The sequence below is a fragment of the Mesorhizobium sp. U510 genome (assembly GCF_059180695.1).
This window is the reverse complement of sequence record NZ_CP180532.1, coordinates 837,190-893,693: the sequence shown is the minus strand read 5'-3', so window position 1 is coordinate 893,693 and position 56,504 is coordinate 837,190. Positions and strand designations below refer to the sequence as shown.

At 64.5% G+C, this 56,504-nt stretch carries 51 protein-coding genes and 2 pseudogenes (2 of these 53 only partly in view); 33 read left to right on the top strand and 20 right to left on the bottom strand.

Features of this window, described 5'->3' with window-relative positions:
- Both ACLGL5_RS06345 and ACLGL5_RS06340 read right to left on the bottom strand, forming a co-directional pair.
- Positions 1–104: the start of a cysteine hydrolase family protein gene (locus tag ACLGL5_RS06345; protein WP_083246494.1), read on the bottom strand. Its footprint begins 544 nt before the window's first position; the window shows 104 of its 648 coding nt (coding positions 1–104); its start codon is at positions 102–104; the stop codon falls past the left edge of the window.
- Positions 101–433, bottom strand: coding sequence for a hypothetical protein (locus ACLGL5_RS06340; protein ID WP_064982244.1), 333 nt, complete (start codon positions 431–433; stop codon positions 101–103). Before ACLGL5_RS06340 ends, ACLGL5_RS06345 begins: the two co-directional genes overlap by 4 nt.
- Positions 434–602: 169 nt before the next feature.
- Here ACLGL5_RS06340 and ACLGL5_RS06335 point away from each other — a divergent pair, with 169 nt between their 5' ends.
- The 4 genes from ACLGL5_RS06335 (at position 603) to ACLGL5_RS06320 (ending at position 4,800) form a co-directional block, all read left to right on the top strand.
- Positions 603–1,001 carry a RidA family protein gene (locus ACLGL5_RS06335; protein ID WP_069090589.1) on the top strand — a complete coding sequence of 133 codons (399 nt, stop codon included), beginning with the start codon at positions 603–605 and terminating at the stop codon, positions 999–1,001.
- 169 nt (positions 1,002–1,170) lie between these two features.
- On the top strand, positions 1,171–2,604 hold the full coding sequence (locus tag ACLGL5_RS06330; RefSeq protein ID WP_019862192.1) for a pyridoxal-phosphate dependent enzyme: 1,434 nt from the start codon (positions 1,171–1,173) through the stop codon (positions 2,602–2,604).
- Positions 2,601–3,785 carry a trans-sulfuration enzyme family protein gene (locus ACLGL5_RS06325; RefSeq protein WP_069090588.1) on the top strand — a complete coding sequence of 395 codons (1,185 nt, stop codon included), beginning with the start codon at positions 2,601–2,603 and terminating at the stop codon, positions 3,783–3,785. Before ACLGL5_RS06330 ends, ACLGL5_RS06325 begins: the two co-directional genes overlap by 4 nt.
- A 46-nt stretch (positions 3,786–3,831) precedes the next feature.
- Positions 3,832–4,800 carry a GlxA family transcriptional regulator gene (locus ACLGL5_RS06320; RefSeq protein ID WP_069090587.1) on the top strand — a complete coding sequence of 323 codons (969 nt, stop codon included), beginning with the start codon at positions 3,832–3,834 and terminating at the stop codon, positions 4,798–4,800.
- Between the two features lie 51 nt (positions 4,801–4,851).
- On the opposite strand, the gene ACLGL5_RS06315 is transcribed toward ACLGL5_RS06320, so the two are convergent.
- Complete coding sequence (locus ACLGL5_RS06315; RefSeq protein ID WP_069090586.1) at positions 4,852–5,160, bottom strand: hypothetical protein; 309 nt, start codon at positions 5,158–5,160, stop codon at positions 4,852–4,854.
- Between the two features lie 330 nt (positions 5,161–5,490).
- On the opposite strand from ACLGL5_RS06315, the gene ACLGL5_RS06310 reads away from it, so the two are divergent.
- The 3 genes and pseudogenes from ACLGL5_RS06310 (at position 5,491) to ACLGL5_RS06300 (ending at position 8,415) form a co-directional block, all read left to right on the top strand.
- Positions 5,491–6,786 carry a M24 family metallopeptidase gene (locus tag ACLGL5_RS06310; protein WP_069090585.1) on the top strand — a complete coding sequence of 432 codons (1,296 nt, stop codon included), beginning with the start codon at positions 5,491–5,493 and terminating at the stop codon, positions 6,784–6,786.
- On the top strand, positions 6,783–7,463 hold the full coding sequence (locus ACLGL5_RS06305) for an isochorismatase family protein (RefSeq protein WP_064982236.1): 681 nt from the start codon (positions 6,783–6,785) through the stop codon (positions 7,461–7,463). Before ACLGL5_RS06310 ends, ACLGL5_RS06305 begins: the two co-directional genes overlap by 4 nt.
- A pseudogene (locus ACLGL5_RS06300) lies at positions 7,460–8,415 on the top strand (alpha/beta hydrolase). The gene ACLGL5_RS06305 and the pseudogene ACLGL5_RS06300 overlap by 4 nt, the downstream one beginning before the upstream one ends.
- A gap of 9 nt (positions 8,416–8,424) precedes the next feature.
- Here the strand turns inward: ACLGL5_RS06300 and dnaQ are convergent.
- The 5 genes from dnaQ to ACLGL5_RS06275 all read right to left on the bottom strand — a co-directional run bounded on the left by dnaQ (position 8,425) and on the right by ACLGL5_RS06275 (position 12,465).
- Entirely contained in the window at positions 8,425–9,147 is a 723-nt protein-coding gene (dnaQ, locus tag ACLGL5_RS06295) for a DNA polymerase III subunit epsilon (protein WP_069090584.1), read from the bottom strand.
- A 98-nt stretch (positions 9,148–9,245) separates the two neighbouring features.
- Positions 9,246–9,839, bottom strand: coding sequence for a dephospho-CoA kinase (gene coaE / locus ACLGL5_RS06290; protein WP_069090583.1), 594 nt, complete (start codon positions 9,837–9,839; stop codon positions 9,246–9,248).
- On the bottom strand, positions 9,836–10,678 hold the full coding sequence (locus ACLGL5_RS06285; protein ID WP_069090582.1) for a shikimate dehydrogenase: 843 nt from the start codon (positions 10,676–10,678) through the stop codon (positions 9,836–9,838). The genes coaE and ACLGL5_RS06285 overlap by 4 nt, the downstream gene beginning before the upstream one ends.
- A complete protein-coding gene (locus ACLGL5_RS06280) occupies positions 10,671–11,270 on the bottom strand; it encodes a Maf-like protein (RefSeq protein ID WP_069090581.1) in 600 nt (199 codons plus the stop codon). Before ACLGL5_RS06280 ends, ACLGL5_RS06285 begins: the two co-directional genes overlap by 8 nt.
- Positions 11,271–11,550: 280 nt before the next feature.
- The gene (locus ACLGL5_RS06275) at positions 11,551–12,465 is read right to left on the bottom strand and encodes a pyruvate, water dikinase regulatory protein (protein WP_494372887.1); all 915 of its coding nucleotides are present in this window, start codon (positions 12,463–12,465) and stop codon (positions 11,551–11,553) included.
- Between the two features lie 311 nt (positions 12,466–12,776).
- Here ACLGL5_RS06275 and hemE point away from each other — a divergent pair, with 311 nt between their 5' ends.
- From hemE to rho, 3 genes are all read left to right on the top strand, one after another.
- Positions 12,777–13,808: a uroporphyrinogen decarboxylase gene (gene hemE / locus ACLGL5_RS06270; RefSeq protein ID WP_069090580.1), complete on the top strand. Its 1,032-nt coding sequence runs from the start codon at positions 12,777–12,779 to the stop codon at positions 13,806–13,808.
- Positions 13,808–14,344, top strand: a complete 537-nt coding sequence (hemJ, locus tag ACLGL5_RS06265; RefSeq protein ID WP_069090579.1) for a protoporphyrinogen oxidase HemJ — start codon at positions 13,808–13,810, stop codon at positions 14,342–14,344. The genes hemE and hemJ overlap by 1 nt, the downstream gene beginning before the upstream one ends.
- 164 nt (positions 14,345–14,508) lie before the next feature.
- Positions 14,509–15,774 carry a transcription termination factor Rho gene (rho, locus tag ACLGL5_RS06260; RefSeq protein ID WP_019862177.1) on the top strand — a complete coding sequence of 422 codons (1,266 nt, stop codon included), beginning with the start codon at positions 14,509–14,511 and terminating at the stop codon, positions 15,772–15,774.
- 336 nt (positions 15,775–16,110) lie between these two features.
- On the opposite strand, the gene ACLGL5_RS06255 is transcribed toward rho, so the two are convergent.
- Positions 16,111–18,129: a thioredoxin domain-containing protein gene (locus ACLGL5_RS06255; protein WP_069090578.1), complete on the bottom strand. Its 2,019-nt coding sequence runs from the start codon at positions 18,127–18,129 to the stop codon at positions 16,111–16,113.
- Positions 18,130–18,186: 57 nt separating this feature from the next.
- Between ACLGL5_RS06255 and mnmE the strand changes: the two genes are divergently transcribed.
- The 6 genes from mnmE to ACLGL5_RS06225 all read left to right on the top strand — a co-directional run bounded on the left by mnmE (position 18,187) and on the right by ACLGL5_RS06225 (position 25,421).
- Positions 18,187–19,518 carry a tRNA uridine-5-carboxymethylaminomethyl(34) synthesis GTPase MnmE gene (gene mnmE, locus ACLGL5_RS06250; RefSeq protein ID WP_069090577.1) on the top strand — a complete coding sequence of 444 codons (1,332 nt, stop codon included), beginning with the start codon at positions 18,187–18,189 and terminating at the stop codon, positions 19,516–19,518.
- Positions 19,519–19,971: 453 nt separating this feature from the next.
- Positions 19,972–21,861, top strand: a complete 1,890-nt coding sequence (gene mnmG / locus ACLGL5_RS06245) for a tRNA uridine-5-carboxymethylaminomethyl(34) synthesis enzyme MnmG (RefSeq protein ID WP_069090576.1) — start codon at positions 19,972–19,974, stop codon at positions 21,859–21,861.
- Entirely contained in the window at positions 21,858–22,490 is a 633-nt protein-coding gene (rsmG, locus tag ACLGL5_RS06240) for a 16S rRNA (guanine(527)-N(7))-methyltransferase RsmG (RefSeq protein ID WP_019862173.1), read from the top strand. Before mnmG ends, rsmG begins: the two co-directional genes overlap by 4 nt.
- Positions 22,491–22,545: 55 nt before the next feature.
- Positions 22,546–23,343: a ParA family protein gene (locus ACLGL5_RS06235; protein ID WP_019862172.1), complete on the top strand. Its 798-nt coding sequence runs from the start codon at positions 22,546–22,548 to the stop codon at positions 23,341–23,343.
- A gap of 81 nt (positions 23,344–23,424) precedes the next feature.
- Positions 23,425–24,312 (top strand): ParB/RepB/Spo0J family partition protein, encoded by an 888-nt coding sequence (locus ACLGL5_RS06230; protein ID WP_069090575.1) that lies wholly within the window; start codon positions 23,425–23,427, stop codon positions 24,310–24,312.
- Between the two features lie 485 nt (positions 24,313–24,797).
- Positions 24,798–25,421 carry a DUF1326 domain-containing protein gene (locus ACLGL5_RS06225; protein WP_027047564.1) on the top strand — a complete coding sequence of 208 codons (624 nt, stop codon included), beginning with the start codon at positions 24,798–24,800 and terminating at the stop codon, positions 25,419–25,421.
- Between the two features lie 33 nt (positions 25,422–25,454).
- On the opposite strand, the gene holA is transcribed toward ACLGL5_RS06225, so the two are convergent.
- Both holA and ACLGL5_RS06215 read right to left on the bottom strand, forming a co-directional pair.
- Positions 25,455–26,498: a DNA polymerase III subunit delta gene (holA, locus tag ACLGL5_RS06220; RefSeq protein WP_069090574.1), complete on the bottom strand. Its 1,044-nt coding sequence runs from the start codon at positions 26,496–26,498 to the stop codon at positions 25,455–25,457.
- Between the two features lie 121 nt (positions 26,499–26,619).
- Positions 26,620–27,555, bottom strand: a pseudogene (locus ACLGL5_RS06215) (IS110 family transposase).
- 530 nt (positions 27,556–28,085) lie between these two features.
- Between ACLGL5_RS06215 and ACLGL5_RS06210 the strand changes: the two are divergent.
- Genes ACLGL5_RS06210 through lpdA form a run of 4 tightly spaced genes read left to right on the top strand, consistent with a single transcriptional unit; the run spans position 28,086 to position 33,093 of the window.
- Positions 28,086–29,318 (top strand): 3-methyl-2-oxobutanoate dehydrogenase (2-methylpropanoyl-transferring) subunit alpha, encoded by a 1,233-nt coding sequence (locus ACLGL5_RS06210; protein WP_069090573.1) that lies wholly within the window; start codon positions 28,086–28,088, stop codon positions 29,316–29,318.
- A 3-nt stretch (positions 29,319–29,321) separates the two neighbouring features.
- Positions 29,322–30,335: an alpha-ketoacid dehydrogenase subunit beta gene (locus ACLGL5_RS06205; RefSeq protein WP_019862166.1), complete on the top strand. Its 1,014-nt coding sequence runs from the start codon at positions 29,322–29,324 to the stop codon at positions 30,333–30,335.
- A gap of 17 nt (positions 30,336–30,352) precedes the next feature.
- Positions 30,353–31,669, top strand: a complete 1,317-nt coding sequence (locus ACLGL5_RS06200) for a dihydrolipoamide acetyltransferase family protein (protein ID WP_069090572.1) — start codon at positions 30,353–30,355, stop codon at positions 31,667–31,669.
- A gap of 14 nt (positions 31,670–31,683) precedes the next feature.
- The gene (lpdA, locus tag ACLGL5_RS06195; protein ID WP_069090571.1) at positions 31,684–33,093 is read left to right on the top strand and encodes a dihydrolipoyl dehydrogenase; all 1,410 of its coding nucleotides are present in this window, start codon (positions 31,684–31,686) and stop codon (positions 33,091–33,093) included.
- Positions 33,094–33,301: 208 nt separating this feature from the next.
- On the opposite strand, the gene ACLGL5_RS06190 is transcribed toward lpdA, so the two are convergent.
- Positions 33,302–34,405 (bottom strand): saccharopine dehydrogenase family protein, encoded by a 1,104-nt coding sequence (locus ACLGL5_RS06190; protein WP_069090570.1) that lies wholly within the window; start codon positions 34,403–34,405, stop codon positions 33,302–33,304.
- Positions 34,406–34,584: 179 nt separating this feature from the next.
- Between ACLGL5_RS06190 and ACLGL5_RS06185 the strand changes: the two genes are divergently transcribed.
- The 4 genes from ACLGL5_RS06185 to ACLGL5_RS06170 all read left to right on the top strand — a co-directional run bounded on the left by ACLGL5_RS06185 (position 34,585) and on the right by ACLGL5_RS06170 (position 38,114).
- Complete coding sequence (locus ACLGL5_RS06185) at positions 34,585–35,013, top strand: Lrp/AsnC family transcriptional regulator (RefSeq protein ID WP_038650757.1); 429 nt, start codon at positions 34,585–34,587, stop codon at positions 35,011–35,013.
- A 169-nt stretch (positions 35,014–35,182) separates the two neighbouring features.
- On the top strand, positions 35,183–35,329 hold the full coding sequence (locus ACLGL5_RS06180; protein WP_155249142.1) for a hypothetical protein: 147 nt from the start codon (positions 35,183–35,185) through the stop codon (positions 35,327–35,329).
- Positions 35,330–35,430: 101 nt separating this feature from the next.
- Positions 35,431–36,957 (top strand): ArnT family glycosyltransferase, encoded by a 1,527-nt coding sequence (locus tag ACLGL5_RS06175; protein ID WP_171903231.1) that lies wholly within the window; start codon positions 35,431–35,433, stop codon positions 36,955–36,957.
- A complete protein-coding gene (locus ACLGL5_RS06170) occupies positions 36,954–38,114 on the top strand; it encodes a glycosyltransferase family 2 protein (protein ID WP_083246492.1) in 1,161 nt (386 codons plus the stop codon). The genes ACLGL5_RS06175 and ACLGL5_RS06170 overlap by 4 nt, the downstream gene beginning before the upstream one ends.
- A 1-nt stretch (position 38,115) precedes the next feature.
- Here ACLGL5_RS06170 and ACLGL5_RS06165 read toward each other — a convergent pair whose 3' ends face one another.
- The 4 genes from ACLGL5_RS06165 to ACLGL5_RS06150 all read right to left on the bottom strand — a co-directional run bounded on the left by ACLGL5_RS06165 (position 38,116) and on the right by ACLGL5_RS06150 (position 41,610).
- Positions 38,116–39,489, bottom strand: a complete 1,374-nt coding sequence (locus ACLGL5_RS06165; protein WP_069090568.1) for a HAMP domain-containing sensor histidine kinase — start codon at positions 39,487–39,489, stop codon at positions 38,116–38,118.
- Positions 39,486–40,169: a winged helix-turn-helix domain-containing protein gene (locus ACLGL5_RS06160; protein WP_019862157.1), complete on the bottom strand. Its 684-nt coding sequence runs from the start codon at positions 40,167–40,169 to the stop codon at positions 39,486–39,488. The genes ACLGL5_RS06165 and ACLGL5_RS06160 overlap by 4 nt, the downstream gene beginning before the upstream one ends.
- Before the next feature lie 365 nt (positions 40,170–40,534).
- Positions 40,535–41,326: a COG4705 family protein gene (locus ACLGL5_RS06155; protein WP_038650742.1), complete on the bottom strand. Its 792-nt coding sequence runs from the start codon at positions 41,324–41,326 to the stop codon at positions 40,535–40,537.
- Between the two features lie 26 nt (positions 41,327–41,352).
- A complete protein-coding gene (locus ACLGL5_RS06150; RefSeq protein WP_027047561.1) occupies positions 41,353–41,610 on the bottom strand; it encodes a hypothetical protein in 258 nt (85 codons plus the stop codon).
- A gap of 266 nt (positions 41,611–41,876) precedes the next feature.
- On the opposite strand from ACLGL5_RS06150, the gene ACLGL5_RS06145 reads away from it, so the two are divergent.
- Together ACLGL5_RS06145 and ACLGL5_RS06140 are read left to right on the top strand one after the other, a co-directional pair.
- Positions 41,877–42,512, top strand: a complete 636-nt coding sequence (locus tag ACLGL5_RS06145) for a methyltransferase family protein (protein ID WP_019862154.1) — start codon at positions 41,877–41,879, stop codon at positions 42,510–42,512.
- An 80-nt stretch (positions 42,513–42,592) separates the two neighbouring features.
- Positions 42,593–43,609: a peptidase C39 family protein gene (locus ACLGL5_RS06140; RefSeq protein WP_245307004.1), complete on the top strand. Its 1,017-nt coding sequence runs from the start codon at positions 42,593–42,595 to the stop codon at positions 43,607–43,609.
- A gap of 187 nt (positions 43,610–43,796) precedes the next feature.
- On the opposite strand, the gene ACLGL5_RS06135 is transcribed toward ACLGL5_RS06140, so the two are convergent.
- Entirely contained in the window at positions 43,797–44,282 is a 486-nt protein-coding gene (locus ACLGL5_RS06135) for a hypothetical protein (RefSeq protein ID WP_069090566.1), read from the bottom strand.
- A gap of 220 nt (positions 44,283–44,502) precedes the next feature.
- Between ACLGL5_RS06135 and ACLGL5_RS06130 the strand changes: the two genes are divergently transcribed.
- Positions 44,503–44,868 (top strand): RidA family protein, encoded by a 366-nt coding sequence (locus ACLGL5_RS06130; RefSeq protein WP_027047560.1) that lies wholly within the window; start codon positions 44,503–44,505, stop codon positions 44,866–44,868.
- Between the two features lie 32 nt (positions 44,869–44,900).
- Positions 44,901–46,136, top strand: coding sequence for an amidohydrolase/deacetylase family metallohydrolase (locus ACLGL5_RS06125; protein ID WP_069090565.1), 1,236 nt, complete (start codon positions 44,901–44,903; stop codon positions 46,134–46,136).
- 128 nt (positions 46,137–46,264) lie between these two features.
- Here the strand turns inward: ACLGL5_RS06125 and ACLGL5_RS06120 are convergent, their stop codons facing one another.
- Positions 46,265–48,055, bottom strand: coding sequence for a flavin-containing monooxygenase (locus tag ACLGL5_RS06120; RefSeq protein ID WP_069090564.1), 1,791 nt, complete (start codon positions 48,053–48,055; stop codon positions 46,265–46,267).
- A gap of 187 nt (positions 48,056–48,242) precedes the next feature.
- Entirely contained in the window at positions 48,243–49,184 is a 942-nt protein-coding gene (locus ACLGL5_RS06115) for a MurR/RpiR family transcriptional regulator (protein WP_019862147.1), read from the bottom strand.
- A 308-nt stretch (positions 49,185–49,492) separates the two neighbouring features.
- Here ACLGL5_RS06115 and ACLGL5_RS06110 point away from each other — a divergent pair, with 308 nt between their 5' ends.
- From ACLGL5_RS06110 to ACLGL5_RS06090, 5 genes are all read left to right on the top strand, one after another.
- Complete coding sequence (locus ACLGL5_RS06110) at positions 49,493–50,326, top strand: ABC transporter ATP-binding protein (protein ID WP_019862146.1); 834 nt, start codon at positions 49,493–49,495, stop codon at positions 50,324–50,326.
- Positions 50,323–51,165: an ABC transporter permease gene (locus ACLGL5_RS06105; protein WP_038650727.1), complete on the top strand. Its 843-nt coding sequence runs from the start codon at positions 50,323–50,325 to the stop codon at positions 51,163–51,165. The genes ACLGL5_RS06110 and ACLGL5_RS06105 overlap by 4 nt, the downstream gene beginning before the upstream one ends.
- A 70-nt stretch (positions 51,166–51,235) precedes the next feature.
- Complete coding sequence (locus ACLGL5_RS06100; RefSeq protein ID WP_064981551.1) at positions 51,236–52,399, top strand: ABC transporter substrate-binding protein; 1,164 nt, start codon at positions 51,236–51,238, stop codon at positions 52,397–52,399.
- A gap of 184 nt (positions 52,400–52,583) precedes the next feature.
- Positions 52,584–53,672, top strand: a complete 1,089-nt coding sequence (locus ACLGL5_RS06095; RefSeq protein WP_069090563.1) for a Gfo/Idh/MocA family protein — start codon at positions 52,584–52,586, stop codon at positions 53,670–53,672.
- Positions 53,673–53,860: 188 nt separating this feature from the next.
- Positions 53,861–55,300, top strand: coding sequence for an amidase (locus ACLGL5_RS06090; protein ID WP_069090562.1), 1,440 nt, complete (start codon positions 53,861–53,863; stop codon positions 55,298–55,300).
- 74 nt (positions 55,301–55,374) lie between these two features.
- On the opposite strand, the gene ACLGL5_RS06085 is transcribed toward ACLGL5_RS06090, so the two are convergent.
- On the bottom strand, positions 55,375–56,504 hold the 3' portion of the coding sequence (locus tag ACLGL5_RS06085) for a M24 family metallopeptidase (protein ID WP_069090561.1). It continues 112 nt past the right edge of the window; only the last 1,130 of its 1,242 coding nucleotides appear in the window; the start codon falls outside the window, past its right edge — the gene reads right to left on this strand; the stop codon is at positions 55,375–55,377.

The following is a 56,504-nucleotide window of genomic DNA, read 5'->3' as shown; positions in this document are numbered from 1 at the left end:
CAGATGCCGACCTGCATGTCGTAGACCACCAGCGCCACGCGGCTGGGATCACACCATTCGGCCAGGTTGGTTGGAACCTCTATGCCTTCGCTCGACCGGATCATGCCGCGGTCCGGTCCCAGGGTTGGGCGATGTCGACGCCTGGGTCGAACAGATATTCGAGCGGCAGCGGTGCCGGATCGAAGGCGAGAAAATGCCACTCGAGCAGCCCGGCCTTCGACAGCGGGAAGTCGTCCGTATAGCGCCTGGCTTCATCGACGCTGTCGAGCTCGAAGACGATGATGACGCCGCCGATATCGGCGCGGGCATAGTTTTCGCGCACGATGCCGGCCTTCCACAGCCGCCAGACATTCGACACCTCGTCGCGCAGATAGGGTTTCAAATCATCGAGTGTGACGCCGGGCTTGAAGTTGTCATAGGCGATGATCTTCATCGGCTGTCTCCTCTTGGCATGTCAGGATCGCGCGGCCTGCTTGTTTCGGCCGGCATCCCGTTCGGCTAGCATGTCGAAAATGGCGGCTTCAACGAACGAGATGGTTCGTTGAACGAGCCGGCCGGTTGCCCTTTCGTGGCGCGCGGCATTCAGCGGAGAGGAGACGAGAATGGCCATCGAGCGGCTGAACCCGAAGGGCATGCACAGCAACCCGGCCTATTCGCAGGGCGTGGCGCTGCCGGCCTCGGCCCGCATCGTACTGATCGGCGGCCAGAACGGCATCGACGCCAATGGCCAGATCGTCGGCAAGGGCGACATCGCGGCGCAGACCGCGCAGGCGCTGGCCAATCTGGCGATGGTGCTCGATGCCGGCGGCGCCAGGCCGGAAGACCTCGTCCGCCTGTCGATCTACATTGTCGGCGACGCCGACATCAGGCCGGCCTTCGGCGCCTGGATGGCATTTTGGGGCGATCGCGGGCCGCCGCCGGTGGTGACAGGCATACGCGTGCTCGGCCTCGCCAATCCGGATTTCCTGATCGAGATCGAGGGGCAGGCGGCGATCGGCTAGAAGCCCTGCTTTGGTGCCATGGGGGATGAGCAGCTGCCGCTTGGAATTTCATTCCTCGTCTGGCCGGCTGATTGGCACGTTCTATCTTCTTTCCCGCGACAAACGGCTGGAAAAGAGGCTACGCTGCCGCTCTGCCCCCGAGCCGGTTGCTTGATCAGGGAGCTTCGATATGAGCGAGCACGGAAAAGCTGCGCCAGGCAGCCCGGATGGCCAATCCTCGCGCCTGCGGCCGCCTTACAAGTCGGTTCTCGATCTGATCGGCCAGACGCCGGTGGTCGAGCTGACCAAGTTCGACACCGGCAAATGCCGGCTGTTCATCAAACTCGAAAGCCAGAATCCCGGCGGCTCGATCAAGGACCGCATCGCGCTGTCGATGATCGCGGCGGCCGAGAGAGAGGGCAGGCTCAAGCGGGGCGGTACCATCGTCGAGGCGACCGCCGGCAATACCGGCCTCGGCCTTGCCCAGGTCGGCATCCCCAAGGGCTACCGCATCGTGCTGGTCGTGCCCGACAAGATGTCGCGTGAAAAGATCCAGCATCTGCGCGCGCTGGGCGCCGAGGTGCGCATGACGCGCTCGGATGTCGGCAAGGGTCACCCGGAATATTATCAGGACATGGCCGAGAAGATCGCGGCGGAGGTGCCCGGCGCCTTCTATGCCAACCAGTTCGCCAATCCGGCCAACCCGCTGGCGCATGAGACGACCACCGGCCCGGAGATCTTCTCGCAGCTTAACAGTGATGTCGACGCGGTGGTCGTCGGCGTCGGCTCGGGCGGTACGCTGACCGGGCTAGGCCGCTACTTTGCCAAGGTGTCGCCGAAGACCGAGATGGTGCTGGCCGATCCGGTCGGCTCGGTGCTGGCGCCCTTGATCAAGACCGGCAAGATGGAAGAGGCCGGCAGCTGGACGGTGGAGGGCATAGGCGAGGATTTCGTGCCGCCCAATGCCGACCTGTCGCTGGTGAAGAAGGCCTATTCGATATCAGACAAGCAAAGCATGCTGGCGGTGCGCGATCTGTTGTCGCGCGAAGGCATTTTGGCCGGATCGTCCTCGGGCACGCTGTTGTCGGCCGCCTTGCGCTATTGCCGCGAGCAGACGGTGCCGAAACGCGTCGTCACCTTCGTCTGCGACAGCGGCAACAAATACCTATCGAAGGTCTTCGACGATTTCTGGCTGGCCGAGCAAGGGCTGGCCGAGCATGAGCAGCATGGCGATCTGCGCGACCTCGTGATGCGCTCGCACCGCACCGGCGACACGGTCTATGTCGGCCCGGACGAAAGCCTGCTCAACGCCTATGGCCGCATGCGCCGCTCCGATGTCTCGCAGCTGCCGGTTCTGGAAGATGGCAAGCTGATCGGCATCGTCGACGAGAGCGATATTCTGGCGAAAGTCGACGGCCCCTATGACGGCCGCTGGGAGCGCTTCAACGGGCCCGTGCGCACGGCGATGACCTCCAATCTGCACACGCTGCAGGCCAGCCAGACGCTGGATGCACTGCTGCCGGTGTTCGACCGCAACGAGGTCGCCATCATCTTCGACGGCGACGAGTTCGTCGGCCTGATCACCCGCATCGACCTGATCAACCATTTGAGGCGCGCACGATGACCAGCCACACACCACCACCATCGGGCAAGAACCGCCTGGCCTTCTCCACGCGCACCATCCATGGCGGCCAGAGCCATGATCCGCTGACCGGCGCGGTGATGGTGCCGATCTATGCCACCTCGACCTACGGCCAGCAGTCGCCCGGCGTGCACAAGGGGTTCGAGTACGCCCGCAGCCAGAACCCGACGCGCTTTGCCTTCGAGCGCGCGGTGGCCGATCTCGAAAGCGGAACGGCAGCGTTTGCTTTCGCCTCCGGCCTGGCGGCGATCTCGACGGTGCTGGAGCTGCTCGACAGCGGCGCCCATATCGTCGCCACCGACGACATCTATGGCGGGTCCTTCCGGCTGATGGAGCGGGTGCGCAAGCGCTCGGCGGGTCTGCAGGTCTCTTTCGTCGACTTCACCGACCTTGCCGCGGTCGAAGCCGCGATCCGCCCGGAGACGAAGCTGCTGTGGGTCGAGACGCCGACCAACCCGCTGCTGCGCATCGTCGACCTCGAAGGCGTCGCCGCGCTGGCCAAGCGCAAGAGCGTCCTCACCGTCGCCGACAACACCTTCTGCAGCCCCTATATCCAGCGGCCGCTGGAACTCGGCATCGACATCGTCGTGCACTCGACGACAAAGTATCTCAACGGCCATTCCGACATGGTCGGCGGGGTGGCGGTCGTCGGCGACAACAAGGATTTGGCGGCCCAGCTGAAATTCCTGCAGAACGCCATCGGCGCCATATCGGGCCCGTTCGACAGTTTCCTCGCGCTGCGCGGCCTGAAGACGCTGGCGCTCCGGATGGAGCGCCATTCCGACAACGGGCTAAAGATCGCGCAGTGGCTGGAAGCGCGAAAAGATGTGCGCCGCGTGATCTATCCAGGCCTCGCCAGCCACCCGCAGCATTCCATCGCCGTCCAGCAGATGCATGCTTTCGGCGGCATGATATCAGCTGTGCTCGACCGCGATCTCGCCGGAACCAAACGCTTCCTCGAACGCACGCAATTGTTCACGCTGGCCGAAAGCCTCGGCGGCGTGGAGAGCCTGATCGAGCATCCGGCGCTGATGACGCATGGGTCCATTCCCGCCGAGAAGCGCGACGAGATCGGCATTTCGGATTCGCTGGTGAGGCTGTCGGCGGGGATCGAGGATGGCGATGACCTGATCGCCGATCTGGAGCAGGCGCTGGGGGGATAGCGCCAGCGGTTGACGCCAAGCGCCATTCGCCCGAGATGTAGCGGCCATGGCAACGCGCGAACCCGAAAAACCCACCGATCCCCTGACCTTCGCGGTGCTGGTGTTCCCCGGCTTTCCGATGATGGCGTTCAGTTCCGTCATCGAGCCGCTGCGCGCCGCCAATGTTCTGGCGAAGCGGCAATGCTATCGCTGGATCATCGTCGGCGGCACGAAAGGGGCGGTCGAGGCCTCGAACGGCGTCGTCATCCAGCCGGGGTTCTATGCCGAGGATGCGCCGAAGGTCGACCGCATCGTCGTCTGCTCGGGCGGCGATGCCGACCATCTCGTCGCCGAGGACGCGGCAAGCTGGATCCGCCGCAGCCTGCGCAATGGCGCGCATATCGGCGCGGTGGCGGATGCGGCGTTCTTCCTGGCGCGCGCCGGCCTGCTCGACGGCCATGCCTGCACCTTGCACTGGACCAGCCAGGCCGCCTTCACCGAGGCGTTCCCCAACATCGAGCTGCGCCGCGATCTCTATGTCATCGACCGCAAGCGCTTCACCTCGGCCGGCGGCGTCGGTAGTCTCGACATGATGCTGGAGATCATCACCCGCGACTATGGCGCCGAGCTTGCCGCCGGCGTCGCCGAATGGTTCGTGCACAGCCAGCTGCGCTCCAGCGTCGACCGCAAGCTGATGCCGCTGAGGCTGCGCACCGGCGTGCAGAACGAGCTGGTGCTGTCGGCCATCGCCATCATGGAGGACGCGGTCGAGGAGCGGCTCGGCATGGCGGAGCTGACGGCGCGGCTCGGCGTCTCCTCCGACAAGCTCGAACGCAGCTTTCGCTCCGAGCTCGCCATCTCGCCCAATGGCTACTACCGGCGGCTCAGGCTCAAGCGCGCCGCCGACCTCTTGGCGCATTCGACGCTCGCCGTGCGCGACGTGGCGCTCGCCTGCGGCTTTGCCTCGATGTCGAGCTTTGCCCGGGCTTTTCGCGAGGAGCATGGCCATCCGCCGAAGCTGGCGCGACGGCACTAGGGTCAGAACTCAACCCTCTGCTTGTAGCCAACGGGGCGGAGAGGGATGCGCTTAGTTCTCGACGATAAAGGTACCGTCTGTGTCTTGGTAGACGAACAACTCGACGGCGTCGTGTTTTTGGCGGTCGATCGAAATCGCGACGAAGTCATCCCCACCCAAGTGGAGCGTAATCCTTTCATCGGTGGATGTAACGCGTTCGATATACGAACCGCCTGCATTGTCACGCATGTGCAGCGACACTTCTGTATAGACGGTAAGCCCAGTGCCGTCGGAGAAAAGAACGCTGATCCCGAACCCCGGCTCGCTCCTCTCAACGGAGCGGATCGATTTGCCGATCATTCTTTCGCTGAAGGTTTCCACAGCACTCTTCCCATCGGTGCCAATCGTGGCTTCATAGCTCCGTCCGGCCAATTCACATGCAAACAATATCCGCGAATGACGCATGGCCCGCAATGGGCGATTGGCAGTAGTTCAGTCCGCTAGCCCTTGGGGGAGCCACTGCGGCCTCTAGAGCATTTCTATCACTCGGTGATGGCCGTCAGCAAAAGATCGAAGTCGATCGCTCGGTTGATGGGCACTGGGTCTAGGGTGTAGCGGCATCCCGCACAACATATACGGTTTTCCGCACAATGCCTCCGCCACTCCTGCGCCATGGTCTGAGCTCGCAACCGACCCAAGGCCAGACACCCCATGAGCATCGTCGTATTCGACCCCGACAGCACCGAGGACGTCGACTTCAAGGACCGCATGCGCCACCCGGCGGCGGCTGATCCGGCCGGCGGCATGTGGCTGTCCGACACCGAGCCATCCTTCATCGACGCCGATGCCTTGCGCAAAGGCCGGCTGGCCAAATTGAGGGGCTGGATGCGCGACGCCGGCTATGGCGGGGTGGTGCTGTTCGACCCGTACAACCAGCGCTACGCCACCGGCTCGCGCAACATGTTCGGCTACTTCCTGCGCAACTCGACCCGCTATTTCTTTATCCCGACCGAAGGGCCGATCGTGCTGTTCGAGTACCCGCAGAGCTACCATGTCTCGATGGTGCTCGACACGATCGACGAGGCGCGTCCGTCCAAGCTGGTGTGGTCGTCGGTTTCGGGCCGCGACGACGAAACCGCCGGCCCCTTCGCCGACGAGATCGCCGAACTCCTGAAGAAGCATGGCGGGGGTTCGATGAAGCTCGGGCTCGACCGCTGCAGTCATCTGCAGGCGCTCGCCCTGGAAAAGCGCGGCTGCGAGGTCAAGGATTGCCAGGGCGAGATCCTGGCAGTGCGCGCGGTGAAGACCCCGGAGGAGGTCAAATGCCTGCAAGTGTCGATGGCCGGCGCCGAGGCCGCCGTCTATGCGGTGCGTGAGGCGATCAAGCCCGGCGTTTCCGAAAACGATTTGTTCGCCATCATGTATGGCGAGGTCATCCGCCAGGGCGGCGAGTTCATCGAGACGCGGCTGTTGACCTCAGGCCAGCGCACCAATCCCTGGTTCAACGAGGCGAGCGGCCGCAAGATCCGGCCGGGCGAGCTGCTCGCGCTCGATACCGACACGATCGGCTGCTACGGCTATTATTCGGATTTCTCGCGCACCTTCCGCTGCGGGCCGGGCAAGCCGACCGATTACCAGAAGTCGCTCTACCGCATGGCGCACGACCAGGTTCAGCACAACATCTCGATCGTCAAACCCGGCATGGCGTTTCGCGAAATCGCCGAGAAGGCGTGGAAGATCCCGGACCGCTTCGTCGACCAACGGTATACTTCGGTGATGCATGGCGTCGGCATGCATGGCGAGACACCGTTCATCGCGCATGCCATGGATTACGAGACCTATGGCCGCGACGGCCATATCGTGCCAGGCATGGTGGTGAGCGTGGAAAGCTATATTGGCGAAAAGGGCGGCCGCGAGGGCGTCAAGCTGGAGGACGAGATCCTGATCACCGAGACGGGCACGGAGCTTCTGTCGCGCTTTCCCTATGAGGACGAGTTTTTGGCGTGAAGGCTCCCATCTCCATCAAGCGCGGCACGGTGGCCGCCGTGTTCATAGACCTGCAGGAAGAGCACCGGCAGGACAAGCGCTACCTCGTCGAGGGCTTTGCCGGCATCCTCGCCAATGTCCAGCGGCTGCAAGAAGCGGCGCGCGCCAATCACGTGCCGCTCCAGCACTGGGCCTATATCGTCGATCTCGACAAGCAGGACCGGCCCTTTCATCCGCTCGGTGCCGACGGCAAGTCGGCCTTCTCAGACAAGAGCGATCCGCTGACCGAGATCTGCCGTGAGGTAGCGCCGGCCAGGGACGAGGTGCTGCTGATCAAGGCCGAGGCCAGCGCGTTGCGCAGCGGTCCGGCGGCCGATCGGCTCAAGGCCTCCGGCATCGAATGGCTTGTGGTCGCCGGCGTCTGGACCGAAGCCTGCATCGACGCCACCGTAAAGGACGCCGTGGCGAAGGGATTTCGCGTGCTGCTGGTCAAGGATGCCTGCGGCAGCGGCAGCGCGGCCATGCACCAGACCGGCATCCTCAACCTCGCCAACCGGCTCTATGGCGGCGCGGTCACCGACACGGACGGCGCCTGCCGGCTGCTGGCCGGCGAGACCGTCACCGCCTGGCAGGTCGAGGGGTCGGTGCCGCTGCGCTTCACCTTCGACAATGCGGCGGCGCTCTACGCCGATCTATGACGGCAGACCGACACCGCGGCAAATATGAAACACGGCTCGACCCGGCGCTGTGGGCCTATATCGACAGCGTCAACGCCTGGTACCCGCCCGAGGTGATCGGCCTGCCGATCGACAAGCAGCGCGCGGTCTATGACAGGATGTGCCGGGCTTTCCATCAGGGCCGTCCGCCGGGGGTTAAGGCCAGCGATGGCCTGGTCGCCGCTTCGGGCCACGGCATCCCGATCCGCCACTACCAGCCCGCCGGCAAGGCAGCGCGGGCCATGGTGCTCTATTTCCATGGCGGCGGCTTCATCCTCGGCGGGCTCGACAGCCATGACGACATCTGTGCCGAGATCTGCGCCGGCACCGGCTTCGACGTGGTGTCGGTCGACTACCGGCTGGCGCCCGAGCACGTGCACCCCGCCGCCTTCGACGATGCGATGGCCGCCTTCGCATGGGCGGCGACGTCGGGCCTGCCGCTGGTGCTGTGCGGCGAGAGCGCCGGCGGCAATCTCGCAGCGGCCGTGGCGCAGGCGACGCGCCAGCATATCAGGGCCGCGATCGGCCAGGTGCTGATCTATCCCGGCCTCGGCGGCGATGAGGCAGCCGGCTCCTATGTCGAACATGCCGAAGCACCGCTGCTGTCCGTCAGCGATATCGCCTTCTACCGCGACGTCCGTTCGGCCAAGCAACAATCGCCCGACGACCCGACCTTGTCACCGCTGCGCGACAACGATTTTTCGGGCCTGCCGCCAACGGTGATCATCACGACCGAGTGCGACCCGCTATCGTCCGATGGCGAAACCTACCGCGACCGCATCGTTGCGGCCGGCGGCAAGGCATGGTGGCATGAGGAGAAGCGCCTGGTCACAGTTTCCTGCGCGCCCGCACCACGGTGCCGGCCGCGGCGGAGGCGTTCGCGCGCATCATCGCGGCGATTGCATCACTGGGGCGGGGCGAGTGGCCGTATTGAGTGTTTGTCCTACGACGCCGCAACGCTCTTTTCGGAGGAATTGGCTTTCAGCCAGAGCGCCTTTTCGCCGAGTGTCGTGACCATGGCGGCATGCGCTGCGCGCTCGGCTTCGGTCAAGCGCGGCAGCAGCGGCCTCGGGCGCTCGGCGACGATGATCTCGATGTGGCGGACATTCTCGCCCTGCGCCGGCGCGGTGGCGCTGTCGAGGATGAGCGCCGCCTGCTTGCCGCCGATCAGTTCGATATAGACCTCGGCCAGCAATTCGGAATCGAGCAGCGCGCCGTGCTTGGTGCGTTTCGTGTTGTCGATGCCGTAGCGCCGGCAGAGCGCATCGAGCGAATTGGGGCCCATCGGGTGCTTGCGGCGCGCCAGCGCCAGCGTGTCGACGACACGGCCGGGATCGACGACGGGATGGCCGAGCCGGCCGAATTCGACATTGAGGAAGCCGATGTCGAACGTGGCGTTGTGCGCGACCAGCTTGGCGCCGTCGGTGAAGGTCAACCATTCCTCGGCGATGTCGGCAAAGGTCGGCTTGCCCGCGAGATCCGCCGCGCTGATGCCGTGCACGGCCTGCGCCTCCTCATGGATCGCCCGGCCCTGCGGGTTGATATAGTGGTGGAACGTCCTGCCGGTCGGGAAACGATTGACCAGCTCGACGCCGCCCAGCTCGATCACGCGGTCGTCGCGCGAATCAAGGCCGGTGGTTTCCGTATCGAAGATGATCTCGCGCATCGAATCAGTCCGTTCTAAGCAAGCAGAATCATACAGCGGAACAAAATGGCAATGGCAATGCCTGTTTTCTCTTCTCCCCTTGTGGGAGAAGGAAAGCGTCAGCGACCAGACCCCCCGGAGAGCTCGGCGATAATGGCGGCAACGGCGGCACGCGCCGCCTCCAATCCTTGGCCGGTGTCGATGACGAAATCCGCCAGCCTGCGCTTCTCCGCATCCGGCACCTGCTTGGCCAGGATCGCCGCCAGTTTTTCTTCCGTCATGCCCGGCCGGGCCAGCACGCGCTGGCGCTGGATTTCGGTGGGCGCCGTGACGACGACGACCTTGTCGACGCGGCCACGGCCGCCGGTTTCGAAGAGCAGCGGAATATCGAGCACGGCGATCGATTCGCCGGCGTTACGATGCATGGCCAAGAAGGCGTCGGCATCGGCGCGCACCAGCGGATGGATGATCGCTTCCAGCCGCTTCAGCGCGGCGGCATCGCCAAGCACGCGCGCGCTAAGTTTTGCGCGATCGACCACACCATCGACAACCGTTCCGGGAAAAGCGGCCTCGACCAAAGGCGCCGCCGCACCGGAATAGAGGCGATGCACCGCCTCGTCGGAATCATGGACCGGCACGCCCGCCTCGGCGAACATTTTCGCCGTCGTCGACTTGCCCATGCCGATCGAGCCGGTGAGGCCGAGCACGATCATGGTTTCGGCACCAGATCGGCAACGATGAGTGCGCGAAGCTCCGCCGTGACCTGCGGCCTGATGCCGAACCAATGTTCGAAGCCGGGCACGGCCTGGTTGAGCAGCATGCCGAGGCCGTCGACCGTCTTCAGCCCCCTGGCGCGCGCGGCGGCGAGCAGGGGGGTTTCGAGCGGCACATAGACAAGGTCGGTGACGATGGCGTGGTCCGGCAGCAAGGCCGGATCGGCGGCGAGGCCTTCATTGCCGACCATGCCGAGTGCCGTGGTGTTGACCAGCAGGCCGGCGTCGGCCAGCAATTCGTGGGTCTCCGCCGTGCCATGCGCCGAAACGCCGGCGCCGAAACGATCCCGCAATTCCTGCGCCCGGGCGAGCGTGCGGTTGACGATTCTGATATCGCCGACGCCACGCTGCTTCAGTGCCTGGATGACGGCGCGGGACGCGCCGCCGGCGCCGAGCACGACCGCGGGGCCGGTGTTCGCCCAGCCCGGCGCGTAATCATCGAGGTTGGCGGCAAAGCCGTGGCCGTCGGTGTTGCCGCCCCACAGGAGACCGTCCTCGAACCACAGCGTGTTGACGGCGCCGATCTCCTCGGCCGCCTGGTCGCGGCGGTGGACAAGAGCGAAAGCGGCTTCCTTGTGCGGAATGGTGACATTGCCGCCGCGAAACCCGTTTGCCCGCAAAGCCGCGATGAATTCGGCAAAATCCTGCGGCGCCACGTCGATCGCCTCATAACTGCCGTCGATGCCGTGCTGGGCCAGCCAGTGGCCATGGATCTTCGGCGAGCGCGAGTGCTTGATCGGATGGCCGGTGACAAAAGCCTTCTTCGTTGCCTCAGCCATCGATGGCCCCCAGCGTGCGCAGTTCGGCCAGCAGCGGCAAAAGCGGCAGGCCGACAATCGTAAAATGATCGCCCTCGATCTTCTCGAAGAGCTGGATGCCTTCGCCCTCGACCTGGTAGGCGCCGACGCTGGCCAGCGCCCTGGGGCCGACACGGGCGAGATGGCGGCCGATGAAGCCGGGGTCGAGCTTGCGCATGGTCATGCCGGCGATGCCGACATGGCGCCATAGCACCTTGCCGTCGCGCACCAGAACGGCGGCGCTGTTGAGCTGGTGGGTCTTGCCCGACAACGCCAGGAGATGGCGGCGCGCGCCTTCCATGTCGGCCGGCTTGTGGAACACTTCGTCACCCAAAGACAAAGTCTGGTCGCAGCCGAGCACCAGCGCGCCGGGCCGGCGTTCGCTGACCTCGGTGGCCTTGGCCTCGGCCAGAACCAGGGCGACATCCTCGGGCGAAACGCCGCTATCCTGCAGCGGCGCCTCGAGCGCGCGCTCATCGACATCGGCCGGCACGGCCTCGACATCGAGCCCGGCATTGAGAAGCATCGCCTTGCGGAACGGACTGCCGGAGGCGAGGATGATTTTTTCGGTCATTTTTCACTCAGGCGCAGGTACAGGCGCGGTTGGGATATGAGCTTCAATCTGCAACGTTGGCGCCCCCCTCACCTGCCCTGCCGGACATATAGAGACGGGGAGAAAGAAAGGGGCAGCTTCAGCGCAGGCGCTCTTCTTCGGCTACGCTGGTGATTGGCGAAACCTTCTACGACAGCGCCCCTGTCCCCGTCACTATACCGGGGAGAGGATGCCGGCAGGCAGGTGAGGGGCGGCGCCGAGTTTCCGCTAAGAGGTCTCGGAAAACGCACTCCTCGTTCAATTATCTGTTCTTCCCCCGCAGGGCAACGATCGCCGCCGCCGTTTCCTCGATCGAGCGGCGGCTGACGTCGATCATCGGCCAGCCATGGCGCGTGCAGATCTGGCGGGCATAGGCGAGCTCCTCGTTGATGGCGGCGCGGTCGACATAGTCGGTCGGCACATAGGAACTGCTGTTGCCGAGGATGCGGTTCTGGCGGACATGCGAGATGCGCTCGGCGGTGGCGATCAGCCCGACGATCAGCGGCTTGGAGGCGCTGACCAGGCTTTCGGGCACCGGCACGCCGAGCACGATCGGGATGTTGGCGGTCTTGATGCCGCGATTGGCGAGATAGATGCTGGTCGGCGTCTTCGACGTCCGCGAAATGCCGATCAGCACGACATCGGCATCGTCCATATTCGCCGGCAGCTGGCCGTCATCATGGTCCATGGTGAAGTTCAGCGCATCGATGCGGCGGAAATATTCGGCGTCGAGAACGTGCTGGGCGCCGACACGGCGGCCGGCCGGCGTGCCGAGATAGGACTGGAAGACGGTGAGCACCGGCTCCAGCACCGACACGCAGGGCAGGCCCATTGTGGCGCAGCGTTCGTCAATGCCGCGCGCCAGCTTCTGGTCGACGACCGTATAGAGGATGATGCCCGGCTCCTCCTCTATGTCCTCGAACACCTTGGCCACCTGCTTTTCGGTACGGATGAGCGGGTAGATGTGCTCGATCGCCCGTGCATCCTTGTATTGCGCCGAAGCCGCCCGCCCGGCGGCGAGCAGCGTTTCGCCGGTCGCGTCGGAAATCAGGTGCAGGTGAAAGAAGCTCTGGGGTTTGTTCACAGGGATCACCTGGGGCTGTGGGCGGATGTGGATAAAGCGGGACAGAAAGAGGCGCCGTTCGGAGGCGACTGTATCAGATGGCAGTTTGTCCACAATTCGCTGTGCTGTCAGCTTGGTCGGGCGGCTGGGGACAAGTCTGGGGACGGCCGCCTTTGCCTTTCAGCCGTCCACAGGGCGGGATTCTTCCTCGGTTTGCTAAAGCTTTGACTCCGATGACGGATTCCTGACTATCCCCAGAACCCTGCAGCCGGGAGAGGGAAGCGCGCGACAATATGCTTGCTGGCTTTTTGGCTGGCGAAGCGGGACAGGTGACAACCACCACAACCAACAGACTCTTAGAATCAGAAGAATCTTAGATATAAGAATCTTTGATTATAGGAAGGCTGGGAGAGGGTAAGCGCTCAATGCCCAAAAGCCGGATCATGCTGGACGTCCTGAAGGGTGAGGCGCACTTTCCGCCTCCGCTCTGGATGATGCGTCAGGCCGGACGCTATCTGCCGGAATATCGTGAAACACGCAGGCGCGCAGGTTCGTTCCTCGATCTCTGCTACGATCCCGACCTTGCGGTGGAAGTGACCTTGCAGCCGATAGAGCGCTTCGGCTTCGACGCCTCGATCCTGTTCTCCGACATCCTTGTCGTTCCGCATGCGCTCGGCCGCGACGTTCGCTTCGAAGAGGGAAGAGGCCCGCTTTTGACGCCGATCTCCGTGGCCGAGATCATGGCTCTGGAAAGCGATGTGTTTCACGTGAATCTCGAACCGGTCTACGAGACGGTTCGCCGGTTGCGGGCAAAACTGCCTGACGAGACCACGCTGATCGGCTTCTGCGGCGCGCCCTGGACGGTGGCGACCTATATGATCGCCGGCCATGGAACGCCCGATCAGGCGCCGGCACGGCTGTTTGCCTATCGCGAGCCGGCGGCGTTTCAACATCTCCTGAAGGTGCTTGCCGACCAGTCGGCGGCCTATCTGATCCGGCAGATCGAAGCCGGCGCGGATGTGGTGCAGATTTTCGATTCCTGGTCCGGCGTGCTCGACGATGCGACGTTCGACCAGTTTTGCGTTTGGCCGGTGGCCGAGATGGTTCGCCAGGTTCGCGCCGTTCATCCCGATGTGCCGATCATCGGTTTTCCCAAGGGCGCCGGCGCGCGCTACCGGACCTATCGCCAGAAGACCGGCGTGACGGGGCTGGGGATCGACTGGACGGTGCCGCTGGCGGCGGCGAAGGATCTGCAGCGTTCGGGTGCGGTCCAGGGCAATCTCGATCCCTTGAGGCTCGTGGCCGGCGGCAAGGCGCTGTCGGATGGCGTTGAGGCGATCCTGAAGGCGCTGGGAGACGGGCCGCTGATCTTCAATCTCGGCCACGGCATCACGCCGGAAACGCCGATCGCACATGTCGAGGCGATGGTGAAGCAGGTGAGGAGCGCGACACGCTGATGGCTGAGATGAACAACACCAACAGCACCGGACAGGCGATGATGCGCATGGTCGTCAGCATCGCTGTGCTGATCGTGCTGACGGCGCTTCTGTTTTTCGTCGCGCCCGAAAGTTTCTATCCCTGGGCAAAGGCGATCCATATCCTTGCCGTCATTTCGTGGATGGCCGGCATGCTCTATCTGCCGCGGCTGTTCGTCTACCACGTCGATGCCGAGAAGGGCTCGGTGCAGTCGGAGACCTTCAAGGTGATGGAGCGGCGCCTGCTGCGCGGCATCATCAATCCGGCGATGATCGTCACCTGGGTGTTCGGCCTGTGGCTCGCCTGGAAAGTCTTCGGATTCCAGGGCGGCTGGCTGCACGCCAAGATCGGTTTGGTGTTGTTGATGTCCGCCGTTCACGGCTATCTGGCCGGCGCGGTGCGCAAATTCGCCGAGGATCGCAACGAAAAACCGGCGAGGCACTGGCGGATCGTCAATGAGATCCCCACATTGCTGATGATCGCCATCGTGATCCTGGTTGTCGTCAAGCCGTTCTGAGGCCGATCAGGCCGTTTAAAACGCGGCTTGCTCTTTCATCCGACCGACGATAAAAGACGGGTCTTCCTTCCCGTCATGCGCCGCCCCTCATTGTTTTCGGCCGCGCCCGGCATTTGTCGCATCCCGCCGATATTTTTCTCCCAAAGCTCACCCAGAGTCCGTCTATGCAAGAAATGAAACTTACCGAATTCAAGAACAAGAAGCCGCCAGAGCTGATCGCTTATGCCGAATCGCTCGAGGTCGAGAACGCCAGCGTCATGCGCAAACAGGAGCTGATGTTCGCGATCCTGAAGAAGCTGGCCGCCCAGGACGTCGAGATCATCGGCGACGGCGTGGTCGAAGTGCTTCAGGACGGGTTCGGCTTCCTGCGCTCGGCCAACGCCAACTATCTGCCAGGTCCCGACGACATCTACATCTCGCCGTCGCAGATCCGGCGCTTTTCGCTGAAGACCGGCGACACGGTCGAAGGACCGATCCGCAGCCCGAAAGAGGGCGAGCGCTATTTCGCGCTGCTCAAGGTCAACACCATCAATTTCGACGATCCCGAAAAGATCCGCCACAAGATCCACTTCGACAATCTGACGCCGCTCTATCCGACCTCGCGGCTGAAGATGGAAATGGAGGTTCCGACCTCCAAGGACATCTCGCCGCGCGTCATCGACCTGGTGGCGCCGCTCGGCAAGGGCCAGCGCGCTTTGATCGTCGCGCAGCCGCGCACCGGCAAGACGGTGCTGCTGCAGAACATCGCCCATTCCATCACCACCAATCACCCGGAATGCTATCTGATCGTGCTTCTGATCGACGAGCGGCCGGAAGAAGTGACCGACATGCAGCGCTCGGTGAAGGGCGAGGTCGTCTCCTCGACCTTCGACGAACCGGCGGTGCGCCACGTCCAGGTCGCCGAAATGGTGATCGAAAAGGCCAAGCGCCTGGTCGAACATGGCCGCGACGTCGTCATCCTGCTCGATTCCATCACCCGCCTCGGTCGCGCCTACAACACCGTCGTGCCGTCATCCGGCAAGGTGCTGACCGGCGGTGTCGACGCCAACGCGCTGCAGCGCCCGAAGCGCTTCTTCGGCGCCGCCCGTAACATCGAGGAAGGCGGTTCGCTGACCATCATCGCCACCGCGCTGATCGATACCGGCAGCCGCATGGACGAAGTCATCTTCGAAGAGTTCAAGGGCACCGGCAATTCGGAAATCGTGCTCGACCGCAAGGTCGCCGACAAGCGCATCTATCCGGCCATGGACATCCTGAAGTCCGGTACCCGCAAGGAAGACCTGCTGGTGCCGCGTCAGGACCTGCAGAAGATCTTCGTGCTGCGCCGCATCCTGGCGCCGATGGGAACCACCGACGCGATCGAGTTCCTCATCGACAAGCTGAAGCAGACCAAGACCAATGCGGATTTCTTCGATTCGATGAATACGTAAGGGCCGGTCCGAAGCTTCCGGACCTGTATCGAGCCCCATTCCAGGAAACTGGGATGGGGTTTTTCTTTGCTGGGTTAGGTCGGCGGGCCTCGCGGCAAATCGCATAAGTCGGCGCCGCCCCTCATTGCCCTGCCGGGCATTTCTCCCCGTAAACGGGGAGAAAGAGGCTGGAACCAGCGCCGGCGCCTTCCTCCGGAGCGCTGACAATTGGCGAAAGCAGCGACAACAGCGTCCCTCGCCCCGTTTACGGGGAGAGGATGCCGGCAGGCAGGTGAGGGGCAGCGCTGACGTTGAAATTTGGGGGCACGGAGCAGTCAGCTAGGTCTCCGGCTCCGCCTATCGACGGCTCAACAACCGCTCCAACTCCTCAGCACTTGTCACCACCGGCAAACAAACCTGCCCTGTACAAAGCCAGGCACCCGGCCTGTCGGTCGGCGGCAGAATCCCGCCCGGCAGCGAGGGTCGATTCGTTTCCGAACCAATCGCGGCAATGATGTCGACGCGGCGCGGGTCGGGGCATCGATTCGCGACCGGAACAAGCTTTGGATCTTCTGGATTGTCGACGATGACCAGTTTCAAAGGCTCGATGGCAAGCGCGCAGGCATTGACGATGCCGGCCTGGCCATAGGCCTGTTGCGTTGCGCGGCCGGCGGCGTGCTCTGCGATCTTCCAGGCTTTGCCCCCGAGATCGAGATCGCCGGTCACGGAGGCGAGCCGCACAAGTGCCGCGATGATTTGACTGGTGGCTGACGAAATCGCCTCGTCGACATCGCCCCTGATGCGGATCGGCACGTCGGTGCTGTCCCAGGCGGTCAGATAATAACCTGTGCCGGCTTCGTCGGCATGCCAATGGTCGAGCTGCTCGATGAACTGTTTCGCCCGGTCGACGTAGCTCCAATGGCCAGACGCCTCGAACAGCGAAATCCCCGCATTGGCCATGGCGGCATAGTCGCTCGACAGAGCGGGAAACAGTTTCCTGGCGCCAAGCATGGAATGCGGCAAGCGGCCGTAGCGGCTGGCGCCGGAGATATGGGCAAAGGCCTTGGCCGCGGCCTCGATCCAGTCGGGCCGGCCCAGCGAGCGACCGGCCTCGGCGAGTGCCGCAATCATCAGGCCGTTCCAGTCCGTGAGGGTCTTGGCATCTAGGCCTGGCCGGACGCGTTCCTCCCGCACGGCGAGAAGCCTGGCTTTGAGCGGAATGAGTTTTTCGCGATCGGCGACGCTTTGGGCTTGCTGGGCGCTGGAATGGTGGACGATAGGCTTGCCTTCCCAGCCATGCGGGCTGGAAATCGTGAAGTACTTGAAAAATAAGGCTGAATCGTCACCAAGGACGGCTTCTATCTCTTCCCGGCTCCAGGTGTAGAACAGCCCTTCCTCGCCATCGCTGTCCGCATCGAGACTGGCGGCGAAGGCGCCGCCTTCGACGCGCATTTCACGCAGCAGCCAGTCGACGGTCTCTTCGATTCGTATCCGGAACAAATGATTGCCGCTTGCCGAAAACGCCCAGTTGCAGAAGCGGATCAGCTCCGCATTGTCGTACAGCATCTTTTCGAAATGCGGCACCAGCCATTCCGCATCGGTGGAGTAGCGGCTGAGCCCGCCACCAATATGGTCATAGATGCCGCCGGCCAGAATCCGTTCCAGGCTGACCAGCACGTCATCGCGATGCGCGGCGTTGCCATCGCGCAGCCAGGACAGCCACAGGGTGAGCATGAATGGCGCGTTGGGGAATTTCGGCGCGCCGCGCAGGCCGCCAAGCTCGCGGTCGATCATGCCGTCGATGCGGCCGGCGAAGTCGGTGAGCGTGCCGCGGTCGAGGCTCTGCTTGCCATGCGTGCCGGAAAGCCGCGCCTCGACATGGGAGGTCAGCCCGTCGGCGCTCTGGTGCAGGCTGTCGCGCTTCTCGCGCCAGGCCTTGTCGACCGCTTCCATGACCTGGATGAAGCCCGGGCGGCCATAGCGCGCCTCGCGCGGAAAATAGGTGCCGCCCCAGAATGGCTTGCCTTCCGGCGTCAGGAACATGGTCAGCGGCCAGCCGCCTTGCTCGCCCATCGAGGACAGCGCGGCCATGTAGATCTGGTCGATGTCGGGACGCTCCTCGCGGTCGACCTTGATATTGACGAACAGACGGTTCATGACGGCGGCGACGCCGTCATTCTCGAAGCTTTCATGCGCCATGACATGGCACCAGTGGCAGGCGGCATAGCCGACGGAGAGCAGGATCGGGCGATCGAGCGTCCTTGCTTCTTCGAGCGATGCCGGCGACCAGGCCCGCCAATGGACGGGATTGGCGCTGTGCTGCTGCAGATAGGGGCTGGCCTCTTCGGCAAGCAGGTTTTGCGCGGGCAATGTCACATGGGCACTCGGGTTGTTTGAAGGCGCGAGGCTAGGGCGGTTCAACAGAGCGGGCAAATGATTTCAGGCGATTCGATCGTTGCGCTGTCGAGCGGTCGGCTTCCGGCCGGTGTCGCCGTGCTGCGTATCTCCGGTCCGCAGACTCGATTCGTAGTCGAAACGATTGCCGGTGGCATGGTTAAGGACCGGGCGGCGGTTCTGCGCAGGTTCAGAGCGCCGGATGGAACCGTGCTCGACAGCGGGTTGGTCATCTTCTTTCCCGGTCCGGCGAGCTTTACCGGGGAGGACGTCGCGGAATTTCATGTCCATGGCGGTCGCGCCGTCGTGACGCGGATGTTGGAGATCATCGCCAGCTTTGACGGCGTCAGGCTCGCCGAACCCGGCGAATTCACGCGTCGCGCCTTTCTTAACGGCAAGGTCGACCTCGTCGAGGCGGAGGCGCTCGCGGACCTGGTCAATGCCGAGACCGAGGCGCAGCGACGTTTCGCGGTCCAGAATGCCGAGGGTGTCCAGAGCGAGCTCTATCTAAGCTGGCGCCGCCGGCTGGTCCATGCGCGGGCGATGATCGAGGCGGAGATCGACTTTGCCGATGAGGATGATGTGCCGGGATCCGTTTCGGATACGGTCTGGTCGGAGGTCCGGGCCATGATCGGCGAAATCGATCGCCACATCGCCGGATTTCACGCTGCCGAAATCATTCGCGACGGTTTTGAGGTGGTGATTCTGGGCGCGCCTAATGCCGGCAAGTCGAGTCTGTTCAACGCCTTGGCGCGGCGCGATGCAGCTATTGTAACGGATGAGCCCGGCACGACCCGCGACCTGCTCGAGGTGACGCTGGATCTCGGCGGCCTTCGCGTCAGGCTGACGGATACGGCCGGCTTGCGCGACGCACCGGGCAAGGTCGAGGCGATCGGCATCGAGAAGGCGCGGGCCAAGGCCGATCGTGCCGATCTCTTGCTGCTGCTGGAGGACATTTTGGCTCCCAGGGCCATCGGCGCGGTCGAGTCTACGGCACCTCTGTTGCGCGTCGGCACCAAGCTGGACCTGCTGGATGGGCAGGCGGCGGGTGATGCGGCTGGCAGATACGACTTCGTCATTTCAGTTATGAATGGCACTGGTGTGGAGGCGCTGCTCGCCGAAATCGGCCGTTGCGCGGCGGACGCGGCTGGCGACGTCGGCGATATCCTGCCGTCCCGCCTGCGCCATGTTGAACTGCTCGGTGAGGCGAATCGCCATTTGCTTCGCGCGATCGATGAGCACACCAGCGGCCAGGAACTGCGGGCCGAGGAGCTGCGGCTGGCGGCGGATAGGTTGGGCCGAATTGTCGGCGCGATCGATGTCGAAGATCTGTTGGATGTGATCTTTTCGCAGTTCTGCATCGGGAAATGATTCACGTGAAACTATGCGGCGTATTGCTTTCCGTGACTCACGTGAAACACAGCGATCCAGAATATGCCGTGTCCTATGAAGCAGGTGCGGGGGCAATTTGCGAGATAGTGGCGGATGGTGGCGCTGCCACCTCACCTGCCTGCCGGCATCCTCTCCCCGTATAGTGACGGGGACAGGGCGCTCGCAGAAATGGTTTTGCCAATCGCCGACGTCCCAAGAAGGGTGCCGGTGTTGCGGCCAGCTACTTTCTCCCCGTTACTATGCGGGGAGAAATGTCCGGCAGGACAATGAGGGGCGGGCGCCTTCCAGGACTGATTAGCCGTACCGATTGGCGCAGTACCGTCGCCGCGCTGCATCGCCCCTGTTTCACGTGAAACTTGTCGCGAAGTTTTCTTGACAGCTTGGCCCCGCGGGGACATGTGTCCCTCAATCTTCTTGAGTCCAGGATTTGAAATGACCGGTCACTATGATGTGGTTGTGGTGGGTGGCGGCCATGCGGGGTGCGAGGCGGCCAGTGCAGCCGCGCGCGCCGGCGCGAAAACCGCGCTGGTGACGCTGCGCTTCGACACAATCGGCGTGATGTCTTGCAATCCCGCGATCGGCGGGCTCGGCAAGGGCCATCTGGTCCGCGAGATCGACGCGATGGACGGGCTGATGGGCCGGGTGGCGGATGCCGCCGGCATCCAGTTCCGCCTGCTCAACCGGCGCAAGGGTCCGGCGGTGCGCGGCCCGCGCACACAGGCGGACAGAAAGCTCTATCGCCTTGCCATGCAGGAAGCGATTCGGCAGCAGAACGATCTCGACGTGGTCGAGGGCGAGGTGCTGGATTTCGAGATCAACGACGGACGGATCGCCGCTGTTCTGCTCGCCGACGGCCGCAGGCTTGCCTGCGGCGCCGTGGTGCTGACGACAGGCACCTTCCTGCGCGGCCTTATTCATATTGGCGAGAAGAAGATCGTCGCCGGCCGCATGAATGAGCAGGCGAGCCTTGGGCTGTCGGCGACGATGGACCGCGCCGGCTTCAAGCTCGGCCGCCTGAAGACCGGCACACCGCCACGGCTGGACGGAAGGACCATCGACTGGGTGTCGCTGGAAAGCCAGGCGGCGGATGACGATCCTGTGCCGTTCTCGCTGATGACCGATCGAATCGAGACACCGCAGATCGAGTGCGGCATCACCCGCACGACATCAGCCACGCATGAGCTGATCCGTGCCAATCTTGGCCGCTCCGCCATGTATTCCGGCTCGATTGAAGGCGTAGGCCCGCGCTATTGCCCGTCGATCGAGGACAAGATCGTCAAGTTCGGCGACCGGGACGGCCACCAGATCTTTCTGGAGCCGGAAGGGCTCGACGACGACACCGTCTATCCCAATGGGATTTCGACCTCGCTGCCGCAGGATGTGCAGCTCGAGATCCTCAAGACCATTCCGGGGCTGGAGCGTGCAGTCATGCTGCAGCCTGGCTATGCCATTGAATATGATCACGTCGATCCGCGCGAGCTGCAGCAGACGCTGGAGACCAAGCGCGTTGCCGGCCTCTTTCTCGCTGGGCAGATCAACGGCACGACCGGTTATGAAGAGGCGGCCGGGCAAGGCCTGCTTGCTGGCCTCAACGCGGCACGACGGGCGTCGGGCGGCGAACAGATCGTGCTCAGCCGCACCGAGGCCTATATCGGCGTGATGGTCGACGATCTGACCAGCCGCGGCATCAGCGAACCCTACCGCATGTTCACATCGCGGGCCGAATTCCGGCTGTCGCTGCGCGCCGACAATGCCGATGAGCGGCTGACGCCGCTCGCCGAAAAGCTGGGGATCGCCTCGGCGCAACGCATGCAGCGCTACGGTGATGTCATGCAGCGGCTCGACGCGGCGCGCGAATTGGCCAGGTCGGTGGCGATGACTCCGAATGAGGCGGCGCGGCATGGGCTGGAGATCAACCGGGACGGCGTGCGCCGGTCGGGTTATGAGCTGCTGGCCTATCCCGACGTGGATGTTGCCTGGCTGGCCAGGGTCGAGCCGAAATTTGCGGCGATCGACGCCAAGACCGCCGAGCGTCTCGAAACGGAAGCGAAATATTCTGTCTATCTCGACCGGCAGAGGAGCGATGTCGCGCAGATCCGCCACGAGGAGAGCCGGCTGATCCCCGAGACGGTGGATTTCGCCGGCGTGCCCGGCCTGTCCAACGAATTGAAGCAGAAGATGCAGGCGCGGCGGCCGCGGTCCATCGCCGACGCGCAACGCATGGAGGGCATGACGCCGGCGGCGCTGGCGATCATTGTCGCACATGTTCGGCACCATGAGAGTGTGCAGAGGCCCCAGGGCGATCAAAGGATTGTTGCGTGAGCTCTTTCTCTTGGAAGAGCCTGCAGGACGCGGCGGGCCCGGTTTCACGTGAAACATTCGATCGCCTGGTGGCGTTCGAAGCGATGTTCCAGAAATGGAATCGCAGCATCAATCTGGTGGCGCAGTCGACCGCGGGCGATGTCTGGCAGCGCCACATCCTCGACAGCGCGCAGCTGGCGCGCATAGAGCCCACTGCCGCGCGCTGGGTCGATATCGGTTCGGGCGGTGGATTTCCGGGCCTGGTCATGGCTTTCCTGCTCGCCGAGCGCGATGGGGCCAGCATCGATCTGGTGGAGAGCAACCGCAAAAAGGCTTCGTTCCTGCAGACCGTGATCGGCCAGTTCAACCTGCCGGCGCGGGTTGTCGCGCGCCGGATTGAGGACAGCCATGCGCTTGTTTCGCAACCGCAAATCGTCACGGCGCGGGCTCTGGCCTCGCTTTCGGTCCTGCTCGACCTGTCGGCGCCGTGGCTGATGTCGGGCGCACGCGGGCTGTTCCACAAAGGCCGGGATTATCGCGCCGAAGTGCAAGAAAGCGTTAACCGATGGGCCTTCGATCTGGTAGAACATGCCAGTGTGACGGACCCCCAAGGCGTGATCCTGGAACTGTCAAACCTGCGACCCGTCTGATCTTCGACTTGTCGGGCTATTTGGCGACCCAAAAATGAATTTCTGGCATAAACCCATGAAGAACGGCCCCCGAATCATCACCGTAGCCAACCAGAAGGGCGGTGTCGGCAAGACCACCACCGCCATCAATCTGGCCACCGCTCTGGCCGCGATCGGCGAAAAGGTGCTGATCGTCGACCTCGACCCGCAAGGCAATGCCAGCACCGGCCTCGGCATCGACCGCAAGGACCGCACGGTCTCGTCCTACGACGTGCTGACCGGCGAGCTGGAACTGGAAGCCGCGGCCATTCCGACAGCCGTGCCCGGCCTGTCGATCGTGCCGTCGACGCTCGACCTGCTCGGCATCGAAATGGAGATCGCCTCGGCGCCCGACCGGGTGCTGCGGCTGCGCAACGCCTTGCGTGCCGCCTCGGCGCGTTCGGCCGGCTTCGGCTATGTGCTGATCGACTGCCCGCCGTCGCTCAACCTTCTGACGTTGAATTCGATGGCGGCGGCCGATTCGGTGCTGGTGCCGTTGCAATGCGAGTTCTTCGCGCTCGAAGGTCTCAGCCAATTGCTGGAAACCGTCGAGCAGGTGCGCCGGTCGATCAATCCGGACCTCACCATCCAGGGCATCGTGCTGACCATGTATGACGGCCGCAACAATCTCGCCAACCAGGTGGTGCAGGATGTGCGCCAGCATATGGGCGACAAGGTCTACGAGACCATCATTCCGCGCAATGTGCGGGTGTCGGAGGCGCCGTCCTACGGCAAGCCGGCAATCCTTTACGATTTGAAGTGCTCTGGCAGCCAGGCCTATCTGCAACTGGCCTCGGAAGTGATCCGCCGCGAGCGTAAATTGCGCGCCGCTTGATTGGATCGGATGCAGAATTAACAGCCGATTCGATACCGAAACGATCCAAAGACGATTATCCAAGATAGACCTGGAATTGACATGAGCGAAGACCTTTCGAGGAAAAGACTGGGCCGTGGCCTGGCGGCACTGATCGGCGAGATCGATCGCCCGGCGGCGCCGGAAAAGCCCGGCATGAGCGCCGACGGCAAGGTGCCGATCGAGTTCGTGAGCCCCAACCCGAAGAACCCGCGCCGGCATTTTGGCGACGCCGAACTGACCGATCTCGCCCAGTCGATCCGCGAACATGGCGTGGTGCAGCCGGTGGTGGCGCGGCCGTCGCCGACGCAGGCGGGCCGCTACGAGATCATCGCCGGCGAGCGGCGCTGGCGGGCGGCGCAGCGCGCCGGGCTGACCGAGATCCCGGTCATCATCCGCGAGGTCAACGACCGCACCGCGCTCGAGCTGGCGATCATCGAGAACGTTCAGCGCACCGACCTCAACGCCGTCGAGGAAGCGCTGGGCTACCAGCAGCTGATCGACGAGCACGGCTACACCCAGGCCGATCTCGGCAATGTCATCGGCAAGAGCCGCAGCCATGTCGCCAACACGCTCAGGCTGCTGAAGCTGCCGGATGTGATCCGCGACATGCTGGTCGACGGCGCGCTGTCGGCCGGCCATGCCCGTACGCTGGTGACGGCGGAGGATCCGGCCGGCCTTGCCAAGCGCATCGTCGAGGAAGGGCTTTCCGTGCGCCAAGCCGAAGCGCTGGCGCAGATGCCGGCCGGCCCCACGCCGGCCAAACCGAAGCAGCCGCAAGCCGCGCCGGAAAAGGATACCGACACGCTGGCACTGGAAAAGCTGATGACCGACACGCTCGGCATGATCGTGGCCATCGATCACAAGGGCAAGGGCGGCGAGCTGCGGGTGTCCTATCGCTCGCTGGAGCAGCTGGATGAGCTGTGCCGGAGATTGAAGCAGGAACGGTAGTTAGCCGGCGAATTGTATTAAGCGGAAGCTTGATTTGACGTAGAGAAAAGGAGGGCTGGCCGTTGGGTCAGCCCTTTCTTTTTGCGGCGCTGGTGATTGTCGAAATCGGCGAAACCGCCGATCCCCCCTCGTGGGGGAGATGCCCGGTAGGGCAGAGGGGGCGCCGTTGGGCGCTGCCTCTGTCATCTGCGGCTGGCCGAGAACTCGCATCACGATCGATCGAGAGGTCGGCGGGCCAGCGCCCCCCTCTGGCCAGCCATCTCCCCCACGCGGGGGGAGATCGGCCAATCGCCGACCGCAGCTCCAGTCTAGCACTCTGCTTGACAGTGCCCGGCAACGGCGTAATTTATATTAGACATGGCTTAAATTAATTGCCCTGGCGTGCCGGTCGCGGCGAGGGCCATTTGCCATTCCTGCAGTCGTTGTGAAATGGCACCGCCTCGCCAAAAGAATATGCCGACGCGCCTGACGCATGGGAGGTGCAAATGGCAGTCCGTTGGCAATTGTCCGGAAGTTACTTCGAAAATTGCAGCTGCGATGTCGTGTGTCCTTGCCTGCTGTCCACCAAGGCGCAGCTGACATCGAGGCCGACGAAAGGCGTTTGCGACGTCGGCCTGGTCTTTCATGTCGATACGGGCAATTACGGCGACGTTCGATTGGATGGGCTCAGTGTGGCACTGGTTGCTCACACGCCGGGTCCGATGGCAGACGGCAATTGGACGGCCGCGGCCTATATCGACGAACGGGCCGATGACAGGCAGACAGAGGCGCTGGGTGCCATCTTCACTGGCGCCGCGGGCGGCCCCATGGCGGTGTTGGCACCCATGATCGGCACGAACCTCGGCGCCAAGAAGGTGCCGATAGACTACCGCATAGACGGCAAGAAGCGGTCGGTGGCGATTGCCGGCGTCATGCAGCTGGCGGTCGAGCCGCTGCCGACAATGCGCGAGGACGGGCAGATGTGGGCGGCCACCGGCCATCCTGTCAATCCCGACTGGCTCGGCATGGCGATGGGGGCGCAAAGCAGTACGTTCAGCGACCATGGCATGAGCTGGGACAATTCCGGGCAAAACGGACATTACGCCCCAATCAACTGGTCCGGCGAGTAGCTGTTGGCCGCATAGTACGGGAGGATCGCTCGCCTAACGCTGCCCCAGCCTGGCGCTTTCCACCGCAATGCCGAGCAGCGCTTGGCGCGCCAGCGCTTCCGACAGATCGGGCCGTTTGCGGGTCTGCAGCACGGCAGTCTGCAGCCGGGTCAGTGCGCGGCTCAGCGCATCGCTGCTCCAGCGCTCCAGCGCTTTCTCCACCAGCTTGCGCCGCGAAAAGAAAACCGGCGGGCGGGCGCCGGCGACGACCGATGCGGCATTGCGCCCGGCCGAGTCCATCTGGCCGCGCATGATTTGAATCTGCTGCAGCTGGCGCATCGCCGAGGACAACACCAGGAAGGGCGGGCCGCCGGACTGGCAGTGGCGGGTGAAGGCGGTGTCGAAGTCGCCGATCTTGCCTTCGAGCAGCGCGTCGACGGCATCGTCGAACGAGGCGCCGGACACGTCGCCCGACATCGCCCTGACATCGTCCAGGCCGATCTCCTTCTGGCCATGGGCGTAGAGGATGAGCTTTTCGATCTCGCCGCGCGAAGCGAGCCTGTCGCCGCCGAGATTGCGGCGCAGCGCTTGTCTGGCTTCCAGCGTCATCGACATGCCGGCCTTGCGCAATTCGTCGTCGATGACGGTGTCGATGTCGCGGGCCTCGTCGGCGTAGCAAGGCAACGCCATGGCGTTGTCGGCGCTCTCGACCACGGCGCGCAAGCCGACGCCCTTCTTGAGGTCGCCGGCCTCGATCAGGATGATGGCATCGCGCGCGGGCTCCGCCGTCAGCGCCTTGACGTCCTCGGCCAGCGCCTTCTGGCCGGTGGCATTGCGCACCCAGAGCAGCCGGCGGTCGGAAAACATCGGCACGGTGCGGGCCTCGTCCAGCAGCCGGCCCTCGTCGCGATCGACCTCCGAGCCCTCGAGCCGGACCACGGAAAAGGGATCGTCGAGCGGCAGGCCGGTCTTTTCGGCAAAGGCTTTAGCACGCTCGGAGACGAGGCCGCGATCGGGGCCGTAGAGCAGGACGATGGAGATGCGCGCGTCAGGCCGCGCGAGCCAGGAATCGACCTCGAAAGCTTTCTTCTGTGCCATGGTGGGTGGTTAGCATGATGTGGGGTTGGGGTGAATGGCGATCGGCACCGACGCTCTTTTCCTTCTCCCCTTGTGGGAGAAGGTGTCGCCGAAGGCGACGGATGAGCGACTATCTGAGGTGTCAAGTTGCATTTGCGAATTCGTTACGCGCGTCGCGTGCTTTTGCATTGAGAATGACGAGCAGCTTGCGGGCGAGCGCAATGCGGATGACCATTTTCTCCTTTCCGGCAGTCTGCAACCGTTGCTTGAAAGCTGCCAGATGCGGATCATATTTGGCAACGATGCTGGCAACGAGAAAGAGGACGCCGCGCGGCCCTGCCCGACCGCCGCGCACTGGTCTTCGACCGCTGCGCTTGCCACTGTCATTGGCGATCGGCGCCAGGCCGGCCAACTTGGCGATGGCCTTGTTGGAGAGGATGCCGATCTCCGGCAACTGCGCCATCAGCCGCGCCACGGTGCGAGAGGCAACACCCTTGAGCGAGCGGAAGGCTCGGTCGAGGCATGCTCACAGCGGATCGTCATCGATGAGCGTGGCGATCTCACCTTCGAGCCTGCGGCTCTGGCGCGCAAGCAGCGCGATCACTTCATCGAGGCTGGCGATAGTTTCGGCGTCGGCGGTGCTCTTGCGCTGCTTTTGAATGGTGAGATCTCCTCCCACCTGGGAAAGCCGCGCAACCAGCGCCTTGAGCCGCTGCTGGGCCGCGCTCGGCGGCGGCGTCGGCTTGAGCCGCTTGACGGCACCATAACGGGCAATCACGGCGGCATCGATTCTGTCGGTCTTCTCCAGGAAACCCATTGCCTCGGCGAAGTAGCGAACGCTCCTCGCGTTGGCCATGCCGCAGGGTTGGCCCATCTCCCACAAGAGCAGGAAGGCCAGCCGTTCGTAGCCGCCACTGGCCTCCATGATGACGAGTTCGACATCATGGTTCTGACACCAGGCGGCCAGATCGGCGATGCCTGCCGCATCGTTGGCGAAGCGGTTTGCCGCTCCCATCGGCTCGATATGGGCGTCGAGCCAGTCTTTCGAAATATCTATTCCACAGAGGGTCGTGTTCACGGTAACCTGCCTTGTGCGTGCGATTGGAGCCAAGCGACTATTCGGTCGTGCGTGACGAAGACGAAGATCCCAGGCTCATCCACGGTTGTAGCCGCAGGGGTGTCGGGCGACTTCGCCAAGCCTCGAATCGGATGGCCGTCCGGTTCGAGGCTCAGTCGCTTCCATCGCACAAAGTCTCCTCCGTGCAGATACAAGGGGTGTTCCAGGGAACGCTAACGCCGCACTCCGATGGAACACCCTCATCCGTCTCGGCGCTGCGCGCCGATCCACCTTCTCCCACAAGGGGAGAAGGAAGACCGCGCGATGGTCCGCCGCTCAATCGCCTTATCTTCCGACAACCCCTGCCCAAGCTTGCGCCAAATTGCGCGCCGCCGTGAAACATCGACAAGAAATTTCGCGGACATATCTTCATCTTGGCGTAGGGGAGGCTGGATCGGCCGGCGCGGCCGGTCCGACGACCTTCGGCGAATTCGCACTGGACGCGCGGATGTGCAAATATCGGCGCCAGGCAACATTGGAGGACGAAGGTCATGGCCGATGCTGGGATGTTGCATTTCCACGTGCCGGAGCCGGAAGTGCGGCCGGGCGGCACGCCTGATTTCTCCAACGTGACCATCGCCGCGGCCGGCTCGGTGCCGCGCCCCGACATCGATGTCGATCCGCGCACCATCCGCGACATGGCCTTTTCGATCATCCGCGTGCTGAACCGCGATGGCGAAGCCGTCGGCCCGTGGGCCGGGCTGCTGTCCAATGAAGAACTGCTGGAAGGCCTGCGCCATATGATGACGCTCCGGACCTTCGACGCCCGCATGCAGATGGCGCAGCGCCAGGGCAAGACCTCCTTCTACATGCAGCATCTCGGCGAAGAGGCGGTGAGCTGCGCCTTCCGCAAGGCGCTTAGTCCAGGCGACATGAATTTTCCGACCTATCGGCAGGCCGGCCTGCTCATCGCCGACGGCTATCCGATGGTCACGATGATGAACCAGATCTATTCCAACGAGGCCGACCCGCTGAAGGGCCGGCAGCTGCCGATCATGTATTCGTCGAAGGAGCACGGCTTCTTCTCCATCTCCGGCAATCTGGCGACGCAGTACATCCAGGCGGTCGGCTGGGCGATGGCCTCGGCGATCTCGAACGATTCCAAGATCGCGGCGGCCTGGATCGGCGACGGCTCGACGGCGGAATCCGATTTCCACTCCGCGCTGGTGTTCGCCTCCACCTACAAGGCGCCGGTGGTGCTCAATGTCGTCAACAACCAGTGGGCGATCTCGACCTTCCAGGGCATAGCGCGCGGCGGCTCCGGCACCTTCGCGGCCCGGGGCCTCGGTTTCGGCATCCCGTCGCTGCGTGTCGACGGCAACGACTATCTCGCCGTCCATGCGGTGGCCAAATGGGCGGCCGAGCGGGCGCGGAAGAATCTCGGGCCGACGCTGGTCGAATATGTCACCTACCGCGCCGGCGCCCATTCCAGTTCGGACGATCCGTCGGCCTACCGGCCGAAGACCGAATCCGACGCCTGGCCGCTCGGCGATCCGATCGTGCGGCTGAAGAACCATCTGATCGGGCTCGGCGCCTGGTCGGACGAACGCCACGCGCAGGCCGAGGCCGAAATCCTCGACACGGTGATCGCGGCGCAGAAGGAGGCGGAAAGCCACGGCACGCTGCATGCCGGCGGCAAGCCGTCGACGCGCGACATGTTCGAGGGCCTCTATGCCGAGATGCCGCCGCATCTGCGGCGCCAGCGCCAGCAGGCGGGAGTCTGAGCCATGCCGAGACGGACCATGATCGAGGCCATTCGCGACGCCATGGATGTGTCGATGGGGCGCGACGACAAGGTCGTCGTGTTCGGCGAGGATGTCGGCTTCTTCGGCGGCGTCTTCCGCTGCACGCAGGGCCTGCAGGCCAAATACGGCAAGAGCCGCTGCTTCGACGCGCCGATCAACGAATCCGGCATTGTCGGCTCGGCCATCGGCATGGCCGCCTACGGGCTGAAGCCCTGCGTGGAAATTCAGTTTGCCGACTACATGTATCCGGCCTACGACCAGCTAACCCAGGAAGCGGCACGGCTGCGCTACCGTTCAAACGGCGATTTCACCTGCCCGATCGTGGTTCGCATGCCGACCGGCGGCGGCATTTTTGGCGGCCAGACGCACAGCCAGTCCCCGGAAGCCTTGTTCACCCATGTGTCCGGGCTGAAGACTGTCGTGCCGTCCAACCCGCATGACGCCAAGGGGCTGCTGATCGCGGCAATCGAGGATCCCGATCCGGTGATTTTCCTCGAGCCGAAGCGGCTCTACAACGGCCCCTTCGACGGCCATCACGACCGGCCGGTGACGCCGTGGTCGAAGCATGAGCTCGGCGAGGTCGCCGACGGTCACTACACCGTGCCGCTCGGCAAGGCGGCGATCCGCCGGGCCGGCTCTGATGTCACCGTGCTCGCCTACGGCACCATGGTCTATGTCGCGCAGGCCGCGGCCGAGGAGACCGGCATCGACGCCGAGATCATCGATCTGAGAACGCTTTTGCCGCTCGACCTCGATGCCATCGTCGCCTCGGTCAAGAAGACCGGGCGCTGCGTCATCGTGCATGAGGCGACGCTGACCTCCGGCTTCGGCGCCGAGCTGTCGGCGCTGGTGCAGGAAAACTGCTTCTACCATCTGGAGGCGCCGGTGGCGCGGGTCGCCGGCTGGGACACGCCCTATCCGCACGCGCAGGAATGGGATTATTTCCCCGGTCCCGCCCGGGTCGGCCGCGCGCTGATCGAAACATTGGAAGCCTAGAGTGGGGGAGGCCTGACATGGGCGAACACATCATCAAGCTTCCCGACGTCGGCGAAGGCGTTGCCGAGGCCGAGCTCGTCGAATGGCACGTCAAGGTCGGCGACATGGTGCGCGAGGACACCGTGCTTGCCGCCGTCATGACCGACAAGGCGACGGTCGAGATCCCTTCCCCCGTCGATGGCGAGATCCTGTGGCTGGGCGCCGAGATCGGCGACACGGTGGCGATCGGCTCGCCCATCGTGCGGCTGAAAGTGGCGGGCGAGGGCAATGTAAAGCCGCAGGGCGATGCCAAGGCCGAGGCGGTGGCCGCCGAGCCGCCGGCCAAGCTGCCGACGCCGAAGCCGGAGACCGCCGCGCCGGTCGCGAAGACCCCGCCAAAGGCCGGCGCCCTGGAGGCGAAACCCGCTCCGGCCGTTGCGAAAAGCTCCGAGCAGAGGTCCGTCCCCGGCGGGCCGCGCCCGGAGGGTGAAAAGCCGTTGGCGTCGCCCGCCGTGCGGCTGCGCGCGAAGGAGGCTGGCATCGATCTCAGGCAAGTCACGGGAAGCGGCCCGGCTGGGCGCATCGGCCATGAGGATATCGAGGCGTTCCTGGCGCGCGGGCCGCAGGTCGCCAAGGCATCGGGCCTGGCGCGCAACGATGCCGTCGAGGACATCAAGGTGGTGGGCTTGCGGCGCAAGATCGCCGAGAAGATGACGCTGTCCAAATCGCGCATCCCACACATCACCTATGTCGAGGAGATCGACGTCACTGCACTCGAGGACTTGCGCGCCGCGCTCAACAAGGAGAAGCGGGCGGACAGGCCGAAGCTGACATTGCTGCCGTTCCTGATGCGGGCGATGGTCAAGGCGATCGCCGACCAGCCCCAGCTCAATTCGCTGTTCGACGACGAGGCCGGCATCATCCACCAGCATGGCGGCATCCATATCGGCATCGCCGCGCAGACGCCGTCCGGGCTGGTGGTGCCTGTCGTCAAACACGCCGAGGCGCGCGACATCTGGGATTGCGGCGCCGAGGTCAACAGGCTGGCCGAGGCGGCCAAGTCAGGCACGGCGACCCGTGACGAGCTGTCCGGCTCGACCATCACCATCACCTCGCTCGGCGCCATGGGCGGCATTGCGACGACGCCGGTCATCAACCATCCGGAAGTGGCGATCATCGGCGTCAACAAGATGATGGTGCGGCCGGTGTGGGACGGCACGCAGTTCATCCCGCGCAAGATGATGAACCTGTCGTCCAGCTTCGACCACCGGGTAATCGACGGCTGGGTCGCGGCGGTGTTCGTGCAGCGCATCAAGGCGCTGCTGGAAACGCCGGCGCTGATCTTTGTGGATTGAGGGATGCAGTCGTCATGAAAGAAATCTCCTGCAAGCTGCTCGTCATCGGCGCCGGTCCGGGCGGTTATGTCTGCGCCATCCGTGCCGGCCAGCTCGGCGTCGACACGGTCATCGTCGAGGCCGGTAAGCCCGGCGGCACCTGCCTCAATGTCGGCTGCATTCCGTCCAAGGCGCTGATCCATGCGGCGGAGGAGTTCGAGAAGGTCGCCCACATGGCCGGCGGCAAGAGCCCGCTCGGCATCTCGGTATCGGCGCCCGTGCTCGACCTTGGCAAAACCGTCGCCTGGAAGGACGGCATCGTCAGCCGGCTCAACAGCGGCGTCGCCGGCCTGCTAAAGAAGGCCGGCGTCAAGACCGTGCATGGCTGGGCGACGTTCCGCGACGGCAAGACCGTCGAGGTCGAGACCGAGACGGGAAGCCAGGTGATCCGGGCCGAGACGATCGTCATCGCCACCGGCTCGGCGCCGGTGGAACTGCCGTTCCTTCCCTTTGGCGGGCCAGTGATATCGTCCACGGAAGCGCTGGCTTTGAGTGCGGTGCCCAAGAAGCTTGCGGTGGTCGGTGGCGGCTATATCGGGCTGGAGCTCGGCATGGCCTTCGCCAAGATGGGCGCCGAAGTGACCGTGGTCGAAGCCATGCCGCGCGTGCTTGCGCAATATGACGCCGAGCTGACGCGGCCTGTCGTGAAGCGGCTTGCGGCGCTTGGCATCGAAGTCATGACCGGGGCCAAGGCCAAGGGGCTGTCGACCCAGGGACAGGCGGGCAAGGGCGACGCGCTGCTGGTCGAGACGGCGGACGGCAAGAATGCCAAGGTTTCCGCCGACAAGATCCTGGTGACGGTTGGGCGCAAGCCGGTGACCGAAGGCTGGGGCCTGGACCAGATCGACCTCGATAGGACAGGCAAGTTCATCAGGATCGACGACCAGTGCCGCAGCTCGATGCGCGGCATCTTCGCCATCGGCGACGTCACCGGCGAGCCGATGCTGGCGCATCGGGCGATGGCGCAAGGCGAAATGGTCGCCGAGATCGTCGCCGGTCACAAGCGCAACTGGGACAAGCGCGCAATCCCCGCCGTCTGCTTCACCGATCCGGAGCTGGTGACGGTTGGGCTGTCGCCGGAGGAGGCCAAGGCTCAGGGCGAGATCAAGATCGGGTTGTTCCCGTTTGCCGCCAATGGACGGGCGATGACGAAGCTCGGCGAGGATGGTTTCGTCCGCGTCGTGGCGCGGGCCGACAACCATCTGGTGCTCGGTATCCAGGCGGTCGGGCAGGGCGTGTCGGAACTGGCTGCGGCGTTCGGCCTGGCGCTGGAGATGGGGGCGCGGCTGGAGGATATCGCCGGGACCGTCCACGCGCATCCGACGCAAGGCGAGGGGTTCCAGGAAGCGGCGCTGAAGGCGCTCGGGCACGCGCTGCATATTTAGAGGGAGCGGTTCTTCCTTCTCCCCTTGTGGGGTCCGAAGGACGGGGCGAGACAAGTGGCTCGCCCGGGGCGGTGTCGCCGAAGGCGACGCAGGAGGGGTGTTCCAGCGGAGCGAGGCGTTGGAGTGCCCTGGAGCACCCCTCATCCGTCTCGGCGCTGCGCGCCGATCCACCTTCTCCCACAAGGGGAGAAGGAAGAGGAGCGGCTCCTCAGCTCGCGAGCCGGCTCACCATCTCATGTTGCGCATAGGCCCGCCCGAAACGATTGGCCAGAAAGGGACCCAGCGCGATGTCTTCCTGCTTGACGAAGCCGGTCGCCGGCAGGCTGCCGTCGGCCAGCATGTCGAGAACGGCGCAGATGCCTGAGGCCGTGGTGATCTGGATGGCGCTGCGTACCTGGTTGCCGACGCGCTGCGAGTAGATCTTGTTGGCGTAGGTTTCCTGCAGCAGGCGACCGTTGCGGCGGCCGGAGACGGTGACGAAGACGATGACCACGTCCTGCAGCGTCGCCGGCAGCGCGCTTTCAAAAATGTCCTTCAGCACGTCGCGGCGGTGGCGCAGGCCAAGGTCGTTGAGCAGCGCCTTCATGATGGCGGCGTGGCCGGGATAGCGGATGGTGCGGTAATTCAGCGTGCGCACCTTGCCCTTCAGCGTCTCGGCCAGGGTGCCGAGCCCGCCCGAAGTGTTGAACGCCTCATAGGTGACACCGTCGAGCGAGAATTCCTCGCGCTCCTCCAGCGGCGGCACTTCGATCAGCTCGCCCTCGACGATCGCCTCGCAGGGCTCGCAATATTCGTTGATGACGCCGTCGGTGCTCCAGGTCAGATTGTAGTTCAGCGCATTGGACGGGTATTGCGGCAGCGCGCCGACGCGCATGCGCACGCTTTCCAGCGTGTCGAAGCGGCTGGCGAGATCATTGGCGACGATCGAGATGAAGCCCGGCGCCAGGCCGCATTGCGGGATGAAGGCGCTCTTGCCCGAACGCGCCAGTTCCTTGACGCGGCGGGTCGAGACGACGTCCTCGGTGAGGTCGAGGTAATGCACGCCGGCACTGGCCGCCGCTTCGGCGATGCGCGTGGTGAGATGGAAGGGGGCGGCGCTCAGCACCGCGAACTTGCCGGCGAGCGCTGCTTCCAGCGCCCCGGCCGCCGCGATGTCGAGTTCGAGCGTCTCGACGCCGGCGGGCACTTCGGCCGCGGCAAGCTGCGCCGCCGAGCGGTCGACGAGGGTGACGCGGTAGTCGCCGGTCGCGGCGAGCATTCCGGCGATGGTCGAGCCGATCTTGCCGGCGCCGACGATAACGATGTTGTTCATGGTCAAATACCCCTGCCAATTTCGATTTGCTTTACGCAAGTCCGGACGGAAACCGCTTCACACTTCCTGGAATTGCTCGCGAATTGGCGGAATCATCGCAGCATGCCTGTCGAAAGGAAGTGTGAAATCTGGCAGAGTGAACCCTATCTTTCATCGATCCGCCGAAGGAGATCGTCGAAATGCTCAGTGAAGCCGAACAGGCGCTGCTTTCCCTGCTGCGTTCCAACGCCCGCGCCTCGACGGCCGAACTGGCGCGACGGCTCGGCGTGTCGCGCACGACGGTGCAGAGCCGGATTGAGCGGCTGGAGCAGCGCGGCATCATATCCGGCTACGGCGTCAAGCTTTCGCCGGACTATGAGCAGGGTCTGGTCAAGGCGCATGTGCTGCTCACTGTCACGCCCAAGCTCGCCGACAAGGTGGTGCGCGCCCTGCAGGCGCTGCCGCCGGTCAGGACGCTGCATTCGGTGAGCGGCAATTTCGACATGATCGTCATCGTCGACGCGCCGTCGATCCGCGACCTCGACGCGCTGCTCGACCAGATCGGCGCCATGGACGGGGTCGAGCGAACCTCGTCGTCGATCATCCTGTCGACGCGCATCGATCGGTGAAGGCCGGCTCCGGCTGTGCCGCCGGATCACCCGTGAACAATTTCAACCTCTTACTGATTTGTAAGAACCCGGCAAAGCGGCCGTATGGCTGGTGAGGCAGTGTGACGCCTGGACCGCTGCGGCTAAGATCATCCCGAGCCGAAAGCCTGTCGTGTTCCGAGAGGTGGCTTTGACCGTACCGCGCAATATTCCCGCCCAGGCTGGCCAGCGGATCTGGATCACGATCGGCATCATCCTGCTGGCTGCCGCCTGCCTGACCGTCGTCATGGCGGGAAATGGCCCGGCGCCGGAGTCCCACATGTTCTGGTTCTGGTAGGACACCAGATGCAGATCGAGGAGACCTGGCAAGGCGCCGGCGTAGCCACGTGGCCCGCTTCCAGCGCGGCGCGCGCTTTTCCGTTACACCCGGCTTCCCAGATGGCACTTCTCGTCGCCGTGTTCCTGGCCTTCAGGATCGCGCTTGCATCGGTCATTCCGTTGTCGATCGACGAGGCCTACGCGGTCGTGGTGTCGCGCAGCCATTCGCTTTCCTATTTCGATCATCCTCCGATCGGCTTCGCGCTTGCCCGGTTCATGGCAGATGTCTCCGGCTGCGAATGCCGGCTTGTGGTGAGGCTCCCCTATGTCGTGCTCGGCTCGCTGTCGGCGCTGTTGCTGTTTGCACTGACCCGGTATGCCTACGGCGCCATCGCCGCTTTCTGGGCCGTGGCCTGGTATACGGTCGCCCCGTTCTTTCTCATCTCCGCCGGCCATTTCGTCGTTCCCGACGGGCCGCTTGATTTCTTCTTGCTTGCCGCCGCGTGCCTGGCCGCGCCGATGCTCCTGGGCGCAGACTCACGTTTTGCGTTGCTGCGCTGGTGCGCGGCCGGCGTGGCGCTCGGGTTGGCGCTGGCGTCGAAATATCAGGCCGGCCTGTTCTGCATCTCGGCGCTGCTGGTCCTGCCGCTGACGAAACCCGGCCGCGCCCAGCTTGCAACCGCAGGGCCATGGGTGGCCGGAGCCATCGCGGCACTTGGCCTGCTGCCGGTCGTAATCTGGAACATGGATCATGGCTGGATTTCCCTGGCATTCCAGTCCGGGCGGGGCACCGCCAATGACGGCCATCTGCTGCATCCCGGCAACCTCGCCGTCACGTTGCTCGGCCAGGCGCTGTATGTCTGGCCGCCGATCTGGGCGGTCGCCATGGCGTGCCTGTGGCGAGGCGCGTGGAGCGGCACGGCGGCCGATCGCCTCTTCGTGCTGCTCTCGGCGCTGCCTGTCGTGTTCTTCGACCTGATCGCCCTGGTCAGCGCGCACTCGCTGCCGCACTGGTCGATGAGCGGCTTCCTGTTTGCCTTTCCGCTCGTCGGTCAATGGTGCGCCGTATTCTCGTTGCGCAGGCCAAGACTGCTCGTGGTGTCCATCGTCGTCGCCGCCGTCGTGGTTCCGCTTCTGGCCACCGGGTTCGCGGTGCAGGCGACGACCGCGGCATTGACCAGGCCCTTCTTCCAAAGGGCGTCGAAGTTCGACGTCAACTGGCAGCTCGTCGATTGGTCCGCGCTGTCGGACAGCAAGGTTGCCGACGAGATCAGGCGCGCCAACGGATATGTCGTTGCCACCAACTGGATGCAAGCCGCCAAGCTGGCCTACGAACTTGGTCCGGACATTCCGATCGTGGTGCTTCCCGGAGATCCGCGCCACTTCCAGTTCATGGACGACAGGCGCCTCGCCGGCCAAACCAAGGGCTTTTTCATCGGCGCCATGAATTTCCGCGACGACGAGGCCGCTCAGGAGAAAGCCTATCGCGACAGTGTCGGCGGGCTGTTCGTCGTCGACGGCGACGCCCGGCACATGACGCAACGGCTTTCCGGCTTTCCGGTCTTCGACATGCTGATCCTGCCCGTGACGCGCCCGGCGCCGCCGCTCCCGGAAGCCAATGTCCAGCCGCCTCGGGGACAGCCATGAACCAGGCGGCCCCCCAGCACGGCGCCCTTGCATTGGCGACCGACAGCGTATTCCCCGTCGCGGCCCGGCATGGCGGCCCGGAATTAACGATCGTGGTTCCGACCCTGAACGAGCGCGCCAATATCGGCCTGCTGGTGGCCCGGCTGCGGCAATCGCTGGCACGCATCGACTGGGAAGTGGTGTTTGTCGATGACGACTCGAAGGATGGCACGATCCGGGCGGTCCGCGACATCGCCGCCGGCGATCACCGTGTTCGCGGCATCAGGCGCATTGCCAGGCGCGGTCTTGCCGGCGCCTGCCTCGAGGGCATCCTGTCGAGCTCGGCGCCGATCGTGGCCGTCATGGACGGTGACCTGCAGCACGACGAAAAATGCCTGCCCGCCATGTTGGCGATCCTGCAAGGCGGCGAGGCCGAACTGGTGATTGCCAGCCGCTACCAGAGGGACGGCAGCGCCAGCGGCGGGTTCACCAGGCTGCGGTCCGGCGCCAGCCGGCTAGCGACGCACCTTGCGCGCCTGCTTCTGAAAACACCGATCAATGATCCGATGAGCGGGTTCTTCATGCTGCGCAGGGAAATCGTCGACGCGGTGGCGCCCCGGCTGTCGCGGCAAGGCTTCAAGGTCCTGCTCGACATTGTCGCGTCTTCGCCGAGCGCCATCAGGATCAAGGAAATCCCCTACGTGTTCGGCCCGCGCCTGCACGGAGAGAGCAAGCTCGATTCCCTTGTCGCGCTTGAATATGCCGGCCTGCTGGTCGCGAAAATGTCGGGAGACCTGATCTCGACGCGCTTCCTTGCCTTCGGCCTGGTCGGATCCGCCGGTGTCGTCGTCCATCTCGCGGTTCTGCATGCATTGCTGCCGCACGGGCTGTCGTTTGCCGTCGCCCAGACAACCGCCATGTTCACGGCGATGGCCTTCAACTACACGCTGAACAACGCCTTCACCTATCGCGACCAGCGCCGGCGGGGCTGGCGGTTCCTGACCGGCTTGCTCATGTTCGCGGCGCTGTGCAGCTTTGGCGTCGTGGCAGGTGTCGGCGTGTCGACGCTTCTCTATAGCGGCCACTCACGCTGGTGGGTCGCCGGCCTTGCCGGCGCCGTCGTCGGCTCCGCGTGGAACTACATCACCAATTCCGCCATAACCTGGCGCCGGCAGTAGACTAGGAAGCGGCGACCAGAGGGAAACTCACCATTACGGCAAGGCCGGGCCGGCAATCCTCGAGGGCGATGGTGGCGCCGTGCAGATCGGCGATGGCCCTGACGAGGCTCAGCCCGAGGCCGCTGCCCGGCGTCGAGCGGCTGTGGTCCAGCCGGTAGAGCCGCTGGAAGACCTTTTCGCGTTCGTCGGCGGGGATGCCGGGTCCATTGTCGGCGACGCCGGCAAGGACATGATCGCCGTCGCGCGCCACCGACAGCTTGATCGTCGTGCCGGGCGGGCAATGGCGCAGCGCGTTCTCGACCAGATTGGCGAACATCTGCGTCAGCAGTTCCGGGTCGCCGTGGATGCGGCCGGCGGTCTGATGCAGCTCGACCGACGACAGCGACTTGCCGTCATCCTCGGCCACGTCGGTGTAGATCTCGGCGATGGTTTGCAGGATTTCGCCGAGGTCGACATCGGTGAACCGCGCCTTGCGCGCGCCGGCCTCGATCTGCGCAATGCGCAGCAGCGCGTCGAACGTCTCGTTGATCTGCAGGCTCTCGGCATGCGCCTCGGCCAGTTCACTGCCGACTTTCTGGCCCGACAGGTTCTTTTCCGACGCGCTGTCGAGGATCATCTGCAGCCGGTTGAGCGGCGTTTTCAGGTCGTGCGCGATGTTGGCGCTGACCTGCTTCATGCCGTCCACCAGGCCCGACAGGCGATCGAGCGCCGCGTTGACCTGGCTGGAGACGACGTCGATGTCGTCGCCCGTGCCGGTCAGCGGAATGCGGGCATCGAGCCGGCCATGCGAGACATCGACCATGGTGGCGGCGATGCCGTCGAGACGGAGCTGGACACGCGAGGCAAGCAGGGCGCCGCCGGCGACCGCCAGCCCGGTGATGATCAGGGTCGCCCAGCCGAAGCTCATCAGCATGATCGTCTCCAGTTCCTCCGTCTCGGACAGGCTGATGGCGACCGTCAGGGTGTTGCTGCCGACCGCGCCCGAATAGGCGCGGTACTCGGTACCTTGGGGCAGGTCGGGCATTTCGGCGCCGAACATCGAAAAGCCGTCGGGAAGCCCCGCGGCGGTGAAGTTGCCGGCCAGCCGGTTGCCGGCCGCGTCGGTCAGCGAAAACAGCTGCTCCTTCTTCGGGCTGCGCGTGGCGTGGCTCTCGACGGTCTCGACCAGTTCCTTGGGATCATTGTCGGCATAGCTCGCGGCGATGACGGCGTAGGTTTCCTTGATGGTGTCGTCGAGTTGCCCGGCCAGATCGGCGCTCATCATCTGGTAGACGATGGCACCCGACAGGATGAAGGCCAGCATGAACAGGAAGGCGAAAGTGAGGGCGAGCCGGAACGGCGTGCTGCGCAGCAGGCGAGACCAGCTTCCGGTCATGGCGCAAGCGGTGCGTGCAGGCTGTAGCCGGTGTTGCGGATGGTATGGATGAGCTGGGCCTCGAACGGCTTGTCGACCTTGGCCCGCAGCCGGCTGATATGGGTCTCGACAACACTGGTCTTGGGATCGAAATGAAAGTCCCAGACGCGCTCCAGAAGCATGGTGCGGGTGATCACGCGGCCCTCGCCGCGCATCAGCACCTCCAGCAGGCTGAATTCGCGCGGCTGCAGGTCGATCGGCTGGCCCTGGCGCGTGACGCGCCGCATGATGAGGTCCATTTCGAGGTCGGCGACCCGCAGCATCGTCTTTTGCTCCTGCGCCGCCGGCCTGCGTCCGAGCGCATTGATGCGGGCAAGCAGCTCGGAAAAGGCGAAGGGCTTGACCAGATAGTCGTCGCCGCCGGCCTCCAGGCCCTCGACGCGGTCGTCGATGCCGCCGATGGAGGTGAGGAAGATCGCCGGCGTGCGCACGCCGGCCGCGCGCACCGCCTTGATCATCGACAGGCCGTCCAGACCGGGGATCATTCGGTCGGCGACGATCACGTCATAGCTGCCGCTGGTGGCAGCAAAAAGCGCGTCATGGCCGTTGCGCAGGAGGTCGCAGACATGGCCGGCCTCGGTCAGTCCCCTGACGATATAGTCCGCCGTCTTGTGGTCGTCCTCGACAAGAAGAAGTCGCATCGCTGTTCCGGTTGATCGCCGATATCGGGCACAGGCTATCACCGGCACGGCCCCGTTCCTAGGATGGCAGGATGGCTTTGGCGGGGGCTTTCGCCATAAACCTTCGAGATTGGCCGAGGCCTTCCCCACGTTCGTCATCCTAGGGCAAAGCAGGAGCGAAACTCCGTCGCGAAGACCCTGGGATCCATTCCGTGACCTTGGTCATAGAGTGCAATGGAGCTGAATTCTGCACCGCTGCGTCGCTTTGAAGTCGCGGCATGAATCCTCGGGTCTGCGCTGCGTCGCTGCGCTCCTTGCTCCGCCCGTGGATGACGAAGTGGTGGGGTTCTCTGCCAATTGTCAGCGCTAGCGCATCCTCACAGTCCTTAATCCTGCTCCAGCAGGATCTCGTCGGCATCGTCGGCCGTTCTCTTCAGCGTCATGTAGAGAACGAGTGCCGCGATGCAGCCCAGGAAGATCAGGCTGGTGAAGGTGGTGCCGAAGCCGAGGCCGCCATATTCGGCCGGCTGCGACAGAAGATCGCCGAAGGAGGCGCCGAGCGGGCGCGTCAGGATATAGGCCAGCCAGAAGGCGAGGATGGCGTCGAGGTGAATGAGATAATAGGCCAGCGCGATCAGCGCGATGACGCCGCCGAACATGAGGCCCGACGTGAGATAACCCATGTCGAAACTCTCGGCGACGAGATCGCCGGCGGCGGTGCCGAGCGAGAAGGTGAACAGGATCGCCAGCCAGTAGAAGATCTCGCGCCTCGTCGTGAAGATGGTGTGGATCGACAGTGTTCTTTCGCTCGCGTACCAGACCGCGAAGGTAGCCACGAGCGCCACCGAAAAGGCAATCGTCGTCGTCTGCAGACGCACGCCGAAAGTATCGACGAGGTTGTCGGTGATCAGCGTGCCGACGACGCTGATCAGCACCACCGCCAGCCAGTAGGCCCAGGGCACGTAGCGCTTCTGCGCGAACTGCAGGCCAAGGGCGACGATCAGCACCCCGGTCATGATCAGCGAGGTGACGGTCAGCCCGAGCCCGAGATTGACGGCGAGATAATCGGCCGCCGTCTCGCCCATGGTGACCGCCATCAGCTTGATCAGCCAGAAGTCGAGCGTGACCTCCGGAACCCTGTTACGGTTCGGTCCAGTGGTTTTGTTGGGAGAGAGCATGGCGGCCGTCCTTATGGTTGCCGGATCTACTTGCCCATGACCTTCATGGCCTGGGCGAAGAAGTCGTCGGCGCGCTTGTCGTCGTCGGCATTGCAGCGTTCGATGCCCTTGGTCTCCAGCTCCGAGACCTTGGCCTTGTCGGCAGCGCTGAGCGTGGCCGTGGCCTCCGCTGCGCGAAGGGTCTTCAGCGTCTCCTCGCAAGGCGCGGGGCCTGCGAAAACGGAGGACATCGAGGCGGCGATGGCGAGCGCGCCACCTGCGACGGCAAGTGCGTATCTCTTCATGGAAAAATTCCCTATCTGATGCCGGTGATCCCGGCCGCGGCAATTGCAGCCGAGCCCTAATTGGCGGACCGGCATCTGAACGATAAGGAAGCGACTTCACTCCAGCCTGTCCCGTGGCATACAAATTCGTAAGGATGGCCGTGATTGGCGCAAAAGGCCTTTACGAACGCCGCGTGCTGCGCTGATAGAAAGCGGCGGCCTTGTATCCGCCATCAATGGCGCGCCCCAGTGGCCGAACCCGTAATCCGTGCCCCAGGAAGACACGAATGACCTACGCGTCCCTCAAGCCTGTTTCACAGGCCTTCGTGCAGCGAAAGCGGCTGATCTTCGTTCGGGTGGCGGCGGTGCTGGCGGTGCTGCTGCTGTTTCTCACCAAGCCGGCGCTCAGCGAGGGCTCGAACGGTCACGAAACGCTCGAATTCCTGGGCTTCTGCCTGGTGCTCGCCTGCGTTGCCGGCCGGCTGTGGAGCATCCTCTATGTCGGCGGCAAGAAGAACGAGGAGCTGGTTTCGACGGGGCCGTTCTCGATGAGCCAGAACCCGCTCTATTTCTTCTCGACGGTGGGCGCGGTCGGCATCGGTCTGCTCTACGGCTCGCTGGTGGCGGCGGCCGTGCTTGGCGTCGCCAGCTTCCTCATCTTCCGCGTCACGGCGCGCAAGGAAGCCGAATATCTGCTGGGCAAGTTCGGCCCGGCCTATTCCGCCTATATCAAGACGACGCCGCGCTTCTGGCCGAACCCGCTGCTCTACCGCGACGACGACCAGCTGCAGTTCTCGACCCGCGCACTCAAGCGCACCTTCTTTGACGGGCTCTATTTCCTCGCCATCTTCCCGGCCATCGAACTGATCGAGTACTTGCGGCAGACGGGCCTGCTGTTCCCGGCCTTCTTCACCCTGTACTGATCGGCCATTGTCCGGCTAATTTGCGGGTCATGCAGCACTTCGAGGAGCCTGTGGTATCGGCTGGAGGCGAAGGGGCCAATGTGACGGTCTTCACGGCCGAACACCCGGCCGTCTGGGCCGACCTGATCGCGGCGGTGCCGGCCGAGGCCGGCGATCGGCTGGCGGCGCTGCGGGAGATCGCCGGGGTCACCGGTGTGGCGTGCTACAGCGAGGACCGCCCGGAGGCAATCGTGGTCGGGCAGCGCCGGCCGGCGGCAGCGATGCTGCGCATCGCCTTGTTCTGGTCTGCTCCGAATTTCATCGCGGGTGACGGCCTGCGCCTGCTGGAGGCGCTGGAGAAGGAGGCGCTTGCGCAAGACGTGCTCTGCCTGCGCGCCGACGAGGATACGGCGCAGCGCATCGGCGGCCAGTGGCAGCGCCGCGACGGGTTCCTGCAACGCTGGACCGGCAGCGAACCGAACCGCCGGCAGGTTCCGCCATCCTGGCCGCAGACGGCGGGTTTTACCTGCGGGCCGTCGGCGCTGGCCATGGCGATGGCCGGGATCGATCCGGCCTTGCGGCCGAACCGGGCGCTGGAGGTCGAACTCTGGCGCGAGGCCACCACCATCATCGGCCCGAGCGGTCCGGGCGGCTGCGACCCCTACGGCCTGGCGCTGGCGGCGCGCCGGCGCGGCCTGCGGGCCGAAATATTCGTGAGCAGCGCCGAACCGATTTTCCTCGACCGGGCCAGCTCGGAGGAAAGGCGCGGGCTGATGAGCTTCGTTCAGGCCGGCTTCAAGCGCGAGGCCGAAGCCGCGTCATTGCCGATCGAGAGGCGCGCCTTTGCCGTCGAAGAAATCGGCCAGGCGCTCGATCGCGGCCTGTCGGCGCTGGTGCTGATCGACCAGGCGCCGATGATGGGCCACACCTGCCCGCACTGGGTGCTCGTCCATGACCATGGCGACGGCGTCTATTTCCTCAACGATCCCTGGATCGAGCCAGACCGGCTCGAACAGAAGATGGACGTCGTCGACCTCCCGGTTAGGGCGGCGGAACTCGACCGGATGGCCTGGTACGGCAATCCGGCCTACCGCGCCGCGGTGCTGGTCGGGCGATAACGGCTGGGGGATTAGCGGAGGCCTCCATTGCTTCGTCATCCTCGGTTCTTCGCGACGCCGCTACGCGGCTGCTTCGCCCGTGGATGACGAAGTCGGAAGGCCCGGCTGATCCCGAACGCCTATGATAAGCCGAACGAACGAGGGTACCCTGTTACCACAGCCTTTTACCCGCCCCGCTACGGCGTTCTCAGGCCCCCAGCGGATACGGCATGTAGCCGACGAAACCGGCGATCTTCCAGCTGCCTTCGACCTTCCGGCAGAAATACAGGGTCTGCCATTTCAGCCGGTCGACGCTGCCATCCGCCTTGGCGACGGAGCCGTCGAACTTCTTGTGCAGCACGGCACGGTCGCCCTCGACATCGATGTCGCGCAGATTGGTGACGCGAAACAGCGCCTCGCGCAACGGCTCGGCGAATTTGGTCGCCGCCGTCTCCTTGGCCTGGCGCAGCCACTCGTCGCGGTAGACCTCCAGCCTTGGGAACTGCAGCCGCCAGGCATCGGCATTGGCGAGGAAATGCGCATGCATGCCGAAGAAGCTTTCGGCGATAAAATCGTGCTCGACCATGGACCAGTCCTGGCCGATGAAGGCGTCGATGTCGCGCCGCACCAGCATCTCCCACAGCGCATGGCGGTCGGCATCGCCTGAAGGAAACGGGTTCTTGTCGAAGGTCATTCTCGGTTTCTCCGGTCTCGCACAGGCATTTGTCCGTCGCGGCGCGCAGGCCGCCCGGCCGGTGCGCACGATGCAAGCGCTTCTGTAATAAAGCAACACGGATTTCGAAGAATGTTGCTTTCCAACAAGGGCCCTATCGGGACCGCCGCGATCGCGGTAAATCTGCGCGGAAGGGGGCGCCGCCCTGGTGCCCTGCCGCGTCATCAGAGGAGGCGATCCCTTGCCCAAGCAGACTTTTGGAACATCCCATGTGCCGCTGTCGCCCGCCGTGCGGGCCGGCGACTTCGTCTATGTCTCGGGCCAGGTTCCGGTCGGCAGCGACGGCATCGTGGTCAAGGGCGGTATCACCGAACAGACCGAGCAGGTGCTCGCCAATGTGAAGGCGGCGCTGGCCTTGGCCGGCTGCACACTGGACGATGTGGTGAAGACCACCGTCTGGCTGGAAGACGCGCGCGATTTCGGCGCCTTCAACGCGGTCTACGCCAGGCACTTCCCGAAGAACCCGCCGGCCCGCACCACGGTCGAATCGCGGCTGATGATCGATATCAAGATCGAGGTCGAAGCGGTCGCCTATCGACCAGTTTGAGACGACAAAGCAAAGAACCGGAGGTTCCCCTCATGCAATTCGACCTCCTGCTGAAGGGCGGACGGCTGATCGATCCGGCGTCCGGCATCGATGCGCTGCGCGATGTCGCCATCGCCAATGGGCGGGTCGCGGCGGTCGATGCCGATATCCCGGCGGATCGCGCCGCGCAGGTCGTCGACGTGACGGGCTGCATCGTCGCGCCCGGGCTGGTCGACCTGCACAGCCACGTCTATTGGGGCGGCACCTCGCTCGGCGTCGATGCCGACCGGCTCGCCGCCAAAAGCGGCACCACCACCTTCATCGATGCCGGCAGCGCGGGCGCCGGCAATTTCCTCGGCTTCCGCCGCCATGTCATGGAGCGCTCCAGGGCGCGCATCCTGGCGTATGTCAACATTTCCTTTGCCGGCATCTTCGGCTTCTCGCAGTCGGTGTCGGTCGGCGAGTGCAGCGATCTGCGGCTCTGCGAGCCGCGCGAGGTGGTCGCCGCGGCGCGCGAGCACGCCGATGTCGTCGTCGGCGTGAAAGTCCGCTCCGGCAAGCATGCCGGCGGCACCAGCGGCATCGCGCCGGTCGATCTGGCGCTGGAGGCGGCCGACAGAGCCGGACTGCCGCTGATGGCGCATATTGACGAGCCGCCGCCCGGCCGCTCGGAAGTGCTGCCGCGCCTGCGCCGCGGCGATATCCTCACCCATTGCTTCCGGCCGTTCCCCAACGCGCCGGTCTTCGCCTCCGGCGCGGTGCGGCCCGACATGCGGCTGGCGCGCGAGCGCGGCGTCATCTTCGATCTCGGCCATGGCATGGGTTCGTTCGATTTCGACGTGGCGCGCGCCATGCTGGCCGAGGGGCTGGCGCCGGATGTCATCTCGAGCGACGTGCATCTCTACTGCGTCGACGGGCCGGCCTTCGACATTCTGGTCTGCATGTCGAAGCTGATGGCGCTCGGCATGCCGCTGGTCGAGGTGCTGCGCGCGGCGACGCAAGCGCCGGCGCGGGCGATCGCCAGGCCGGATCTCGGCACGCTGGCCGTCGGCACCGTCGGCGATGTCGCCGTGCTTCGCCAGCGATCGGGCCGGTTCACCTTCGTCGACGCGGTCGGGGCCGCGCTGGTCGCCGACCAGCGGCTGGTGTCGGAAGGCATCGTCATCGGCGGTACATGGTGGCCGAACGAGGCGGTGAACGATGTCAGCGAGACCGAGCGTTTCGAGGCGCATGCTGCGCATACGCATGTCGAGGTGGCGACGCGGCATTTCGGGCACCGGCATGAGTGAGGGGGATGCCCGTGAGGGCTCGGAGTGTCGAGTTCCTCTATAAGTGCTGTGCGACCCTCGTCATCCTAGGGTCTGCGCCGCGTCGCTTCGCTCCTTGCTTCGCCCTAGGATGACGAACTCACGGGATGCTATCGTCTCGAATTACTCGGCTTGCCGTAAACCGGCGTGGCAATCCCTTCCATGCGCGCCTTGATCTGCAGCGCCACGTATTTCGAGTAAAAACGCGACAGCGCCAGATTGCCGCCGTGGAACCACAGCGCTTCCTGCGCCGTCGGCTTCCACATATTCCGTAGCTCGCCTTGCCAGGGTCCGGGGTCGCCCTTGACACCGGAACCGAGGCCCCAGCAGGGGCCGACCTTGTCGGCGACTTCGCGCGAGACGAGTGCGGCGACATTCTCGTTCATCGACTGGTAGCCGGTGCAGGCGATGATGGCGTCGGCCTCGAGCTCGCTGCCATCCTCGAACAGGATGCCTGTCGGCGTCAGCGCCTTGATGGCGACGCCGCTGCGGATGCCGATCTTGCCGTCGATGATCAGGTCCGAGGCGCCGACATCGATGTAGTAGCCGGAGCCGGTGCGATAGGCCTTCATCAAGAGGCCGGTCTCGTCGTCGCCGAAATCGATGGCGAAGCCGGAGGCGCGCAAGCGGTCGTAGAAGGCGGCGTCGCGCGCCTTGATCACCTCGTAGAGCGCGCGCTGGCCCTTGGGCACCAGCGCGAAGGGGGTCGAGGCGACGATCATGTCGGCCTTTTCGGTGGTGATGCCGCGCGCCAGCGCGCTCTCCGAGAAGATCTCGAAGCCGACCTCCATCAGCGTGTCCGACTTGACCACGGTGGTCGGCGAGCGCTGGATCATGGTGACGTCGGCGCCGCTTTCCCAGAGATCGACGCAGACGTCATGGCCGGAGCTGGCCGCGCCGATGACCGCGACCTTTTTGCCGCGGAATTTGTCGCCGCTGGCATACTGGCTGGAATGCAGCAATTCGCCCTTGAATTCGCTCGCGCCGGCCAGGTCGATCTTTCGCGGCGGGCCGTAGGCGCCGGTGGCGAAGACGACATGTTTCGGCTTCAGCGTGATCCGCCGGCCGACACGGTCGACCACCACGGTCCACTCCTTCCGCGCCTCGTCATAGGAGGCGCTGAGGCACTTTGTGGCGACCCAGTAGTTGAGCTCCATGACGCGCGTGTACATTTCCAGCCAGTCGCCCATCTTGTCCTTGGGCGTGAAGACCGGCCAGTTTTCCGGGAACGGAATGTAGGGCAGATGGTCGTACCAGACCGGATCGTGCAGCACGAGCGTGCGGTAGCGGTTGCGCCAGGAATCACCCGGGCGTGCATTCTTCTCGATGACGATGGTCGGCACGCCGAGCTGCCGCAGCCGTGCACCCAGCATGATGCCGCCCTGCCCGCCGCCGATGACCAGGCAATAGGGCTGCTCGGTGGCGCCGAGCTCGCGCGTCTCGCGCGCCCGCGCCTCCGACCAGGTCTCGCGTTCGGGGTCGGCCTTGTGACGCACGCCGAGCGGCCGCGCCAAACCCTTGCGCTCCTCGAACCCCTTGAGGTCGGTCATCGCCGTGAACAAGGTGCGGCAGCGGCCGTCGCGCAGGCGCACAATGCCTTGCCCTGACGCCACCGCGGTCTCGAAGGTGAACCAGGCTTCGATGGTGCCCTCGTCCGAGGTCGCCTCGCCGGCGAGCTGCCATGCGGTGGGCTTGGTCGTCGCCAACGTTGCCTCGAGCATGTCGACGATGGCCTCGCGGCCTTCCATGGTCGTGACGTTCCAGGTGAAGCTCAGAAGATCGCGCCAGTAGCAGTCGTCGACGAACAAATTGCTTGCCGCGGTCGCATCACCGGCCGCGAGCGCCTGCGCCAGGGATTCCAGCCATGCGGCTGCCTGTTTCGTCGGTGCCATTTCGAGCATTCTTTTCCCTCTCAGGTTGACGGCTTTCCTTCTCCCCTTGTGGGAGAAGGTGGCCTCGCGAAGCGAGGTCGGACGAGGGGTGTTCAAGCTTGGCAAGGACGGCACTCCGTCACCCACCCCTCAACCGTCTCGGCGCTGCGCGCCGATCCACCTTCTCCCACAAGGGGAGAAGGAAAAAAGCTGTGCCTTAGTCCCCGAGCGGCTCCATCTCCTTGCCGGTGCGGTGGATCTGGGCGTTGTATTTGATGCGGCGGACCGTCTCGCGCGCCGAGCCGTCGAGCTTGTAGGCGGAGGCCACGGCCAACAGGTCGATCGCCGCCAGGAAGGCGAAGCGCGAAGCTGTCGGCTTCAGCGTGTCGGGATATTCAGGCACCGCCACCGTCAGCCGGACATCGCAGGCGCGGGCGAGATCGGTGTCGGGCGCGGTCACGGCGATGGCGTTGGCGCGGTAGTGCTTGGCGAGTTCGACGGCCTCGATCACCTCGCGCGTGCGTCCGGTCGCCGAAATGGCGATCACCAGGTCGCCCGGCTTCAGCGTCGAGGCGGTCATGCGCATCAGATAGGGATCGCACTGGGCGCTGACGGTGATGCCGTAGCGAAACAGCCGGTATTGCGTCTCCTGCGCCAGCGCCGAGGAACTGCCGCCGAGGCCGAAAACGGTGACCTGGCGAGCCTTGGCGATGAGTTCCGCCGCCTTCTGCAACTCGCCTGGGTCAAGCTGGCGTTCAGCCTCCTGCAGCGCCCGGCGCGCCTCGCCGAAGACGGCGTTCCAGAACGGCATGCCATTGTCGTTGCTGATGGCCGGCGGCTTGGCCAGATAGAGCGCGCCGACGACGAGGCTCTGCGCCAGCTTCAGCTTGAAATCGCGCACGCCCTCGCAGCCGATGGCGCGGCAGAAGCGGGTGACGGTCGGTTCGCTGACCCCGGCGCGTTCGGCAATCGCCGCATTGGAGGCGTCGACGGCGTATTTGACATTGTCGAGCACGACATCGGCGACGCGGCGCTCCGCCGGGCTCAACTCTGCGTAGGAATCCTTGACCAGCGAGATGATGTCGGGGATGCGCCTGATGTCGCGTCCCTCCGGCTCGTGGCTTGCAACGGGCTCTTGCTGGCTGTCAGCTTCGGTCATGAAGTCGATCTTCCCTGTCTTTTCGACCTGACCTCTTACCATGTTTGCACATCGTCGTTCCATGCGCCCGGCCGCGCTGCAACCGTTGCGTGCCTGGCGATAGGCTCGCGTTTCCTTTTCAGAGTATGTAGGAAAGCAACACGTATTTCAAGGCTGGGAAAATTAAGTAGAAACAGTGTATTAAGCGAAATCCGGAATTTTCATGATACGGTTACCACCGCGAGCGCTTGACAGCAAAGTAGGATAGTTACAGACTGATTTTAGCAGGCGATGACCTACTGGATCATCACGCAATCTCCGAGGGGCGGATGAACGCGGGCGAGACAACAACGCCGAAGCTTGGCGTGCAGGCAGCGACCAAGATCTATCACACGGCGTCAGGCGACCTCCTGGCGCTGGACCGCTGCAGCCTCGATGTCAGGGCCAATGAAATCGTCTCGATCGTCGGCCCGTCCGGCTGCGGCAAGACCACGCTCTTGTGGTCGATGTCGGGCCTGCACGGCCTGACCAGCGGCGAGATCCGGCTCGACGGCGTCAAGATCGCCGGCCCGCATCCCGATATCGGCATCGTCTTCCAAGAAGCCAACCTCCTGCCCTGGCGCAATCTCGATGCCAACATCCGCTTTCCCTTCGAGATCAAGGGCGAAAAACCGGACCGCGCCTGGATCGCGCATCTGCTCAACCGCGTCGGCCTCGACGGTTTCGGCGGCAAGTTCCCGCGCGAGCTTTCGGGCGGCATGCAGCAGCGCGCGGCGATCGTGCGGGCGCTGGCGCTGAAGCCCTCGGTGCTGTTGATGGACGAGCCGTTCGGCGCACTCGACAGTTTCACCCGCGAAGAGATGAACCGGCTGGTCGAGGAAATCTGGCTCGACACCAAGACGACCATCGTCTTCATCACCCACAGCATCGAGGAAGCGATCTTTCTGTCGGACCGCGTGGTGGTGCTGAGCGCCCGGCCGGGCAAGGTCGCCAAGGAGTATCGCGTGCCGTTCGCTCGGCCGCGCTCGCTGGAGATCATGGCGACCAAGGAAGTCTTCGACCTCACCAACCGGATCAAGATGGACATTGTCGGCGAGCGCGCCAGGCCGAAGGCGCCGGAACAGGAGCGCGCCAGCGCCGAGATCGTGAGGATCAGGCCGTGAGCGACGCCATCCCGGAATTCTCCAAATCCAAATCAGGCGATGGCCAGGAGGTCAGCCTGACCAATCTGTCGGCCTTCGCCAGCGGCCCCGGCATCAAGTCGGGCAAGGAGGTGGCGGCCATCATCGCCGTTGCCGTGGTCATCATCGGCGGCATCGAACTCGCGCTGCGGCTGTTCCATGTGCCGCTCTACATCATGCCGCCGCCGAGCTCGATCGCCTATGCGCTGTTCGACGAGTTCCCGCTGATCGCGCCGCATCTCGGCTACACGCTGGTCGAGCTGGTCTCCGGCTTTGCCATCGGCGCCGTCGTCGGGCTGGTGCTGGCCGCCGTCATCACCCAGTTCCCCTTCGCCGAAAAGATCGTCGCGCCCTACATATTGCTGCTGGTCACCACGCCGATGCTGGCGCTGGTGCCGCTGCTCATCCTGCGCTTCGGCTTCGGCTACACGCCGCGCATCATCGCGGTGGCGCTGGCCGCCGGGCCGATGGTGATGATCAACGCCGCCACCGGCTTTCGCCGCGTCGACAGCGCCAAGATCGCGCTCGCCCGCTCCTACGGCGCCAGCACCTTGCAGATCTTCTGGAAGATCCGCGCGCCGATGGCGCTGCCGATGATCCTGGTCGGGCTGATGATCGGCGCCATTTTCGGCCTGCTCACCGCCGTCGGCGCCGAGATGGTCGGCGGCGGCTTCGGACTCGGCAACCGGCTGACCACCTATTCGTCGATGATCCAGATGCCGCAGTTCTTCGCCGTGGTGCTGATCCTGTCGACGCTCGGCATCCTGATCTACGTGCTGTTCTTCCTCATCGGCAAGAAATGGGCGAGCTGGGAGGCTTGAAGACAAGGATTTGAAGCAAGACGCCCGGGAGGCGGGCGGCAGACCGACGTCAAACAAAAAGGGGAATGCCATGACCAAAGACAATTCGATGAACCAGCCAGGCATCAGCCGCCGCTATTTCCTGCAGGTCACCGGCGCCGGCCTGGTGACGGCAACCGCACTCGGCGCCACCGGTTTCAAGGCAAGGGCCGAGGCGTATGGCAAGTTCACCTGGATCTCGCCGCGCGGCACGCTCGAAGTGCTCGACGACTATCCCTACTGGGCAGCCAAGAAAGCCGGCTATTTCGACGGGCTCGACACCGACATGCAGCCGGGGCCCTCGGACGGCACGGCGACGGTGAAATTCGTCGATGTCGGCCAGGCCGATATGGGCTTCCCCTCGCCCGGCGTGTTCTCCTTCGCCATCCAGAACGGCATGAAGCTGAAATCGGTGTTCCACATGGGCGCGCGCGATACGTTCAGCATCGCCTTCCGCAAGGGCGAGGGATCGAACGACCTGAAGAAGCTCGAAGGCAAGACCATCCTGCTCGGCTCCGCCGCCTGGCAGTCGATCACCGATCCGCTGCTCGCCGCGCAAGGCGTCGACATCAAGAAAGTAAAGTATGTCGAGGCCGGCTGGCCGACCTGGGGTACCGCGCTGGCCGGCGGCCAGGGCGATGCAGCCCTGTCGTGGGAAGGGCTGCGCGCCGAATGGATCGCCAAGGGCCTCGACTTCGAATACTGGCTCGGCGTGAAGAACTCCAAGCTGCCGGCCAACACCTTTGTCGTGCGCAGCGCCGACCTCGAGGACCCCGACAAGAAGGCGTTCCTGGAAAAGTACCTGCGCGGCTGGGCGATGGGCCTCGAATTCGGCTACCAGAATCCGCGCGCGGCGGTCGAAGCGGTGTTCGAGCAGTTCCCGACGCTGGCCAAGAATCTCGGACCGGAGCTCGGCACCACCTCGATCCTGCAGCAGATCAACGTCTTCCGCGGCGACATGGACAAGCGCGGCGGCTGGGGCTCGCACGACATGGCGAGCTGGCAGGGCTTCTTCGACGAGATCCACAAGATCGGCCAGATCACCAATCCGGTGAAGGCCGAGGATGTCTGCACCAACGACCTCATCCCGGCCGCCAACGATTTCGACAAGGCCAAGGTCAAGGCCGATGCCGACGGCGTCAAATTGTCGGAAGGCTTTGCCGCGCTCGATGTCGAGAAGATCAAGGCGCATCTGTTCGATTCGGCGGTTAAATAGGGTGCAAAAAAGAGGTCATGCCGTTCCTTGCCCTGTCTTGGCTCGTTTCCTCTCCCTCGATCGACGGGGGAGAGGAAGGGGCCGGGCAACGAGCGGCGGCGCAGACCTGAGGTGATTGTCCCAATGGACATGCGAACGGCGATCGATCGCCGTGTGCGATTCAATCAAGAACCGGGAGGCTGACTTGGCCGACAGAGTAAAAGTGCTGGTGGTGGGTCTCGGCAATATGGGTGCGTCGCACGCCAGCGCCTATCACCGCTCCGAGGGTTTTCAGATCGTCGGCATCATGAGCCGCTCGATCAAGAGCAACACCAAGATACCGGCCGAATTAGCCGGCTATCCGCTCTACGAGGATTTCGACCTGGCGCTGAAGGAGACGAAGCCGGACGCCGTCTCGATCAACAGCTGGCCGAACACCCATGCCGAATATGCGCTGAAGGCGATCGCGGCCAATTGCCATGTGTTCATGGAAAAGCCGCTCGCCACCAACATCGAGGACGCCGAGAAGGTCGTGGCGGCGGCGCGCGCCAAGAACCGCAAGCTGGTGCTCGGCTACATCCTGCGCGTCCACCCCTCCTGGATCAAGTTCATCGAGGTCGGCAAGACGCTGGGCAAGCCGCTGGTGATGCGCCTCAACCTCAACCAGCAGAGCAGCGGCAGCGCCTGGCACTGGCACAAGAACCTGATCGATTCGCTAATCCCGATCGTCGATTGCGGCGTGCACTATGTCGACGTCATGTGCCAGCTGACCGGCGCCAAGCCGGTGCGTGTGCACGGCATCGGCGCCAAATTGTGGGCGGAGGCCGACAAGCAGAATTACGGCCATCTGCACGTCACCTTCGATGACGGCTCGGTCGGCTGGTACGAGGCCGGTTGGGGGCCGATGATAAGCGAGACGGCCTATTTCGTGAAGGACGTGGTCGGTCCGAAGGGCGCGGTGTCGATCGTCGCCGGCCAGGCCGCCAGCACTGCCTCGGACGCCGAAGTGTCGAACTCGGCCGATATCGACCGTCACACCAAGACCGATGCGCTGAAGATCCACTATGCCCAGGTCGACGGCGACAAGAACTTTTCCAAGCCCGACGAGATCGTCAGCATGGAGGACGAGCCCGGCCACCAGGAGCTGTGCGACCGCGAGCAGGCCTTCTTCCTGCGCGCCATCCGCGAGGACCTCGATCTGACCGAGCAGATGGACGCGGCGGTCAACAGCCTGCGCATCGTGCTCGCCGCCGAACAGAGCATTGCGCTGGGACGGACGGTCGAGCTGGCCTGACGCAACCGGTTGCTGGCGCTGGAGGCGGCACCGGCAGCGCAGCAGTTTCATCCTTCTCCCCGTCACCATACGGGGAGAAGATGCCGGCAGGCGGATGAGGGGCAGCGCTTACATTTGCAATTAGCCGATAGCGACAGCTCGCGCATTCTTAAGCGCGGTGTCGAGGCATGCAAATTTGGGAGAGAGGCATGGTCACCGACAGTCTTTTGAAAACCTATGCGGACTCCGATGCGCTCGATCTGGTCGGGCTGGTGCGCGGCGGCCAGGTTTCGCCGGCCGAACTGGTCGAGGCGGCGATCACGCTGGTCGAGCGGCTCAATCCGGCGCTGAACGCGGTGATCCATCGCCTCTACGACATGGCGCGGGCGCAGGCGCAGACGGTCGACAGATCGGCACCCTTCGCCGGCGTGCCGTTCCTGCTCAAGGAGCTGGCTTCGTCCTGGACCGGCGCGCCGAACACCAATTCCTGCTTCTACCTCAGGGATGTCGTCGCCGATTCCGACACAGAAGTCGTCCGCCGCATGAAAGCGGCGGGACTGGTGCTGGTCGGCAAGTCGAACGCGCCGGAGAACGGCTGGTCGATCACCACCGAGCCGAAACTCTACGGCGTCACGAAGAACCCGTGGAAGGAAGGCATCACGCCCGGCGGCTCGAGCGGCGGGGCGGCGGCGGCCGTCGCTTCGCGCATGGTGCCGATCGCCGAAGCCAGCGACGGCGCCGGTTCCATCCGCATTCCGGCCTCATGCTGCGGCATCGTCGGCCTGAAACCGTCGCGCGGCCGCGTCAGCCTCGCGCCGTTCGGCGACTATTGGTATGGCGGCGCCTATTTTCTCTGCTGCTCGCGCAGCGTGCGCGACACGGCGGCCTATCTCGATGCGGTGGCCGGCGCGCTGCCGGGCGATCCCTACACGCCGCCGGTTCCCGATGCCTCCTGGCTCAGCCTGTCGGCGCGGGCGCCAAAAAGGTTGCGCATCGGCTTCACCGTCACGCCGCCCAACGGCACGGCCATCGATCCGGAGGTGAAGGCAGCGGTGCTGGCGACCGTGGCGGCGCTCGAACGGCTGGGGCATCACGTCGAGCAGCACGACATGCCGCTCGACGCCAACGGCGCCTGGGCGACCTACACCAACATGACCTGCGTGCAGACGGCGGCGACCTTCAACTATCTTGAAACGGTGATCGGGCGGCCGGTGACGCCAGCCGACGTCGAAGCGGTGACCTGGGCGATCATCGCGCGCGGCCGCGCGACCAGCGGTGTCAGGCACATCTCCGATGTCGAGCAGCTCAGGCAGATCGGCCGCGACATTGTCGGCGATCTCGACGCCTACGACCTCGTCGTCACGCCGACGCTGACGCAGCTGCCCCGCCCACTCGGCTATTACGACATGTCGGAGACGGACATCGACCGCTACAACGCCAAATGGACGGACGCGGTGTTTGCCTTCCCCTTCAACATTTCAGGCCAGCCGGCGATCTCGCTGCCGCTCGGCTGGTCGAAAGGCGGCGTGCCGATCGGCGTGCAGCTGGTCGGCCGCTATGGCGACGAGGCGACCGTGCTGGCGGCATCGGCGCAGCTGGAGCAGGGGATGCCGTGGAGGGATCGGCGGCCAGCTGTGAGTGTTAGTTAGCCGGCACGGCAGGGGCGGAGCGCGACGAACAACCAAACATCGGCGGTCGCGCCCTACGGCGACAACGACCAACCCTACCCAACCATCTCCAGCCGCCTCGGCAGCCGGTTCATCGGCCTCGGCCCATCCGCCGTGATCAGGAACTGGTCCTCGAGATTGAAGCTGGCGAGGCCGTCTATGTAGAGCGGGATTTCGAAGGCTAGCACCATGCCGGCCTCGATCACCACATCGCTGTCGGCCGCGATGAACGGCCATTGCTCGGAAAACACCGATTGGCCGACGCTGTGGCCGAAATGGCCGCGGCGGAAGCTGCGCAGGCCTTGCCGCGCCAGGCTCTCGGTGGCGACGCGGTGCACATGAGCGAGCGTGTTTCCGGGGACAAGCGCCGCCAGCCCGTCCTCGAAGGCGCGCTCGGCGATGGCATGCAGCTCGGCCTGGTCGGCGGAAGGCGGCCCGAAGGTGAAATTGCGCGACATGTCGGAGGCGTAGCCACCGACCGTGCAGACCATGTCGCATTTCAGGGGATCGCCGGCCACGGCCCTGGCGTCGGCGCCCTTGGCGCGGACGCCCAGCGTCACATATTCCGCCGTTACGACCGGATGCGACAGCCCGGCGGCCGCGTCGGCGACGCCCTTGCGGTAGAGCGCGACGAGATCGGCCTGTCGCATGCCGGCCATCGCGTCCACCTGCAAGCGCTCCAGCCCGGCTTCCGAGAGAAAGATGCCTTGCTGAAGGAGATCGATCTCGCGCTGTGATTTGACGGCCCGTAGCCTGTCCAGCACCGGCGAGCCGTCGACCATCGGGGAATGCGGCAGCAGCGCCTGGATGGCCGCGAAATCGGCGGCCGGGACGAAGTCGAGGTCGATGCCGAGCATTGCGCGCTCTAGTCCGAATTCCTTGAGCAAGGCCTGCAGCTGGCGCACCGAGCCGGCGAGATCGAAAGTGGCGGGACGGGAGAAATCCGGCGCCCGGCCAAGCGAGGTCAGCCCGGCCTCGATGCGCTCGGCCAGGGGCAACTCGTGCGCTGTCTCGACCGGCGCGGATTCGATCCAGATCGGGTGCGACCGCACGATTGCTTCCGGAGCGGCGAGACGCAGCTGCGGGGCGTTGAAGTCGGCGACGACAACACCGATCGGCAAATCTTGTTCGGCCGGGATGATCACGAACCCGCCACCGGCGCGGCGGAACAGCCCCGCCGGGCCGA

Coding starts and splice junctions, on each gene's coding strand:
- ACLGL5_RS06340 (WP_064982244.1), bottom strand. CDS start 433: ATGAAGATCATCGCCTATGACAACTTCAAGCCCGGCGTCACACTCGAT.
- ACLGL5_RS06335 (WP_069090589.1), top strand. CDS start 603: ATGGCCATCGAGCGGCTGAACCCGAAGGGCATGCACAGCAACCCGGCC.
- ACLGL5_RS06330 (WP_019862192.1), top strand. CDS start 1,171: ATGAGCGAGCACGGAAAAGCTGCGCCAGGCAGCCCGGATGGCCAATCC.
- ACLGL5_RS06325 (WP_069090588.1), top strand. CDS start 2,601: ATGACCAGCCACACACCACCACCATCGGGCAAGAACCGCCTGGCCTTC.
- ACLGL5_RS06320 (WP_069090587.1), top strand. CDS start 3,832: ATGGCAACGCGCGAACCCGAAAAACCCACCGATCCCCTGACCTTCGCG.
- ACLGL5_RS06310 (WP_069090585.1), top strand. CDS start 5,491: ATGAGCATCGTCGTATTCGACCCCGACAGCACCGAGGACGTCGACTTC.
- dnaQ (WP_069090584.1), bottom strand. CDS start 9,147: ATGCGCGAGATCATCTTCGATACGGAAACCACCGGCCTTGATTCGCGC.
- coaE (WP_069090583.1), bottom strand. CDS start 9,839: ATGATCGTGCTCGGCCTCACCGGCTCGATCGGCATGGGCAAGTCGACG.
- ACLGL5_RS06285 (WP_069090582.1), bottom strand. CDS start 10,678: ATGGCTGAGGCAACGAAGAAGGCTTTTGTCACCGGCCATCCGATCAAG.
- ACLGL5_RS06280 (WP_069090581.1), bottom strand. CDS start 11,270: ATGACCGAAAAAATCATCCTCGCCTCCGGCAGTCCGTTCCGCAAGGCG.
- hemE (WP_069090580.1), top strand. CDS start 12,777: ATGCCCAAAAGCCGGATCATGCTGGACGTCCTGAAGGGTGAGGCGCAC.
- hemJ (WP_069090579.1), top strand. CDS start 13,808: ATGGCTGAGATGAACAACACCAACAGCACCGGACAGGCGATGATGCGC.
- rho (WP_019862177.1), top strand. CDS start 14,509: ATGCAAGAAATGAAACTTACCGAATTCAAGAACAAGAAGCCGCCAGAG.
- mnmE (WP_069090577.1), top strand. CDS start 18,187: ATGATTTCAGGCGATTCGATCGTTGCGCTGTCGAGCGGTCGGCTTCCG.
- mnmG (WP_069090576.1), top strand. CDS start 19,972: ATGACCGGTCACTATGATGTGGTTGTGGTGGGTGGCGGCCATGCGGGG.
- ACLGL5_RS06235 (WP_019862172.1), top strand. CDS start 22,546: ATGAAGAACGGCCCCCGAATCATCACCGTAGCCAACCAGAAGGGCGGT.
- ACLGL5_RS06230 (WP_069090575.1), top strand. CDS start 23,425: ATGAGCGAAGACCTTTCGAGGAAAAGACTGGGCCGTGGCCTGGCGGCA.
- ACLGL5_RS06225 (WP_027047564.1), top strand. CDS start 24,798: ATGGCAGTCCGTTGGCAATTGTCCGGAAGTTACTTCGAAAATTGCAGC.
- holA (WP_069090574.1), bottom strand. CDS start 26,498: ATGGCACAGAAGAAAGCTTTCGAGGTCGATTCCTGGCTCGCGCGGCCT.
- ACLGL5_RS06210 (WP_069090573.1), top strand. CDS start 28,086: ATGGCCGATGCTGGGATGTTGCATTTCCACGTGCCGGAGCCGGAAGTG.
- ACLGL5_RS06205 (WP_019862166.1), top strand. CDS start 29,322: ATGCCGAGACGGACCATGATCGAGGCCATTCGCGACGCCATGGATGTG.
- ACLGL5_RS06200 (WP_069090572.1), top strand. CDS start 30,353: ATGGGCGAACACATCATCAAGCTTCCCGACGTCGGCGAAGGCGTTGCC.
- lpdA (WP_069090571.1), top strand. CDS start 31,684: ATGAAAGAAATCTCCTGCAAGCTGCTCGTCATCGGCGCCGGTCCGGGC.
- ACLGL5_RS06190 (WP_069090570.1), bottom strand. CDS start 34,405: ATGAACAACATCGTTATCGTCGGCGCCGGCAAGATCGGCTCGACCATC.
- ACLGL5_RS06185 (WP_038650757.1), top strand. CDS start 34,585: ATGCTCAGTGAAGCCGAACAGGCGCTGCTTTCCCTGCTGCGTTCCAAC.
- ACLGL5_RS06175 (WP_171903231.1), top strand. CDS start 35,431: ATGGCACTTCTCGTCGCCGTGTTCCTGGCCTTCAGGATCGCGCTTGCA.
- ACLGL5_RS06170 (WP_083246492.1), top strand. CDS start 36,954: ATGAACCAGGCGGCCCCCCAGCACGGCGCCCTTGCATTGGCGACCGAC.
- ACLGL5_RS06165 (WP_069090568.1), bottom strand. CDS start 39,489: ATGACCGGAAGCTGGTCTCGCCTGCTGCGCAGCACGCCGTTCCGGCTC.
- ACLGL5_RS06160 (WP_019862157.1), bottom strand. CDS start 40,169: ATGCGACTTCTTCTTGTCGAGGACGACCACAAGACGGCGGACTATATC.
- ACLGL5_RS06155 (WP_038650742.1), bottom strand. CDS start 41,326: ATGCTCTCTCCCAACAAAACCACTGGACCGAACCGTAACAGGGTTCCG.
- ACLGL5_RS06150 (WP_027047561.1), bottom strand. CDS start 41,610: ATGAAGAGATACGCACTTGCCGTCGCAGGTGGCGCGCTCGCCATCGCC.
- ACLGL5_RS06145 (WP_019862154.1), top strand. CDS start 41,877: ATGACCTACGCGTCCCTCAAGCCTGTTTCACAGGCCTTCGTGCAGCGA.
- ACLGL5_RS06135 (WP_069090566.1), bottom strand. CDS start 44,282: ATGACCTTCGACAAGAACCCGTTTCCTTCAGGCGATGCCGACCGCCAT.
- ACLGL5_RS06125 (WP_069090565.1), top strand. CDS start 44,901: ATGCAATTCGACCTCCTGCTGAAGGGCGGACGGCTGATCGATCCGGCG.
- ACLGL5_RS06120 (WP_069090564.1), bottom strand. CDS start 48,055: ATGCTCGAAATGGCACCGACGAAACAGGCAGCCGCATGGCTGGAATCC.
- ACLGL5_RS06115 (WP_019862147.1), bottom strand. CDS start 49,184: ATGACCGAAGCTGACAGCCAGCAAGAGCCCGTTGCAAGCCACGAGCCG.
- ACLGL5_RS06110 (WP_019862146.1), top strand. CDS start 49,493: ATGAACGCGGGCGAGACAACAACGCCGAAGCTTGGCGTGCAGGCAGCG.
- ACLGL5_RS06100 (WP_064981551.1), top strand. CDS start 51,236: ATGACCAAAGACAATTCGATGAACCAGCCAGGCATCAGCCGCCGCTAT.
- ACLGL5_RS06090 (WP_069090562.1), top strand. CDS start 53,861: ATGGTCACCGACAGTCTTTTGAAAACCTATGCGGACTCCGATGCGCTC.